General features: G+C 48.0%; 55 protein-coding genes (2 of these 55 cut by a window edge). 23 read left to right on the forward strand and 32 right to left on the reverse strand.

Annotated features, from left to right (window positions below; genetic code table 11):
* From RIG61_13330 to RIG61_13390, 13 genes are all read right to left on the reverse strand, one after another.
* Window positions 1–230, reverse strand: partial view of a DUF503 domain-containing protein gene (locus tag RIG61_13330; protein MEQ9620137.1) — the 5' portion only. 61 nt of this gene lie to the left of the window's left edge; only the first 230 of its 291 coding nucleotides appear in the window; the start codon lies at window positions 228–230; its stop codon lies off the left edge, out of view.
* Between the two features lie 11 nt (window positions 231–241).
* Window positions 242–2,899, reverse strand: coding sequence for a translation initiation factor IF-2 (gene infB / locus RIG61_13335; GenBank protein ID MEQ9620138.1), 2,658 nt, complete (start codon window positions 2,897–2,899; stop codon window positions 242–244).
* Between the two features lie 179 nt (window positions 2,900–3,078).
* Window positions 3,079–4,446, reverse strand: a complete 1,368-nt coding sequence (nusA, locus tag RIG61_13340; GenBank protein MEQ9620139.1) for a transcription termination factor NusA — start codon at window positions 4,444–4,446, stop codon at window positions 3,079–3,081.
* Window positions 4,447–4,456: 10 nt separating this feature from the next.
* A complete protein-coding gene (gene rimP, locus RIG61_13345) occupies window positions 4,457–4,879 on the reverse strand; it encodes a ribosome maturation factor RimP (protein MEQ9620140.1) in 423 nt (140 codons plus the stop codon).
* 177 nt (window positions 4,880–5,056) lie between these two features.
* The gene (locus tag RIG61_13350; protein ID MEQ9620141.1) at window positions 5,057–7,114 is read right to left on the reverse strand and encodes a DUF3488 and transglutaminase-like domain-containing protein; all 2,058 of its coding nucleotides are present in this window, start codon (window positions 7,112–7,114) and stop codon (window positions 5,057–5,059) included.
* Window positions 7,115–7,381: 267 nt separating this feature from the next.
* Window positions 7,382–7,798 carry a hypothetical protein gene (locus RIG61_13355; GenBank protein MEQ9620142.1) on the reverse strand — a complete coding sequence of 139 codons (417 nt, stop codon included), beginning with the start codon at window positions 7,796–7,798 and terminating at the stop codon, window positions 7,382–7,384.
* Window positions 7,795–8,301, reverse strand: coding sequence for a zf-HC2 domain-containing protein (locus RIG61_13360; GenBank protein ID MEQ9620143.1), 507 nt, complete (start codon window positions 8,299–8,301; stop codon window positions 7,795–7,797). The genes RIG61_13355 and RIG61_13360 overlap by 4 nt, the downstream gene beginning before the upstream one ends.
* A complete protein-coding gene (locus tag RIG61_13365; protein ID MEQ9620144.1) occupies window positions 8,291–8,863 on the reverse strand; it encodes a sigma-70 family RNA polymerase sigma factor in 573 nt (190 codons plus the stop codon). Before RIG61_13365 ends, RIG61_13360 begins: the two co-directional genes overlap by 11 nt.
* A gap of 196 nt (window positions 8,864–9,059) precedes the next feature.
* On the reverse strand, window positions 9,060–9,632 hold the full coding sequence (gene efp / locus RIG61_13370) for an elongation factor P (GenBank protein MEQ9620145.1): 573 nt from the start codon (window positions 9,630–9,632) through the stop codon (window positions 9,060–9,062).
* A gap of 42 nt (window positions 9,633–9,674) precedes the next feature.
* Complete coding sequence (locus tag RIG61_13375) at window positions 9,675–9,878, reverse strand: DNA gyrase inhibitor YacG (GenBank protein ID MEQ9620146.1); 204 nt, start codon at window positions 9,876–9,878, stop codon at window positions 9,675–9,677.
* A 69-nt stretch (window positions 9,879–9,947) separates the two neighbouring features.
* Window positions 9,948–10,553 (reverse strand): SIS domain-containing protein, encoded by a 606-nt coding sequence (locus RIG61_13380; protein MEQ9620147.1) that lies wholly within the window; start codon window positions 10,551–10,553, stop codon window positions 9,948–9,950.
* 4 nt (window positions 10,554–10,557) lie between these two features.
* Window positions 10,558–12,372 (reverse strand): DNA mismatch repair endonuclease MutL, encoded by a 1,815-nt coding sequence (gene mutL, locus RIG61_13385; protein ID MEQ9620148.1) that lies wholly within the window; start codon window positions 12,370–12,372, stop codon window positions 10,558–10,560.
* A 104-nt stretch (window positions 12,373–12,476) separates the two neighbouring features.
* Entirely contained in the window at window positions 12,477–12,635 is a 159-nt protein-coding gene (locus RIG61_13390; protein ID MEQ9620149.1) for a hypothetical protein, read from the reverse strand.
* Between the two features lie 243 nt (window positions 12,636–12,878).
* Here RIG61_13390 and RIG61_13395 point away from each other — a divergent pair, with 243 nt between their 5' ends.
* The gene (locus RIG61_13395) at window positions 12,879–14,315 is read left to right on the forward strand and encodes a hypothetical protein (GenBank protein MEQ9620150.1); all 1,437 of its coding nucleotides are present in this window, start codon (window positions 12,879–12,881) and stop codon (window positions 14,313–14,315) included.
* A gap of 76 nt (window positions 14,316–14,391) precedes the next feature.
* Here RIG61_13395 and RIG61_13400 read toward each other — a convergent pair whose 3' ends face one another.
* From RIG61_13400 to topA, 3 genes are all read right to left on the reverse strand, one after another.
* Window positions 14,392–15,447, reverse strand: coding sequence for a PA0069 family radical SAM protein (locus tag RIG61_13400; GenBank protein MEQ9620151.1), 1,056 nt, complete (start codon window positions 15,445–15,447; stop codon window positions 14,392–14,394).
* Window positions 15,448–15,608: 161 nt separating this feature from the next.
* Window positions 15,609–16,670, reverse strand: a complete 1,062-nt coding sequence (gene ispG, locus RIG61_13405) for a flavodoxin-dependent (E)-4-hydroxy-3-methylbut-2-enyl-diphosphate synthase (GenBank protein ID MEQ9620152.1) — start codon at window positions 16,668–16,670, stop codon at window positions 15,609–15,611.
* An 88-nt stretch (window positions 16,671–16,758) separates the two neighbouring features.
* Complete coding sequence (gene topA / locus RIG61_13410) at window positions 16,759–19,038, reverse strand: type I DNA topoisomerase (GenBank protein ID MEQ9620153.1); 2,280 nt, start codon at window positions 19,036–19,038, stop codon at window positions 16,759–16,761.
* A 435-nt stretch (window positions 19,039–19,473) separates the two neighbouring features.
* Here topA and RIG61_13415 point away from each other — a divergent pair, with 435 nt between their 5' ends.
* Window positions 19,474–20,088, forward strand: a complete 615-nt coding sequence (locus tag RIG61_13415) for a response regulator transcription factor (protein ID MEQ9620154.1) — start codon at window positions 19,474–19,476, stop codon at window positions 20,086–20,088.
* Here RIG61_13415 and RIG61_13420 read toward each other — a convergent pair.
* The 4 genes from RIG61_13420 to RIG61_13435 all read right to left on the reverse strand — a co-directional run bounded on the left by RIG61_13420 (window position 20,079) and on the right by RIG61_13435 (window position 23,871).
* Entirely contained in the window at window positions 20,079–21,383 is a 1,305-nt protein-coding gene (locus RIG61_13420; GenBank protein ID MEQ9620155.1) for a UDP-glucose/GDP-mannose dehydrogenase family protein, read from the reverse strand. The genes RIG61_13415 and RIG61_13420 overlap by 10 nt on opposite strands.
* 165 nt (window positions 21,384–21,548) lie before the next feature.
* Window positions 21,549–22,232: a response regulator transcription factor gene (locus RIG61_13425; GenBank protein MEQ9620156.1), complete on the reverse strand. Its 684-nt coding sequence runs from the start codon at window positions 22,230–22,232 to the stop codon at window positions 21,549–21,551.
* A gap of 173 nt (window positions 22,233–22,405) precedes the next feature.
* Window positions 22,406–23,497 (reverse strand): DNA-processing protein DprA, encoded by a 1,092-nt coding sequence (gene dprA, locus RIG61_13430; GenBank protein MEQ9620157.1) that lies wholly within the window; start codon window positions 23,495–23,497, stop codon window positions 22,406–22,408.
* A gap of 74 nt (window positions 23,498–23,571) precedes the next feature.
* Entirely contained in the window at window positions 23,572–23,871 is a 300-nt protein-coding gene (locus RIG61_13435; GenBank protein MEQ9620158.1) for an MTH1187 family thiamine-binding protein, read from the reverse strand.
* Between the two features lie 133 nt (window positions 23,872–24,004).
* On the opposite strand from RIG61_13435, the gene RIG61_13440 reads away from it, so the two are divergent.
* A complete protein-coding gene (locus RIG61_13440) occupies window positions 24,005–24,418 on the forward strand; it encodes a secondary thiamine-phosphate synthase enzyme YjbQ (GenBank protein MEQ9620159.1) in 414 nt (137 codons plus the stop codon).
* A 52-nt stretch (window positions 24,419–24,470) separates the two neighbouring features.
* On the forward strand, window positions 24,471–24,920 hold the full coding sequence (locus tag RIG61_13445) for a DUF1285 domain-containing protein (GenBank protein MEQ9620160.1): 450 nt from the start codon (window positions 24,471–24,473) through the stop codon (window positions 24,918–24,920).
* Window positions 24,921–24,926: 6 nt separating this feature from the next.
* Here the strand turns inward: RIG61_13445 and hemW are convergent, their stop codons facing one another.
* On the reverse strand, window positions 24,927–26,084 hold the full coding sequence (hemW, locus tag RIG61_13450) for a radical SAM family heme chaperone HemW (GenBank protein ID MEQ9620161.1): 1,158 nt from the start codon (window positions 26,082–26,084) through the stop codon (window positions 24,927–24,929).
* An 84-nt stretch (window positions 26,085–26,168) separates the two neighbouring features.
* Between hemW and RIG61_13455 the strand changes: the two genes are divergently transcribed.
* The 4 genes from RIG61_13455 to RIG61_13470 are packed head-to-tail and all read left to right on the forward strand — an operon-like array spanning window position 26,169 to window position 30,483.
* Window positions 26,169–27,407: a TolC family protein gene (locus RIG61_13455; GenBank protein ID MEQ9620162.1), complete on the forward strand. Its 1,239-nt coding sequence runs from the start codon at window positions 26,169–26,171 to the stop codon at window positions 27,405–27,407.
* The gene (locus RIG61_13460; GenBank protein MEQ9620163.1) at window positions 27,391–28,539 is read left to right on the forward strand and encodes an efflux RND transporter periplasmic adaptor subunit; all 1,149 of its coding nucleotides are present in this window, start codon (window positions 27,391–27,393) and stop codon (window positions 28,537–28,539) included. The genes RIG61_13455 and RIG61_13460 overlap by 17 nt, the downstream gene beginning before the upstream one ends.
* 3 nt (window positions 28,540–28,542) lie before the next feature.
* Complete coding sequence (locus RIG61_13465; protein MEQ9620164.1) at window positions 28,543–29,247, forward strand: ABC transporter ATP-binding protein; 705 nt, start codon at window positions 28,543–28,545, stop codon at window positions 29,245–29,247.
* A 33-nt stretch (window positions 29,248–29,280) separates the two neighbouring features.
* Window positions 29,281–30,483: an ABC transporter permease gene (locus RIG61_13470; protein ID MEQ9620165.1), complete on the forward strand. Its 1,203-nt coding sequence runs from the start codon at window positions 29,281–29,283 to the stop codon at window positions 30,481–30,483.
* 28 nt (window positions 30,484–30,511) lie between these two features.
* On the opposite strand, the gene RIG61_13475 is transcribed toward RIG61_13470, so the two are convergent.
* A complete protein-coding gene (locus RIG61_13475) occupies window positions 30,512–32,311 on the reverse strand; it encodes a hypothetical protein (protein ID MEQ9620166.1) in 1,800 nt (599 codons plus the stop codon).
* A 257-nt stretch (window positions 32,312–32,568) separates the two neighbouring features.
* Between RIG61_13475 and eno the strand changes: the two genes are divergently transcribed.
* From eno to leuD, 3 genes are all read left to right on the forward strand, one after another.
* On the forward strand, window positions 32,569–33,840 hold the full coding sequence (gene eno / locus RIG61_13480; GenBank protein ID MEQ9620167.1) for a phosphopyruvate hydratase: 1,272 nt from the start codon (window positions 32,569–32,571) through the stop codon (window positions 33,838–33,840).
* A gap of 149 nt (window positions 33,841–33,989) precedes the next feature.
* Window positions 33,990–35,414, forward strand: coding sequence for a 3-isopropylmalate dehydratase large subunit (gene leuC / locus RIG61_13485; protein MEQ9620168.1), 1,425 nt, complete (start codon window positions 33,990–33,992; stop codon window positions 35,412–35,414).
* Between the two features lie 13 nt (window positions 35,415–35,427).
* The gene (leuD, locus tag RIG61_13490; protein MEQ9620169.1) at window positions 35,428–36,051 is read left to right on the forward strand and encodes a 3-isopropylmalate dehydratase small subunit; all 624 of its coding nucleotides are present in this window, start codon (window positions 35,428–35,430) and stop codon (window positions 36,049–36,051) included.
* A 12-nt stretch (window positions 36,052–36,063) separates the two neighbouring features.
* Here leuD and RIG61_13495 read toward each other — a convergent pair whose 3' ends face one another.
* Entirely contained in the window at window positions 36,064–36,288 is a 225-nt protein-coding gene (locus tag RIG61_13495; protein ID MEQ9620170.1) for a DUF2905 domain-containing protein, read from the reverse strand.
* 207 nt (window positions 36,289–36,495) lie between these two features.
* Here RIG61_13495 and rpoN point away from each other — a divergent pair, with 207 nt between their 5' ends.
* From rpoN to RIG61_13545, 10 genes are all read left to right on the forward strand, one after another.
* Window positions 36,496–38,028, forward strand: a complete 1,533-nt coding sequence (rpoN, locus tag RIG61_13500) for an RNA polymerase factor sigma-54 (GenBank protein MEQ9620171.1) — start codon at window positions 36,496–36,498, stop codon at window positions 38,026–38,028.
* The gene (gene raiA, locus RIG61_13505; protein ID MEQ9620172.1) at window positions 38,025–38,576 is read left to right on the forward strand and encodes a ribosome-associated translation inhibitor RaiA; all 552 of its coding nucleotides are present in this window, start codon (window positions 38,025–38,027) and stop codon (window positions 38,574–38,576) included. Before rpoN ends, raiA begins: the two co-directional genes overlap by 4 nt.
* Before the next feature lie 9 nt (window positions 38,577–38,585).
* Window positions 38,586–39,047, forward strand: coding sequence for a PTS sugar transporter subunit IIA (locus tag RIG61_13510; GenBank protein ID MEQ9620173.1), 462 nt, complete (start codon window positions 38,586–38,588; stop codon window positions 39,045–39,047).
* On the forward strand, window positions 39,034–39,957 hold the full coding sequence (hprK, locus tag RIG61_13515; protein MEQ9620174.1) for an HPr(Ser) kinase/phosphatase: 924 nt from the start codon (window positions 39,034–39,036) through the stop codon (window positions 39,955–39,957). Before RIG61_13510 ends, hprK begins: the two co-directional genes overlap by 14 nt.
* 35 nt (window positions 39,958–39,992) lie before the next feature.
* A complete protein-coding gene (rapZ, locus tag RIG61_13520; protein MEQ9620175.1) occupies window positions 39,993–40,844 on the forward strand; it encodes an RNase adapter RapZ in 852 nt (283 codons plus the stop codon).
* Between the two features lie 13 nt (window positions 40,845–40,857).
* A complete protein-coding gene (locus tag RIG61_13525) occupies window positions 40,858–41,271 on the forward strand; it encodes a PTS sugar transporter subunit IIA (protein ID MEQ9620176.1) in 414 nt (137 codons plus the stop codon).
* 104 nt (window positions 41,272–41,375) lie between these two features.
* Window positions 41,376–41,699 carry a hypothetical protein gene (locus RIG61_13530; GenBank protein MEQ9620177.1) on the forward strand — a complete coding sequence of 108 codons (324 nt, stop codon included), beginning with the start codon at window positions 41,376–41,378 and terminating at the stop codon, window positions 41,697–41,699.
* Window positions 41,700–41,770: 71 nt separating this feature from the next.
* Window positions 41,771–42,598 carry an HAD-IIA family hydrolase gene (locus RIG61_13535; GenBank protein MEQ9620178.1) on the forward strand — a complete coding sequence of 276 codons (828 nt, stop codon included), beginning with the start codon at window positions 41,771–41,773 and terminating at the stop codon, window positions 42,596–42,598.
* The gene (locus tag RIG61_13540) at window positions 42,591–43,391 is read left to right on the forward strand and encodes an alpha/beta fold hydrolase (GenBank protein ID MEQ9620179.1); all 801 of its coding nucleotides are present in this window, start codon (window positions 42,591–42,593) and stop codon (window positions 43,389–43,391) included. Before RIG61_13535 ends, RIG61_13540 begins: the two co-directional genes overlap by 8 nt.
* Window positions 43,392–43,601: 210 nt before the next feature.
* A complete protein-coding gene (locus tag RIG61_13545; GenBank protein ID MEQ9620180.1) occupies window positions 43,602–44,552 on the forward strand; it encodes a DMT family transporter in 951 nt (316 codons plus the stop codon).
* 14 nt (window positions 44,553–44,566) lie between these two features.
* On the opposite strand, the gene RIG61_13550 is transcribed toward RIG61_13545, so the two are convergent.
* Both RIG61_13550 and RIG61_13555 read right to left on the reverse strand, forming a co-directional pair.
* Window positions 44,567–45,565, reverse strand: a complete 999-nt coding sequence (locus RIG61_13550) for a WG repeat-containing protein (protein MEQ9620181.1) — start codon at window positions 45,563–45,565, stop codon at window positions 44,567–44,569.
* Window positions 45,566–45,851: 286 nt separating this feature from the next.
* Window positions 45,852–46,907, reverse strand: coding sequence for an alcohol dehydrogenase (locus tag RIG61_13555; GenBank protein ID MEQ9620182.1), 1,056 nt, complete (start codon window positions 46,905–46,907; stop codon window positions 45,852–45,854).
* A 253-nt stretch (window positions 46,908–47,160) separates the two neighbouring features.
* Here RIG61_13555 and RIG61_13560 point away from each other — a divergent pair, with 253 nt between their 5' ends.
* The gene (locus tag RIG61_13560) at window positions 47,161–49,599 is read left to right on the forward strand and encodes an ATP-binding protein (GenBank protein ID MEQ9620183.1); all 2,439 of its coding nucleotides are present in this window, start codon (window positions 47,161–47,163) and stop codon (window positions 49,597–49,599) included.
* A gap of 9 nt (window positions 49,600–49,608) precedes the next feature.
* Here RIG61_13560 and RIG61_13565 read toward each other — a convergent pair whose 3' ends face one another.
* The 5 genes from RIG61_13565 to RIG61_13585 all read right to left on the reverse strand — a co-directional run bounded on the left by RIG61_13565 (window position 49,609) and on the right by RIG61_13585 (window position 52,975).
* Entirely contained in the window at window positions 49,609–50,355 is a 747-nt protein-coding gene (locus RIG61_13565; GenBank protein MEQ9620184.1) for a gamma-glutamyl-gamma-aminobutyrate hydrolase family protein, read from the reverse strand.
* 254 nt (window positions 50,356–50,609) lie between these two features.
* Window positions 50,610–51,068: a hypothetical protein gene (locus tag RIG61_13570; GenBank protein MEQ9620185.1), complete on the reverse strand. Its 459-nt coding sequence runs from the start codon at window positions 51,066–51,068 to the stop codon at window positions 50,610–50,612.
* Between the two features lie 135 nt (window positions 51,069–51,203).
* Complete coding sequence (locus tag RIG61_13575; GenBank protein MEQ9620186.1) at window positions 51,204–51,842, reverse strand: SGNH/GDSL hydrolase family protein; 639 nt, start codon at window positions 51,840–51,842, stop codon at window positions 51,204–51,206.
* A gap of 65 nt (window positions 51,843–51,907) precedes the next feature.
* A complete protein-coding gene (gene aat, locus RIG61_13580; protein MEQ9620187.1) occupies window positions 51,908–52,615 on the reverse strand; it encodes a leucyl/phenylalanyl-tRNA--protein transferase in 708 nt (235 codons plus the stop codon).
* Window positions 52,616–52,696: 81 nt separating this feature from the next.
* Window positions 52,697–52,975 carry a SelT/SelW/SelH family protein gene (locus RIG61_13585; GenBank protein MEQ9620188.1) on the reverse strand — a complete coding sequence of 93 codons (279 nt, stop codon included), beginning with the start codon at window positions 52,973–52,975 and terminating at the stop codon, window positions 52,697–52,699.
* A gap of 144 nt (window positions 52,976–53,119) precedes the next feature.
* On the opposite strand from RIG61_13585, the gene mscL reads away from it, so the two are divergent.
* Complete coding sequence (gene mscL / locus RIG61_13590) at window positions 53,120–53,548, forward strand: large-conductance mechanosensitive channel protein MscL (GenBank protein MEQ9620189.1); 429 nt, start codon at window positions 53,120–53,122, stop codon at window positions 53,546–53,548.
* A 112-nt stretch (window positions 53,549–53,660) separates the two neighbouring features.
* Here mscL and RIG61_13595 read toward each other — a convergent pair whose 3' ends face one another.
* Together RIG61_13595 and RIG61_13600 are read right to left on the reverse strand one after the other, a co-directional pair.
* Window positions 53,661–56,918, reverse strand: a complete 3,258-nt coding sequence (locus RIG61_13595; GenBank protein ID MEQ9620190.1) for an AsmA-like C-terminal domain-containing protein — start codon at window positions 56,916–56,918, stop codon at window positions 53,661–53,663.
* 200 nt (window positions 56,919–57,118) lie between these two features.
* Window positions 57,119–57,671, reverse strand: the end of a protein-coding gene (locus tag RIG61_13600; protein ID MEQ9620191.1) for an MFS transporter. Its footprint extends 968 nt past the window's final position; the window shows 553 of its 1,521 coding nt (coding positions 969–1,521); its start codon lies off the right edge, out of view; it ends in the stop codon at window positions 57,119–57,121.

Raw genomic sequence — 57,671 nt, forward strand, 5'->3', positions numbered from 1 at the left:
AAACCCGTAACCTGATCCATAACCGAATTTACAAATCGCGCGTCATTGCCGACGAAAGATATACCGATAGTCGCCTTTTGCCAAAGATCATTTGATCCCACCTCCGATATAGAAATGTTGCTGTATCTGGATTTTACTCTTTGGATAAGACCTTTCAGAGTTTGTCTCTTGTCTTTAAGGGACCTGTTGCCGTCCATATAAAGATCAATGCGAAGTATGCCTATAACCATCTACCGACAATTTAGAGTCGCTGCTTAATTTCTTCATGGGTATAGAATTCAAGGATATCTCCGACCTTCACGTCGTTAAACCTCTCTATTCCTATTCCGCATTCGTAACCCGTGTTCACCTCTTTGACATCATCTTTAAATCGTTTAAGTGAAGCCAGCTTGCCTTCGAACACCACTACCCCGTCCCTGACGACTCTCACATTATTATCCCTCGATACCGTGCCGTCACTGACAAGACATCCTGCGATCGTTCCGATACGGGATATGGTAAAAGTATCTTTCACTTCCGCATGTCCGGTTATCTTTTCCTTGATTATCGGTTCGAGAAGCCCTTCCATTGCGTTTCTAACTCTGTCGATCAGATTATAGATTATGGTATGCAGCTCCAGTGAAACGCCTTCTCTCTCGGAGATTTCCAGCGCTTTGGAGTCGGGCCTGACATTAAAACCGAGAATGATCGCATCGGACGCACTTGCAAGTGCGACATCCGTTTCAGTTATACCTCCAACCCCGGTGTGAACGATTTTCACCTGACATTTTTCCGTGCTCAATTTGCTAATCGACTCACTAACAGCCTCAACCGAGCCCTGAGTGTCAGCCTTGATTATGAGCGCCAGCTCCTTGGCTTCTTCCTCTTCCAGAGACTCGAATAAATTTTCAAGCGACGGCTTTCTTTCTTTAGCAGCAGCTGTTTCTCTTTGCTTCGTCTCTCTATGAGAAATAACTTCCTTAGCAGCCCTTTCGTCTTTTACAATATAAAAACGGTCTCCCGCTTCCGGAACACCCGAGAGACCCATTATCTCAACAGGCATGGCCGGACCCGCGCTATCCACTCTCTTGCCCCTGTCATCTATAAGCGCTCTCACCTTCCCCGATATAGTCCCTGACACAATATAATCCCCTATTTTGAGCGTCCCCTCATTAATTATTACCGTCGCGACAGGACCGCGTCCTTTATCCAGAACCGCTTCAATTACAAAACCGTTCGCCCTTTTGGTCGCGTCGGCTTTCAGTTCCAGCAGGTCCGCCTGCAGTAATACCAGTTCCAGGAGCTCCTTAATACCTTCCTTTTGTTTCGCAGAAACCTCGGCGAACAGAGTATCTCCCCCCCATTCTTCGGACACGAGGCTTATCTCTGAAAGCTGCCGTTTAATTTTCTCGGTATCCGCCTCCGGTTTGTCGACCTTGTTTATTGCGACTATTATCGGCACTTCAGCGGCCTTCGCATGATTCACGGCCTCGACGGTCTGAGGCATTACGCCGTCGTCCGCGGCGACCACCAGAATCACCACATCGGTGACTTTAGCCCCCCGAGCCCTCATCGCGGTGAAGGCTTCGTGTCCGGGGGTATCCACGAAGGATACCTTCCTGCCGTCGACATCGACAGAATAAGCACCTATGTGCTGAGTTATTCCCCCCGCTTCACCCTCTACGACATTCGTTTTCCTGATCGCGTCCAGCAAAGTAGTCTTACCGTGATCGACATGGCCCATAACGGTTACAACAGGAGGGCGGGGAGTTAGCTCCTTATCCTCCTCTTCCTGTATTTCCTCGAGTAAAATGTCCTTTTCTTCAAATATATCCACCGTAACCTCATATCCGAACTCCTCGGCCACGAGGGTGGCCGTTTCGTGGTCGAGCGCCTGATTGACAGTGGCTTTAACACCCATCGAAATCAGTTTCTTAATCAATTCGCCGGCTTTCACGCCCATCATTTTCGCTAGCTCACCTAAATTAACGGCCTCGCCCATTTTAACAGTGCGTTTAGCGGGCTTGCCGGGAAACGGTACAACCTGAGAGGTGTCCTCACCGGGCGATGTCTGTTCTCTGGACCTGAAATTATCTCTGCCGCCCCGGTTAAAGGCCCTTTCCCTTTGGGTTCCGCCCGCCGAGGGCCTTGTTCTGGCACGTCTGTCCTCAACCAGATACTCTCTCTTTCTGCCCGGAAGCTTGGCTCTGAATGCTTTCCTCAGTTCTTCAAGAGTGTCTTCGTCTATTATTTCCTCACGTTTGGGTTTTACCTTTTTGCTTTTCTTCTTAGCTTTCTTGGCGGTTTCAGGCTCTTCCTTCTCAACCTTTGCACCGAGCTTTTCCTCAACAAGCGATTCGTCAGGTTCCTCAATCTCAGGCTCCTCATCGGGGGAGACCTGAATCTCGTCCGCTGCTTCCGGGGACTCATCAACCGCTTGAGCCTCCTGAGCTTCTTCCGATATAGCGGCCTCTTCCAAAGGTTCTTCCTTTTCCGCTATTACTTCGGTATCGGCGGGTTCGGCTTTTTTAGCCTCTATCTTCTCATCTTCAATATCCGGGGCGGTTTTATCTTCATCGGCGGGGGCCTCTAATTCTTGAAGCTCTTCCTCTTTTGGCTCCTCGGCCTTCTTCTTTCTGCGAAGGACCACTCTCGCGCCTTTGCGTCTTTCCACCACTTCCTCGCCACTCTCTCTGCGCAGCACCCTGACCTTTTCCTTCTCCTCGGCCGCAGGCTTTTCAGCCGCCGATTCTCCGTTGCCGGATGAAGATATCTTCTCTCTTATCTTCTGAGCTTCCTCTTCAGAAATAGAACTTGCATGACTTTTCACCGATATTCCGAGCCCCTTGGCAATATTTAAAATCTCTTTATTTGATTTATTTAGATCTTTCGAGAGTTCGTAAACTCTTACATTAGACATATTGAATACACCCGGTTTAAAACAAAATTATTTCCGTTCAACTAAATTTTATTAGTTATCCGGATTAGAGTACCAAAGTTTAATTAACTATGCAAAAGGATGAACGCGGAAATTAAGATTGATGCTGCTTTAATTTGGCGAGCTTCCTATTGACAGGCATTCACTTACCTCAAGGGCATTTAAGATGTTTCGTTATTCTGCTCCGTTGCCGCTTCACTTGGCTCCGTAAGCGTCTCTTCCACGGGCTCGGCCTCAGGAATTACCTCTTCTTCGTCGGTGAACGACATTTGCTCCAGCTTATCTTTAAGGGCTATACGAGCGGCGGTTTGAAGCTTAGCCGCTTCCTCTTCATTTTTGAATCCTGCAGCCCTGACCAGATTTTCGGGGCTTGAGAACGCGATATCTTCCAGTTTATGAAAACCCTCGCCGTATAGGAGATTTGCTGTCACCTCCTTAACATTGGGGAGGGACATAAGCAGATTGACCACTTCCTGCTGTTCTTTTTTGACCTGAGTTTCGGTTTTTATATCGATTCTCCATTCGGTCAATTGAGAAGCAAGCCTTACATTCTGCCCGCGTCTTCCTATCGCGAGCGAAAGCTGGTCGTCATCGACTATAATCTCCATGGACTTATTATCATCATCAATTATCACTTTGCTTACCCTGGCGGGGGACAGGGCGTTACACGCGAATCTTGCGGAGTCCGGGGACCACGGAACAATATCAATTTTTTCACCCTTCAATTCCTGAATTACATTCTGCACCCTGGCCCCGCGCATACCTACACACGCGCCCACGGGATCCACATCGGGATCATTTGACACTACCGCTATTTTCGTGCGCGCCCCCGGGTCCCTGGAGATTGCCTTGATCTCGACAATCTGATCCCCTATCTCCGGGACTTCCGATTCGAAAAGCTTCCTTACGAAATCACGGTGCGCTCTGGACAGAATTAACTGGGGGCCCCGCTTGGTTTCCTTAATTTCGTACAATATCGCTCTCAGACGTTCCTTGGGTTTATAGTACTCCCTGGGTACCTGCTGCTCCGGGGGCAGGAAGGCCTCCGTTCTTCCCAGATCCACTATAATGTTTCTTCTTTCGACCCTTCTTACAATGCCGCTAATCAGCTCACCTTTTCTGTTTTTGAACTCCTCGTATATTACCTTTCCTTCCGCTTCCTTTATGCTCTGAAGGATCTTCTGTTTCGCGTTCTGTATGGCGATTCTGGTAAATGCGGGATTAATCTTAACCCCTATCTGGTCTCCCAGTTCGGCCTCGGGGTCAAGTTTGTTTGCTTCCTGAACCTCTATTTCCATATCCGGATCGACCACCTCTTCAACTACCGTTTTAAACTCAAACAGCTCAACATCTCCGTCATCATCGTTAAAATGAACTTCAAGCTCCTTATCCTTATCCTGCATCCGGAATAGTTTCTGCGCGGCGGAAAGCACCGCTTCCTCAACAGCGCTAACGATTTCGTCTTTTTCTATACCTTTGTCCTTGCATACAGAATCCATAACACGGGTTAATTCAGTCATATTTGCCATATATGCCCCCTTAAAAATCCAATTCCAAATTCGCTTTTTCTATCTCGCCGTAAGGTATAAGGTATTGAGCGCCGTCCGTTTCAATAGTCACCAGATCGTCCTTGAAATCGATTATGTTTCCTACAAATATTTTTTTCTTTTCGATATTATTTACGGTTTTTATCTTAGCTTTTCTTCCCCTGAATCGTAGAAAATCAGCGGGATTCCTGAGCGGCCTTGTAAGCCCCGGCGAAGACACCTCGAGCGTATATGAATCGGGGATTATGTCGTGAATGTCGAGCAGGGTGCCTAGCTCCCTGCTTATATCGGCGCAATCATCTATCGTAACCCCTTCGTGCTTGTCTATGTACACCCTCAAGATACCTTTTTTGCCCTGTCCCCTGAACTCTATGTCGAAAAGCTCCATATCCCTTTCCGCAAGCAGAGGATTCAACAACTCCTTCACATTAAAAATTAAATCATTTTCCCGAGTACTCATTCCAGCCCTTTGCTCTACAACTAAAAAAAGCGGGTCAGACCCGCTTTTAGTCATTAAGATTCTACCTTAATAGACCCGATAGGGCAAGCAAGCGCGTACGGTCTGAAGGCGGGAAGGAAGAGGCGTATCCGGTCATTTTTTTATTGTCTTCAGCTTTACCAGCAGGTCTTTTAATTCGGCAATATCACGCTCATTTCCCGATTTGCCGAATCTCAGGCCAAGATATTTATCCGTGAGAATGTTCATTACAGGGGCACCGGGCCATGCCCGGGCGCTCAGAAACTCCGCAAATTCCCTTGGGGTCATATATTCAGGTTTTCTATGGCCCCTTCCGGACATAAGTTTTAAAGCATCCCTGTAAACCCTGGATGCTTTGTTTTCGAGCCTGTTATCCCTCTTCAGGAATAAGGGTTTTAGCTGAGGTCTCGTTACAATAATCCAGGCGAAGAATACAATTACGGCGGCAACCGCTATATATCTTTTGTCAAATCCGATTTTGAACTTCAGCGCGCTTGAGATCTTCCTGTTCTGCCACCTCCACTTATCTCGCACTCCGCTCAAGAGGCGGACTTGATCCCTCTGGCTAAAATCAATAACGTATCTGCTCCATCTGAATCTGAGATAGTCCATATAGGAAGAGACGGCTGAAAGCAATAAGTGCGTCCCCGCTTCACCCCCCTCGGGAGTCGGATCGAACGTAACCCACCCGTACTCTGGGAACAGCACCTCTACCCATGAGTGCGCATCGCTCTCCCGTACCAGGAAAAATTCTCCGTGCTCGTTCCACTTGCCCCCGATAAAGCCGTTTACTATCCTTGCGGGAACTCCGGCTTCTCTTAAAAGAATCACCATAGCGGTTGCGAAGTACTCGCAGTGTCCTTCCTTTATCCCAAACAGAAAATCCTCGAGGGGAAAATCATCTGTTCCCTCCTCAAGCGTCCTCGTGTAATTATAATTCGTGACAAGATAACGCCTGACCGAGACCGCCCGGTCGTAATTGTTGCCGTCATTGGATGTAATCTCCATAGCCAGCTCCTTTACCCTTTCGCCAAGCTCCGGAAGCTGGAGATACTTCTTCAGCGCATCATCCGGGTAGCCGGAATTATCATTCCGCAACTCTTCAGAGGATGGCACGCTCATTTCAGAAGACGCGAAATATTTTATTCTGTTCGTCATCCTGTCGGGCAGAATGTAGGAGTCGTTTATAGACGCTACCCTTCCCCCGGGGACTGCCCTGTAGCCCGCGGGCATGTTCGCCGCGAACAGGACATCGGTATCTATAGGCTCGGTAATGATCTCCTGAAGCAGCTCATCTCTAATTTCATCCTTTATCACTACCCCGCCTCGGGGGGCAGCCCTGTATACCATGTAGCCCTGCTCCCCTGCCCTCCAGACGGCACCGTCGAACTCGTCGAGCGCTATCCCCCTCCAGTAAATGGGGTTCGGCACATCTTCTATACCGCGGCCGAGAATACTGACCATCATTACCGGGGAGCTGTCCAGCTTGATTTCCCCCACCCTTCCAAGTCTCACCTCGTCTGAAAAGCCGGTTCTGAGATCCGCCGCTTTCATGAAGTCCGCTTTTAAATAACTGCCCCCCAGCCTGGGTACGGAAACAAAGATCAGCGCGGCAATGAGAAAAATACAGAAGCCGACCACAAACGTCGTGCTTAGGAAAAGCGGTGTGATCAACTCCGGATCATCGCCCGGCAAGTTCTCGGCCTCGAGCGACTCCTTTCGCATCTGAAAAACCATAATCGCCCATATGGCAACCGCAATATATATGACGAAGGCAAAGGCATAGTAAAAGTTGACGGTGATTATTGTTCCCGCGAGAAACTGAAAAAAGCTCAGCACATATATCTGAACCACGTCTCTCATACTTTTTTTACTTAGAAGCTTTATGATCTGGATGAAGATGAGAAAATCCAGTATCCCCTTAAACAGCTCTACTCCGAGAAGCAGCACGTTTATGGCGACGTAAATGACAAGGAAAATAGCAAGGATGGTCGACAAGCCGCTTCCGAGGTAATAGTTCCTGTCGTATCTCTCGTTTATAAAACTGAGAATTATAGAGACGGAAAAGAGCAGTATTACCGGAAGGCCTACCTGAGCGGTTAATGAAATAGCCAGAAAACCGGTAAGAGCAATCAGATGGGTGAATACGGCAAGCGCATTTGATATTCTCATATGTCATCCAGGGACATATACTCTCGTTCCGATTAGATTTATCTATTTACCGATGGAATCAAATAAATTCCGACCGAGTTTGCAAAAATAATATTTAATAGCGGTTTAATCGACCGGCATCACTCAGTCCGATTCTCATTTTTAATTTTATAGCCGGTTACCGATCCGGTAAACGACTCTGTATTTAAAGGGTGAAAATCTTTCCGAGTAATATATTTAAATGGGACGGTCATGAAAACCGAATAAATAAACTATTACTGGTGGGGGTTAGCGGCTTCTGCCCTTATACCTCGCCTTGATATTATGCAATATGGCTTCCTGCTCCGGCGTAAGAACATTCTTTACCTTAAGATACATTTCGACTTTAATTCTTGTGAGCGAGGCCCTTATATCTTCAATATCATCTGTAATTTTCAAAACTTCTTCTCTCGTGCACTCAGGGTTTCTGAGCTTTTTAGAAAGCTCGGATTCCTTTCTCTTCAGGTCTTTTTGATATACGATAATATTCTTTTTATATGAGTTAAAGATCCTTTCTATCTGCTGGACCTGCTGATCACTGAGAGCCATTTCATTTATAATTCTGGGATTTTTCCACCATTTGTAATGGACCTCCCCGCTGAAAAAACCAAAAGCGTTTAAACTAAAAAGATATGTGAAAATAACAACTGCTAAAGATACTCTCAATTCATACCTCCATTACCGTTAATATTCACAGTATCTATGCCAGCGTCCCAGGGACCGTATATAGCCAGCACCTCGGCTGTTTCACTTGATGTAGCTCTGTCCAGTTCGAGTAGAATCAGCTCGTCGCGCTCATCCGACGCAGTAAAAAGCCTGTTGCCGGAATCCAGGGAGAATATCGCAAACGTAAAGATGCCCACTATCAAAATCGAAGCAAAGGCGCCCGCTATGGCCCAATTAAACCTGAATTTTTTGAAAATACCTAAAAATCCTCCACGGCCGGCTTCTTCCCTTGAGACACGCTGCCAGAAATCGGCAACATACTCACTCCCGGGCTCTATTTCCTTCCACTCGTCCAGGAGATTCCACACCTCAGCGGACTGGGAGAGATAAAGACTGCATTCCCCGCACTCCTTCAGATGAGTTTCGACGAGGACTTTATCATCCCCGGATAGATCACCCGAATGATAGCCCACGATCAGCTGCTTGAAATCGCTACAATCCATAATCTCCTCCGTCTGTCAAAAAAGGTTTCAGCCTGTCTATCAATTTCATCCTGCCCCTGTGCACGTAGGCCTTGACAGCCCCTACGCTACATTCGAGCACCTGTGAGACCTCTTCATAGGATAAACCTTCGTATTTACAAAGCATAATAGCAATTTTTTCCCTTTCAGGCAAAGACTCCATAGCCTGAAATATAACGTCCTTAATTTCCTTTCTATATATTATATCGTCGGGAATCTCCAGTTCGGCGTCTCCGACTTCCCCGCTCTTCTCACTTATCTCATCGAGGCTCAGATTATTATTTTTCCTCTTTACATGAGTCAGGCTAACGTTCGTAGCGATTTTATAGAGCCATGTGGAAAATTTTGCCTCGGGCCTGTACTGTTTGGCCGACCGGTACATCCTTAAAAATACCTCCTGCGCAAGGTCTTCCGAGTTGTCCTTCGTGTTAGTAAATCTATATATATAATTCACTACCCCTTTGTAATGCCTCCTCATGAGTTCGCTGAATGCACTGTCGTCCCCAGACTTTGTCCTCAACATAAGCTCTATGTCACTATCCATATGAATGCCATGACAGCTTTATAAATTATTAACTCGCAAAATTGAAAAAAGTTACATGCAAGCTGCGGTTTTCTTTAAATATTCGGAGAATTCCTATGATTTGGATAACGGCCCGTGGATCCGGCTCCGAAATCTCTTTCTCAGGATCAAATCCCGGGACCAAGGACGGCTGAGGAGGATTGAACATTCCATAAAATTATTTCTTTTTGATCCTCTCGAGATACTCTCCCGTTCTTGTATCCACTTTTATAATATCGCCGATATCTATGAACAGGGGGACCTGAATTGAGGCGCCCGTTTCCAGTATTGCGGGTTTTGTCGAACCCGATACGGTATCCCCCTTCACGCCGGGCTCCGTCTCATTGACCTCAAGCTCAACGGCCGTAGGGAGCTCTACACCCGAAGGCTCGGCGTTGAAATAAAGTATGTTTACTTCCTGCTGCTCTTTTAAGAAGTCAGCGGCCTCGCCCACCTGCTCGGAAGTCAGGCTGTGCTGCTCAAAGGTTTCCATGTCCATAAAGTGAGATCCTATATCATCTCGATAGAGGAACTGCATGGTTTTTCTCTCCATATCGGGCACTCTGAATGTATCCCCGGACCTGAAGTTTTTCTCCTGAACGGCTCCTGTGGCCATATTTCTCAACTTGGTCTTCATTACAGCGCTCCTCTGAGCGACCTTCGAATGCCTGTATTCGATGATTTCCCAGATTTCACCCTCAAATTCGATTTTAAGCCCTTTGTGAAATTGATTTGTTTCAACTACTCCCATGTATAAAAAACCTCCTGATTGACTCTGAACCGTAACAGCGCCTCACTTCAGCAAATCGTCTTCATCGGGCAGTGAGCCGGGCTCCCGAGCTTCTTCCTCGCTTGACTCGCCGGAAATTTTATAACCCTCGGAAATCCAGGCGCCGAGATCCACCATCCTGCACCGCTCCGAGCAAAACGGCCTCCATTTATTATTCTCCCAGAGAACTTCTTTCCCACATTTGGGGCATTTTATCTTCATGACCATAGAAATTATTTAACAGGAATTCAAGAATTCAAGGAGAGGAGAAAATTTAACGGCTAAAGTTCCGCGCCGCTATTTGTCTTTTGTCTTCTCTTTTTTTGACTTCTTCTTGACCGCAAACGCTTCCTCTATCTGCTCACATATTATATGGGCAAGAGTTATTTGAAGCTCCTGTATTCTCGCGGTGGATTTAGATTGCACGCTGACACAGCAATCTGCCGCTTTTTCAAGCTTGCTCACATCATCGCCTGAAAATGCTATCGTCTTCAGTCCCATCTCTTTTGCAGTCGTTAATGCATTTATTACATTGGCCGATTTTCCGCTTGTCGTAATGCCCCAGGCTATATCCCCTTTTTTCCCGAGAGCCTCTATCTGTCTTGAAAAAATCTCGTCGAAGGAACTGTCGTTTGCGATTGAGGTCAGAAGCGATGAATCCGTCGTAAGCGCCAAAGCCGCAAGTGCCTTTCTCTGCCTTGAGTACCTGTTCACGATTTCAGCCGCTATATGCTGGGCGTCGGCCGCGCTTCCGCCGTTTCCGAAAATCAGCACCTTTCCACCGGCCTTGAGTGCTTTTTGAATCATTGAGACCGCTTCCTCGATTTCCGAAATGGATTCCTTCGCGAAACGGAGCTTCAAATCCGCGCTCTCTCTTAATATCGATATGATTTGTTCTTTCATAATATCAAGTCCTCTTGAACATCCTCTCTATCTCCCCGTATGTAAGCTCGCGTGCGACAGGTCTTCCGTGCGGGCAGGAATGGGGGAACTCGGTCCTGTCGAGTTCAACCAGGAGAGCTTTCATTTTATCCGTATTCAGCTCGTTGCTGGCTCTCACCGAGGAATGACAGGCCATTGTAGAAATTACCCTATCTATTCTTTCACTCAAGCTCTCCTGCCTTCCCGACTCCGCTATCTCGTTCACTACGTCCTTTATTAGTCCCGGAAAATTCGAGTTTTTCAGTATCGCGGGGACCGATCTCAGAATGAAGGCGTTATCACCGAATTCCTCTATCCTTATTCCGAGTATGCGCAAATCTTCCTTATTTCCTCTGAGTAAATCCGTCTCAAACGGCGAGAGCTCGAGCACTTCGGGCACCAGCAGCTCCTGAGTATCGAGGCCCCCGTTTCCCGTATAGGCCTTTTTCAGCCTCTCGTAGTTGATTCTCTCATGCGCCGCGTGCTGATCGACAAGTATAATCCCGTGCCTGGAAGCGCATACGATATAAAGCTCGCCGAGCTGGCCCAGTATCCGGAGGCTCGAATACGTCCCCTGTTCTTCAAACAGGCCCGAGGCAGGAATATCTTCCGTCCCTACCCGAGAGCCCGGAGCCTGAATTTCTCCTGTCGTCCCTGATGTATGCATATCAGCGTGCGGCATCCCGGGCCTTACGCCGCTTCCGGCTTCCGCGATCTCAGAATGATCAAAATTATAACCGCCGTACCGAGATTTACTTTCACCTGCACTCCGGAAGCCGCTTGCCGGCTCTTCGGCGCTATCCCGGTAGCTCCTGAGCCAGGGCGCCCCTTCGAGCATTCCAGTCACGGACTCTTTTATGAGATCCCCGATGAGCCTTACATTTTGGAACCTGACTTCGTTTTTAGTGGGGTGTACGTTAACGTCGACACCCCCGGCAGGAAGGTCGAGGAACAGAACACCCTGGGGGAATTTCCCCTTTTCCAGCATCTTTCCGTACGAATCGATAACCATGCGAATAAGGAACCTGTCCCTCACGCTCCTTCCGTTCACATATGTGTAGAGTTTTTGTGTTGTGGATCTCGTATCCAGAGGACTGCCTAGAAAACCCGACACCCTTATTCCCTCCGCCTCGCCCCGGATTTGAAACAGCTCCGCGCGCGGGTAAATCTCCTTTATCCTGTCATAGGCATTTTCCCTCCGCGCCAGGCGAAGCAGCGTCCTTCCGCCGTGCTTTAGCTCAAATCCCACCCCGGGTCTCGGTATAGCCTCCCTCTCTACAATATCGATCACATTTGAAAGCTCGGTCTCCGTCTTTCTCATAAACTTCATTCTGGGAGGCGTATTGTAGAAGAGATCTCTGACCTCCACGATCGTTCCCCGTGGAGCTCCCGTTTCCTCAACATTTTTTACAAATCCGCCCTCCACCCTGATTACGATTCCGATTATATCATCGGGAGTCCTGGTGGTGATTTTAAATCTGGATACGCTCGCGATGCTGGGAATCGCCTCGCCCCTGAAGCCGAGCGAGCTTACCGAGAACAGGTCGTCAATGTCTTTTATCTTGCTAGTGGCATGACGCTCGAGCGAGAGAAGCGACTCATCCCTCGTCATCCCCTCTCCGTCATCGGACACTCTTATGAGTTTCTTTCCGCCCGATTCCAGTTCTATTTCGATGAATGAGCTTCCGGCGTCGATAGAGTTTTCCAACAGCTCCTTTACAACCGAAGCCGGCCTTTCGACAATTTCCCCGGCGGCGATTTTAGAGACAAGATTATCGGACAGTATCCTTATTTTACCCATCTAAAAATGCCAGTTTACATAATAGAAGAATACGAGTCAAAGTGAAGAAGTTTCCGTATATACAATGCTAAAAATAAGGGGAGACCGTATATGAGCGGGCGTCTTCAAAAAAGCTTTAATACAAGCACGATCAGGAAAAAAAGAAGGGGCACCACTATGCAGGCGATCGACAAAACGGTATATAGAGAAAGCGTTGTGCGGGCGCCCACGCCGTAGACGTCGTCCGAATGCTCTTTTAGAATCCTCAGATACTCCTTAAGCATAAGAGCTAAATATAACCAACAGTATGGTCAATAAAAATAGCACAGGCTTGAATTTGCTCAATCTCTAAAAAAATCGGAGCCCACGGGTTTTTGCCGGTCAGTTATATTTATCGACTGATTCGGTATAGACTTCTACCACAAAACCGAAAAATCTATTATATTTAGGATGCTACTATTTGAACTCTAATTATGTATAATCTTATCCTGATCTCACGTCAGAATTAAGGAGACAAGATGCGCCATATGTCCGGAAACAGAGGAATAACTTCATATATCACAAGCACTCCCGCAAAAATAATTCCGCTAATGCTTATTATTTTATTCACCGTGGGTGTCTTACGCGAAGGGGCGAAAGCTCAAGACACAAAACTGGAATCGCCAAAGAGGGTAATAGCCGTAAAGGACTACAAATGGGCCTCTGGGGGTATGGGAAGGCCGGCCATAATGAGGGAAATCACCCTCGAGAACAGGGGCAAATACGATTACGAGAATATAGCGATAGAGGTGGATTTATACACCACGAACGACATTCCTCTGGGATCGCTCAGGGCTTCGATACCTGAAATTCTTCCCGCCGGGAGCGAAAAGACATTCTACAATCTCAAATTCGGAATTATGCACGCCGAGCTCAAGAATACGGTTGCGAGGGTAGTAAATGCGGACCTTATCGAAAAGGGAACCCCGTTTCAGGCCAAGGATCTTATCCAGGTCAAAAACTGGGAATGGAGCGGCGGCCAGTACGGCACCGAGGGTATTTTAAAGGAAATAACCCTCGTTAACAGGAGCCAGGAAAACTGGAAGGATATAAAGGTCCGAGTCGATTTCCTGGGAATACCGGGCGGTAAAGTGGGCATCAGGGGGTTTACCAGCAGAGCGGTAATACACGACATCCTCCCGGCAGGGAGTGAAAAAACATACTACGACATCAACGTTGGATTCAGGCATCCCGATGCCAGGAAAGTCGATATGAGCGTCATGGGCGCAAAGCCCATTTCCGAGAAGGAAGTCAAGATAAAGCAGGCCAAAAAAGAGGGTAAAAAAGCCAGGAAGAAAAAGAAGAAAAGGGCTCCGGGCGATACTTCATCCGGAGTGGATGAGGACGGCATGGTTTTTACCCAAAAGGAAAAGAAGTTGTCCCTTTCTGAAAGATACAAACAGAAGCTCGCCGAAGAGAAGGGCGAGCCCTTTGAAAGCACCGAAAGCGGCGTGGATACTCCTTCAGCGCCCGGCGATGTCGCCATGTCGGAAACAGAACCCGGAGGAGAGGAAAAATCGGCGAAGGGATCCACGGCGGATATAGAAACGGCCCAGGGAGACGAGGTAACAGAAGACTCGGAAGAGGAATACGAATACGAGTATGAGGAGGAAGTCCCCCTGCCCGAGGAAGATATAGTGGTGGAGGATTTTAAATGGGGAGGCGGAGTTACCGGGACCATAGGAAGAATTGATGAAATCACACTCCGGAATTTAAGCGGCATCACATATACCAAAATAGAGCTCAAGATAGAGTTCTACTCGTTTAAAGAAGAGACCCCCATGTTCTCAAACAGGGTCACCATTTTCGATGTGCTGCCCGCCGACAGCAAGAAGACGTTTAAGGACTTGAAGGCGGGCTACTTAAACGCCATTCCCCAGGAAGTGAGGATAGTAGTGCTTACGGCTATTCCGTTTAATCAGTAGCAAATTAGAAAAGGCCGGGACAAAAAGACAGGAAATTCCGTACTCCGGCCTATATATCTTTATAGAGTTTATAGGGTTAGAATAATTCCAGCTGGCTGCCCCCGGGCCTTTTGAAATGCTCGGTCGAGAGTTCGACCTTTTCCCCCGCTATTCCTGCTTTTCTGCAGGCGACCTGAAAGAGGTCCCTTACCTGCTCTGCGTAAATTCCCTTCCCCTTCATCCGGTCATAAAACTCGGCGCTGTTCAGTCTCCCGCCCCTTACGGACTTTATCCTGTTCAGCACTTTGCTTTTCCTGTCGGGGAAATATCTCTCGAGCCAGGCCGTAAAAATCTCCGAGACCCCGTAGGGGAGCCTGAGCATTATAAAACCGGCGCTGACCGCCCCCGCAGAGGCGGCGCTCTTTATAATATTCGGGATCTCATGGTCGGTGAGTCCCGGTATAACGGGCGCTACCATGACTATTACGGGAATACCCTCCCCGGAGAGCTTTTCTATCGCGCGGAGCCTCATTTGAGGAGAGGAGGTCCTGGGCTCCATTTTCCTTCTGAGTCCGGGGTCGAGCGTAGTCACGGATACAGCCACAACTACACCGTTCCACTCGGAGAATTCTTTTAATATGTCTATGTCGCGCGTAACGAGGTAGTTTTTGGTAACGATACCCACGGGGTTCCTAAATTCCGAGAGCACCCCCAGGCACCCGCGTGTGAGACGGAAGTGCCGCTCTGCCGGCTGATAGCAATCCGTATTGCCGCTTATGGCGATTGCCTGAGGGACATACTTCCGGGAAGTAAGCTCCTTTCTCAGGAGGGAAGGCGCGTCTTCCTTGACGAATATCTTTGTCTCGAAATCGAGTCCGAGCGACAGACCGAGAAACTCGTGAGTGGGTCTCGCATAACAGTAGATGCAGCCGTGCTCGCATCCCCTGTAGGGATTGATTCCGGCGTTAAAGCCTACGTCCGGGCTGTCGTTATATGTGATAATCGATTTTGAGGTATCTCTGTAAAAAACCGTCCTGGGTGAGAGCCCTTCTGCAACTTCTTCCTGAGAGGGCTCAAACTCGATTTTCTCGAACCGGTTTGCGGGATTCCGAGCCGCAGCCCTGCCCTTTATACCGTTAATTTTACGATTCATAATTTATTACCCCTTCCGCAACACGAGACTCCTTCCTCACAACTAAATTATAAAATACGGGGGGTGACAATTAAACGAGCTTTTTAGTGTTTTGGAGAGTTTAAATCATCAAAGAAGAGAGCATGACTCAGGATAGAGCAATTTCAGTCGGATAAGAAAGTTTATTGAGGCCCGGCGAAAGTCTCAAGCTCCTTTACGAGCTCGTCCACTATTTTCGCTTCTTTAAAGGAACGGACAAGCTTCCCGTCCTTGTATAGCATGCCCTTACCGCGTCCGCCCGCTATTCCTATGTCGGCCTCCGAGGCCTCTCCCGGACCGTTTACGACGCATCCCAGAATAGCGACTTTGATCGGTCTCGGAAGCTCGATGCCGGATATCCTATCCTCAACGTCTTTGACAAGCTTCATCAGGTCGATCTCGAGTCTCCCGCATCCGGGACAGGAAATGAGCTCTATACCGTTTCTCCTGAGCCCTAGAGACCTCAGAATATTAAGCCCCACTTTAATTTCGTCAACCGGGTCCCCGGTGAGTGAAACCCTTATCGTATCCCCTATCCCGTCCGCAAGCAGTGTGCCTATTCCGATCGAGGATTTTATGGTCCCCATCTCATACGTCCCGGCCTCGGTAACGCCCAGATGGAGAGCGTACTCGGTCTCGGCCAGAATGCGGTATGCCTCTATCATCTTTTTTACGTCGGTCGATTTAACAGAGATCTTTATGTCCCTGAAATCAAGGTCCTCGAGTATGGAAACATGCCTCAATGCGCTTTCCGCAAGCGCCTCGGGCGTGGGAGAGCCGTGTTTTTTCAGAATATCTTTCTCGAGTGAGCCTGAATTAACGCCGATTCTTATAGGAATTCCTCTTTCCCTGACCGCGTCGACAACGGCTTTTATTCTGTACTTGGCCCCTATGTTTCCGGGATTGATCCTCATGCCTTCCACCCCCTGCTTTACCGATTCAAGCGCAAGGCGGTAGTCAAAATGTATATCGGAAACAATCGGGATGTTAGTCTGCTTTATTATTTCGCCGAGAGACTTTGCCGCATCCATATCAGGCACAGCAAGACGCACTATATCGCACCCGGCTTCCTCAAGGCTTCTTATCTGCGCCACTGTGGCGGGTACGTCCCTGGTATCGGTCTTTGTCATGGACTGGACGGTGACGGGCGCTCCCCCGCCCACTTTAACCCCGCCCAAACTTATCTGCCTGGAATGTCTTTCCATATTCGGTCTTCCGCGTAACTAGAGTATTTAATATATCCCTCGTGTCAACATCGGTTTTTCAAGATTAGGGACGTGTGAAGAAACAAAATTATTTAATCGCCGCGGTCTTCTCGTTTTCTTTTTTTCCGCCGCCCGCCTTATCGTTTTCTTTTGATTCGGCCACGTTTCCATTCTCGTCGATACCCTTTATGTTTCTGCACCCGGGATATCCCGTGCAGCCCAGAAACTTCCCGAACCTCCCTTTCCTGACGGCCATGGGTTTACCGCATTTCTCGCATTTTATATCTTCCCTTATTTCGGGCTCGGCCTTCTCTATTATTTTAATATTGCCGTCGGGACCGTATTCGAACGCCTTAGCGTTCTTGCAGTCCGGATAGCGCGTGCACGCTATAAACTCGCCTCTCCTGCTTTTCTTTATAGCCATAGGGGCGCCGCACTTGTCGCATTTTATGTCCTCTCTTACAACAGGCTCAGCCCTCTCAATCACCTTGATATTACCGTCGGGATCGTATTCAAACGCCTTAGCGTTCTTGCAGTCCGGGTACCTGGAGCACGAAAGAAATTCACCGTTCCTGCCCCATTTTATTATCATTTTGGCTCCGCAGTTATCACAGTCTATGTCGGTCGGAAGCCCGTCCCTCTTGAGGCTCTTCATCGTGTCCTGCGCTTTATCGAGGCGAGTGGAAAAATCCTGATAGAAAGCCTTCAGAAGCTCGACCCAGTTGACGTTTCCTTCCTCCACGTTATCCAGCTTCTCCTCCATGTCAGCCGTGAACTGAACGTCCATGATCTCGGGAAAGCCATCGATCAGGAGATCGTTTACCGAGCAGCCGAGCAAGGTGGGCTTCAGTCTGTTCTTCTCCTTGTTGACGTACTGACGATCCTGGATTGTGGAAAGGATAGAGGCATACGTCGACGGCCTTCCCACCCCCTTCTCCTCAAGCTCCTTTACAAGCGAGCTTTCAGTGAATCTGGGCGGGGGCTGGGTAAAATGCTGTTTGCCCTCCAGGTTGATAAGGTCAAGCGCCTCATCCTTTGAGACGTCCGGGAGCTTCCTCATTTCCTCCTTCTCTTTCTGCTCCTCCTCCTCTTCCTTGCCCTCCAGATAGACGGCGGAAAACCCCGGGAATTTTACTATCGATCCGGTGGCGCGAAAAACACCCTTTCCGGCCCTGATTTCAAACGTAGTCTGATCGTAGATAACGGGCTTCATCTGGGAGGCCACAAATCTTTGCCACACCAGTTTGTAAAGCTGGTATTCGTCGCCGGAAAGATACTCCTTAATGGAGTCCGGATGCTTGGCCGCGTATGTGGGCCTTATAGCCTCATGCGCGTCCTGAGCTGATTTCTTTACCTTGAACGTATTCGCTTTTGAGGGCAGATATTCATTTCCGTATGTTTCCTTTATAAGCGCTCTTGCCTCTTTGAGCGCGTTGTCGGAGATCCTTACAGAGTCCGTTCTCATATAGGTAATAAGACCGACGGGTCCTTCCTCTCCCAGGTCTTTACCCTCATAGAGCTTTTGTGCCACTGACATCGTTTTCTTTACGGGAAACCTCAGTTTTCTCGAGGCTTCCTGTTGAAGAGTGCTTGTAATAAACGGGGGGAGAGCGTTCTTTTTCCGCTCCTTTCGTTCTATTGAATCAACTATGAATGCTTCATTTTTCAGCGCTTCGACAATTGAGTTAGCCTCCGACTCACCTGAAATCGAAACCTTTTCCCCGTCGAATCTTGAAAGATTGGCTATAAAAGAAGAATCCGGCTCATCCTGAGAACGTTTTAATTCGGACTCGATTGTCCAGTACTCTTCGGTTTTAAAGGCCTCTATCTTCCGTTCCCTTTCGACTACCACCCTGAGCGCAACACTCTGCACCCGCCCGGCGCTGAGGCCCTTTCTGACCTTTCTCCAGAGAATGGGACTAACCTGATATCCCACAAGGCGGTCGAGTACTCTCCTTGCCTGCTGGGCTTCAAACCTGTCCTGGCTCAGTGTTGTGGGGTTGTTAATAGAATCCTTTACCGCGTTTTCGGTGATTTCATGGATAAGAATTCTGTGGGATTTATCCCTTATTTTGAGTTTATCTGCTATATGCCACGCTATCGCCTCACCCTCACGGTCGGGGTCGGAAGCCAGATACACCTTTTCGGCGTCCTTGGCGGCTTTCTTGAGCTGATTTAGATATTTACTCTTACCCTTTATAACCACGTATTGGGGATTGAAATCGTTTTCTATATCCACACCCAGCTTGCTGCTCGGTAGGTCTATAAGATGTCCCGAAGACGCTTCTACATCAAAGCTCTTTCCCAGAAATTTCTTTATGGTCTTGGCCTTGGCAGGGGATTCCACAATTACAAGAGACTTAGCCATTCAACCTCCTTTTTGTCCCAATCGCTTTATTTTCTAAAAATGTAATCATAATCGGCTCCGTGTCAATCACGATTAACGGTAATTAAGGCATTGTACCTGAATTTATTCTTATGCAAATTCCATCCGCTGCGTAAAAGGGCGCTCCGAGATAGCCGAGCCCCTATTTATAAAAGTTCTACTAAGTATGTCAATTTCATGGCATATCAAATTCATGACATAATTTGTAACATTCTCCCCAGATTTGTCCTACTTTCAGGGTGAATATTCAAAATTTAAATTATTCTTAATTATCCGCTGTCAAGCGCGGCTTCAAACTTTCACGCGTAACTATCTCTCAATCAACGATATTCTCATCGCATTCCATAATCCTCATCTGGTATTTAAAAATGATTCTCCCGGCACAATAATTGCACTTTTGATTTTACAGGAGAAATCATGCCCGAAAATAATATTAAACTTCTAATAGCATCCAACTCCAAGCTTTTTCTGGATGGAATACGGAAGGTCCTGGAGAATGAAGACAATATTGAAATAATAGCGGAAACTTTAAATATAAAAGAATTAAACCGTTTGCTTAAAGATTACAGCCCCGAAGTCGTATTCATAGATAACAGAGAGTTTAAGCTCAACATCGAAAAACTGCTGCGCTCAAGAATTATAAAGAACAACCAAGTCAGGATTATCCTCTTTACACAGGGAAATGCAGAGGGCCAGGATTCACCGAACCTGGTAAACGTAAATCATGAAACGACTACTTCGGAGCTCGTAAGCATAATTAAATGCGGAACCGGAGAGAAAAAAGACTCGGGCGGCGCGGGGCAGGATAAAATTGAATATCAAAATATTACAAAAATGGAACACAGGATTATAAAATTTATTGCCGCGGGCGACAGCAATAAAGAGATAGCCGAGAAGCTCTCGATCAGTGAAAAGACGGTTAAGGCTCACGTATCCAGCATATTTGAAAAACTAAATATTAATAACAGGTATCAGCTTATGGTGTTCGGGAGGAGAAACAAGAAGAATCTGGAAATGTATGTTCAGGTATGAATCCCCACACCGTGATATTTAAAACCCGCTTCTTCGAGCTTTTTCGGATCATAAAGATTTCTGCCGTCAAAGATTACATAATCTTCCATGAGTTCTTTCATTTTGAGAAAGTCCGGCTGTCTGTACTCGCTCCATTCCGTGCTTATCACAAGGGCGTGCGACCCCTGACAGCTATCGTAATTCGATTCAGCGTAACCGACCTTGTCACCGAAATAGCTCCTCGCGTTATCCATTGCCACCGGGTCGTGCACCACTACCTGAGCCCCGTGAGAGATAAGCTTGTCGATAATATATAAAGAAGGCGCTTCCCTTATATCGTCCGTCTGGGGTTTGAAAGACAGTCCCCAGACCCCGACTTTCTTGCCGCCAAGCTCGCCGCCGAAATGATTTTTGATTTTTTCCCAGAATAGCTCTTTCTGTCGAGTGTTCACTTCGTCAGTCGCTTTGCATACCTTCAAATCATATCCGAGGCCCGAGGCTGTGCTGAGCAGCGCCTTTACGTCCTTGGGGAAGCAGGACCCGCCGTAACCTATGCCGGGGAATAGGAAATGACGCCCTATTCTCGAGTCCGAACCTATCGCTACCCTTATCTCCGATATATCAGCTCCTACAAGCTCGCACAGGTTAGCGACGTCGTTCATAAACGAAATCCTGGTTGCCAGCATTGCGTTCGCGGTATATTTCGCCAGCTCGGATGATCTGATAGAAACAACGATCGCCCTGTCGCCCGATCTCATGAAGGCCGAATAAAGCTCCTTCAGTATCCCGCCGACCGCGGGCTTATCGACCCCTATTATCACTCTGTCGGGCTTCATGAAATCCTCGACGGCGGCCCCTTCTTTTAAAAACTCGGGATTTGACGCCACATCGAACTCCGTGTCGGTAGTTTTCCTGATTTCCTCGCGAATCATCTCTGTTGTTCCCACGGGGACGGTACTCTTCGTAACCACAATTTTATAGTCATTAAGGTTTTCTCCGATGGACCGGGCGACACTGACCACCGCGTCCATGTTCGCTGAGCCGTCCTGGTTAGGAGGCGTGCCCACCGCGATGAAAACGATAAAAGAATTTCTTATCGCGGAGCCGATATCGGTCGTAAAATGCAGCCTGGACTCCTTCACGTTCTTCTTTACAATATCCTCGAGCCCGGGCTCATAAAACGGGATGCGGCCGTTTTTCAGGCTTTCTATTTTTTCCTCGTCTATATCCACGCAAATTACATTATTACCGCTTCCAGCCAGGCATGCTCCGGTGACCAGTCCTACGTAGCCTGTTCCGATTACGCTCAGATTCATACTAAACTCTCCTGTTCATATATTTGGAAGAAATATTATAGGTTACCATAAGGGAAATTTTGTGTCCCGAGAAAAAGGTGACTGCTTAATTTAGTCGTTTTTTGATACTTATTCAATAAAGGCCGAGGCGTTTTCCGGAAAACGGGAATTTTTCGGGATTTGTAATTAACTCACCAATCCGTGGCGGAATCCGAACAGGATGAGCTCGGACCTGTTCTTAACCTTGAGCTTTCTGAATACCTTATACAGATGAAACTTGACCGTCTTCTCGCTTATATACAGCTCATTCGCGACGTCTTTATTCGTGTAGCCGTTAAGAACCAGTTTTACAATCTTTATTTCGGTTTCGGTGAGATCGTATATCTCCCCTTTGCCTTTAATCCCCTTTGTCGAATATGTCGTGCCGTCAAGCACCTTGCCCATCAACTTTCTCTCGACCCAAAGCTCTCCGTTATAGACCGAATTTACGGCTTTTATCAGATGATTCGAATCGGTGTCTTTGACAAGGTAGCCCCTGACGCCGGATCTAATGGCGTTTATGAGCAGGTTTTCGTTGTAGTCACTATCTATTATTAATATAACCTTCGCTTCCCTGTTCTTTTTCATCAAGCCCAGTATCCTGTTCAGGTTCAGGCCCTTGATTTCCACATCGAGAAGCAGGATATCGAAGACCGATTCCTCGCAGGACTGAATCAGGTCAATCAGGTTGGAAACCCTGGAAACGACGTCTATGCTCTGATTCTCTTCCAGTATCTTTGAAATTCCCTCCCTCAACAACGGGAAATTACACGCCACCGCCGTCTTTATGGATTCGGCATTATTGTTCGAAGCTGCTTTCTGCTGTGACATTCCCGTTTGCCCCCCGCCGCATGTAATATGAACAAGGTCGAAAAATCAAATATTCATAGGATGCTGCGAGTCATATTTCATGAGGTTTTAAATATATTACAATACCAAAGTTTTAAAATGTCAACATACTTTGGTTAGAAAGCCTGTATCGCGGCGTTCCGAATTGTGAAAAATCATATCTTTCGGCAAAAATTCTTCCCGGGGCATTGGGTTACAAAACCGTTAAGCTCAAGGGACAACAGAAGAGAGAGAACATTGGATGACTCAAGACCCGTAAGTTTTATAATATTGTCAACATGTATCGCTTCTGCGCCCAGAACCGAATACACGGCCTTTTCCTTATCGGAAAGTAAAGGCAGAACCGCCTCCGGGCGCTCGCCGGATTCCCCGCTTTTGAGATTTTTCAATATCTCGATCTCGCCGAGGACATCATCCACCGTTTCCACAAGCTTGGCGCCTTTCTTAAGAAGCCAGTTAGTACCGCGGCTAAGCTTCCTGTCTATGTTGCCCGGAACGGCGAATACTTCCTTGTTCTGATCAATCGCGAATGAAGCGCTTATAAGGGAGCCGCTCTTCTCAGATGCCTGAACCACCAGCACGCCGAGCGAGATACCGCTTATAATTCTGTTTCTCCGCGGGAAATTCTGGGCAATGGGCGGTGTGCCTATAAGAAATTCCGACAGCAGCGCGCCCTTCTCGGATATATCCTTGTAAAGCTTTTTGTTCTCAGGCGGATACACTACGTCCAGACCGGAGCCCAGAACCGCGATTGTGCGCCCGCCCCTCTTTAGGGCTTCTTCCTGAGCAATCGAATCTATTCCCCGGGCCATTCCGCTCACCACGGTGACTCCGAGCGACGCGAGCTCGCCCGCGATTGATTCCGTAACCATCCTTCCGTATCTGTCGGGGAGTCGCGAACCCACAATCGCGATTGAGACTTGATCCTCGGGAATCATTTCCCCCTTCATGTAGAGAAAAGGCGGCGGGTTATATGTTTGAATGAGAGGCTTGGGGTAACGGGGATCATTCAGCGGAAGAAACGAAAATCCCGATTTCTTATATTTTTCTAACTCGCTTTCTACCCTATCCCAGTCACTGAATCCATAAATAGCGTCTACAATCTTTTCTCCTATACCCTCGATGCCTGTCAGCTCTTTCTTTGAGGCCTTAAATACGGATTCGGCGCTATCGAATCTGGTGAACAGGCTCTTAGTAAGGACGTCGCCCAATCCGTTAACCAAGTTGAGAGCAAGCCAGTATCTCATGTCTCTTTGCATTGAGAAAGAAGTATTAACACCATTTACCGAGTTCAGTCAAGAAAGAGGCGCGTCAGCTTACCTCAGCCCTCACCGAGCTTCTCATCAAGGCTCTTCATCTTTCCTTCCATCGTGTAGGGCTTGTCGGTCCTCTCGCTCAGCCTGAGCGAGGTGCTTATTCTCTCTACTCCCTTTCCCTTGAGAGCGTCATGACATTTCTTAACGAGCGGAATAATATCCTCCCACCCGCACTCGATATTAGTGCCCATGGAGTGGGATTCATACCTGAGGCCGCTCTCTTTAATAACCCTCATGACTTCCGCCACGTAATCCGAGAGCGAGGTCCCGACCCCTATCGGTATTATGCTCAGCTCTATAATCATCGGTTTCTCCCCTTTGCCTGCCTGGTTTTAAGAAAATGATACTCCGTAAAGTCCCTTTTTGCATAAACCTATACATTCGCTAATCTTTTTAAGAGGGTATGTACAGCCAAAAACCGGATAAAGGGGGTCGAACATGAAAAGTTTTACCGAGTATCTGTGGTTCAACACAAAAAAGAGAAGGGAAATTGTTCATATTACGGATACGGTGAGGGAGATCGTCCGCAAAAGCGGGGTAGAAGAGGGTTTTGTGCTCGTATCCGCAATGCATATTACAGCCGCCGTTTATGTAAACGACCTCGAGGACGGGCTCATTGAGGATATTTGGGAATGGCTCGAGCAGCTCGCGCCCTACCGCACTGACTACAGACACCACAAAACCGGGGAAGACAACGGAGACGCCCATCTTAAAAACCTCATAATGCACCATCAGGTAATGGTGCCTATCACTGAGGGAGACCTTGACCTCGGTCCCTGGCAGAGGGTGTTCTACGCGGAATTCGACGGGCAGCGGAAGAAAAGACTCGTGGTTAAGGTGCTGGGTGAATAATTAAAAAACAGAGGGATATCCGCGCTGAATCCTATATACTGAGAATATGGGCATGGACAAAGATAAAGAAAAAATTAAATACAGATTCTTCATAGACAAAAGGGGTAACTGGTTTCAGGACGGAATAAAGATTCAGCACAGACTGACCTACCTTTACAATAACAGGCTTCTCGACCGGGACGGGCAAGGGAGGTATTACGTCGATGAAGGAAGCGGCAAGCTGTACGTAGAGGTCGAGGATACGCCTTATGTAGTGAAAATGGTCAATAAACGGGGAGAGGACATCTATTTAATCTTAAACGACGAAACGGAAGAAAGACTCGATTTCGGAAATTTGTATATCAACGGTGAAAACATACCCTACACGAAAGTCAAAAACGGGAGATTCGAGGCCAGGTTCCTGAGGCCCGCTTACTACGAGCTTATGAAATACGCAAAAAAGGATGGCGGCGAATACTTTATCGAGCTCGGCGACTCGAAAAACTATTTAAAAAGAGAATAAAAGTCGCTACTCAAGGGAGCTTATCAATCTCACTATTATCTCATCGGATAAAAGCGCCCCTTTTTTGGTCAGGCGTATCGTTTCATCAGTAAATTCGACGAAACCGTCCTCACAGAGGGATTTCATCCGTTCCCTGCCGGGCGCAACTCCGTACTTCCCGCTCAGAGAAGGGATATCAATACCCTCATTCAGTCTGAACCCCATTATGATCTCATCTTGAAGAGCCTCCTCCCGGCTAAGCTCCTCGGTGAAATCAAGCGGCATTTTACCCTCTCCGACTGCCTTCATATAAAGGGCCGGACTTCTCAGATTCGCCCATCTCCTCCCCCACAGGGAAGGTCCTGAACTCTTCATGTGAGAATGGGCGCCAGCCCCGATACCCAGATAATCCTCTCCCTTCCAGTAGAGCAAATTGTGCCTGCACTCGTATCCGGCTCTGGCGTAGTTCGATATTTCGTACTGTCCGTAGCCCGAATCCTCGAGAAAATCGGTCGTGTAGCTTATGAATCGGGAAAGGGCTCCCTCCGCGGGCAATCTCAATTTCCCGGCTCTGAACTGTCTGCCGAACTCGGTGCCGTTCTCAATGGTCAGGCAATAAGCCGAAATATGAGTCGACCCGAAACGTACCGCCTCCCTCAGGTCCTCATCCCATTCAGCTAAGGTCTCGCCTCTCGTGCCGTACATGAGGTCCAGGTTATAATTCCCGAAACCCGCCCGAACGACGTCCTCGAGAATTCTCCTCGAATCCCGGGGGGAGTTTATTCTGCCCAGAAATTCCAGCTTCCTTTCGGAAAACGACTGTACACCGACGCTTATCCTGTTTACGCCCGCTCGACGAAGATTCCTTAGCTTCTCCCCGTCGGCGGTCTTGGGATTAACCTCGAGGGAAATCTCAATATCCCCGGAGGGTGAAGCCGTTTCAAGGATTTTCAATATAATTTTTTCTATATTGCGCGGATCGAACAGAGACGGAGTGCCGCCCCCGAAAAAGATCGAAGTCAATCTTGTGCCCCGAAGCTCCTTCTCGTACAATTCAATCTCGCGAAGAAGGGTTTCGGTGTATTCTTTCTCCGGGAAGCGGTCCCCTACTCCGTATGAATTAAAATCGCAGTAAGGGCACTTTTTCACGCAGTAGGGAATGTGAATATACAAGCCTAAAGCCATTTTGGTATTTTACGGGAGTGGATTAAATGTTGCAACGAATATATTTTAGAGTCATATTATTGCTTTAGATTGAAGGATCCGAGAATGAAAAAGGGCTTTGTTATGTTATTTGCAATCTTAAGCCTCCTGGCGGGCTCAATCTCAGACGCTCAGGAGAAAAAGTTACTGAGCCTGGAAGAAGCCATAAACACCGCGCTTGAAAATAACCCCGGAATAACCGTCTCTAACGCCGATATAGAAATATCCAGGGCGCTGGTCAGAAACTCGAAGGCGCCATATTACCCCGAGATAAAATCCAGAATTGTAGTCCCGTTTATCGGAAGGGAATCCGGATTTTTCCTCGATCAGATGATCTGGGATTTCGGTCGGACCTCGAACAGGGTCAAATCGAGCAAGGCTCAATTGAAATCATCCAGATACAACAAGGAAACCACAAAGGACAATATAATTCTCAATACCATAACGAGCTACTACACTGTGCTCTCACAAAAACACTTGAAGGAAGCTTATGAAAAGAAGGTAACGGAGTTTGAAAAACGACTCGACCGCGCAGAAGGATTTTTAAAGGCCGGCAGGGCCTCCCAAATAGAGGTTACAAAGGCGGAGGTCAGCCTCGGGAATGCCCGGCTTGAGTTGCTGGCGGCGGAAAACGACCTTGAAACGGCCAAACTCAACCTGATGGCCGCTATGGGAATAGAAGGAGACTTCGACTTTGAGCTTGCCGATTCTGTAAAATACGGAACGGAGGAATTTAACTTGCGGGACTCGATCGATAAAGCGCTTGAATCAAGATCCGAATTAAAAAGCCTGGAGGCCCGGGAAGCGGCAATGAGGGCGAATCTGGACGCCGCCAAAAAGGAATTTTATCCCCTCATATTCGGGAGGACAGCATACAGGTTTGAGGGAGAAGGCGCGGAAACACCCGGTTTTATAGCCGGTATCGGCCTTCAATTCCCCATATTCGAGGGCTTTTCGAGGTTCGCGGACGTGCAGGACGCGAGGGCTAATTTAACACGCGTGAGCGCGGAGATTGAGAAAGCCAGGACTGATATTCTGTCCGAGGTTAAACAGTTGCACCTTGAACTGAATCTGGCCGAAGAAAATATTGAGGTAACGGAGAGAACCAGAAACTCCACTCAGGAGAGCCTTATGCTGGCGAGGGAAAGATACAGGCTCGACAGGGCTTCCGAGGTAGAGCTTGCCGAAGCGGAATCCCTCTACGCGTCAACCAACGCGACGTACATGCAGGCCCTGTACAATTTTAATATTACCGCTGCCAGGCTTGAGCGGGCCATAGGTGATTTCGATGAGTATGATAAATAAAAAGACAGTTGCGGCGATAGTGATAATCGCGTTATTGGGAATATTTCTTGTCCCACGCTTATTCAGGAGCAATAACACCGGCATAACTTACAGAACGGCCGAAGTCGACAGAGACGACGTTATTTCCCTCATCACGGCCTCGGGTACGATTAACCCCCTTACCACAATTGAGGTCGGAACGCATACCCCGGGGACGATAAAAAATATTTACGTAGATTTCAATTCGGAGGTAAGCGCGGGAGAGCCGCTTGCGGAAATAGACCCCGCTGCGCTCAAGACGGAGCTTAAGAGGGCGGAGGCCAGCAATAAAAAGGCTCAGGCGGATTTCAACATTGCCGACTCGCTCTACAGGACTAACAAGGAGCTCTACGAAAAAAGGCTGATTCCAAAAGAGGAGTTTGATGCGTCCCGGGCGGGCTATTCATCCGCTCTTGCCGCTTACGAGCAGACGAAGGTCGCTCAGGAGATTGCGCAATCGAATCTGGACAACACGACAATCAGGTCCCCCATAGACGGCATAATCCTGTCGAAAAACGTAAATCCGGGAGAGGCTGTCACTCCAGGCGGTAAGCCCCTTTTCGTCGTCGCGGAAAGACTGGACGACATGAAAATAGACACCAGGGTGAGCGAGGCGGATATAGGAATAGTGAGCAGCGGCCAAAGGGCGTTTTTCAAGGTTGACGCGTACCCCAACGAAACCTTCGAGGGAGAGGTCAGTCAGGTTAGAAACGACCCCGTAATCAACAATAACGTGGTGACCTACAACGTGGTCGTGCTCACCGAGAATAAAGGACTCAAGTTAAAACCGGGCATGACGGCTGATGTAAGGATAGTGGTAGCGGACAAAAAAGACGTCCTCAGGGTTCCCACTTCCGCGCTCAGATTCATCCCGCCCTCCTCCGCGAATATAAAGGAAAGGCCCGACGAGCTGACCGAATCTTCTTTTGTCTGGATCCCTCTCGGCGAGGGACAGATAGGAGCGGTACAGGTCACGCCCGGCGTGAGCGACGATACCTACACGGAGATCGTAGGGGGCGATTTAAAAGAGGGCCAGAATGTAATCATCGAAGCCGGGTCCGGCGCAAAATCGGGGAGCAACTCATCCCTTCTTCCGCAGCCCAGGAGATTCTGAAGGATGGGTGAAAACGGCAAAGTCATCGTAACGAAAGACATCCACAAGATATATAACCTCGGGGACGTGCAGGTCCACGCACTTAGAGGCGTTTCGATCGACATCGATGAAGGGGAATTCGTATCGATTATGGGAGCCTCGGGCTCAGGCAAGAGCACATTTATGAACATAATCGGCTGCCTGGATAAGCCGACCGAGGGGAATTATTATCTGGATGACAATAAAGTTTCGGAACTCGATAGTGACGAACTGGCCGATATAAGGAACAGGAAAATCGGATTCGTCTTCCAGAGCTTTAACCTCCTGGCCAGAACCTCAGCTTTTGAGAACGTAGAGCTTCCAATGATCTACAACAATACGCCGACAAAAAAGAGGGCGGCGCTTGCCTGCGAGGCGTTATCACGGGTCGGTCTCGACGGGAGGGAGAGCCATCTCCCGTCGCAGCTTTCGGGCGGGCAGCAGCAGCGGGTCGCAATAGCCCGGGCAATAGTCAATGAACCGAGCATAATTCTCGCGGACGAGCCTACCGGTAATCTCGATTCCCAAACGAGCGCGGAGATAATGGATATATTCCAGGCGCTGAACGAACAGGGAAAAACGATAATCATAATCACACACGAACACGATATCGCGGAGTACGCGGAGAGAATCGTAGTTTTCAGGGACGGATGCGTGTTCGAAGAAAAAAGAAAAGGGAGCCGGAATTAAAATAGTCAGGATTTACTCTCGACCGTAAAACAAATGAATTTCCTAGCAGCCCTTAAGGTTTCGTACAGAGCCATAAAAACCAATAAAATCAGGTCGATGCTTACGACTCTGGGAATAATAATAGGAGTCGCCGCAGTCATATCCTTAGTAGCTCTCACGCAGGGCGCAAACAGGATGATAGAAGAGCAGCTTACCAGCCTCGGGGGCAAATCGCTTTTTATCAACCCGGGGAAAAGGGGCGTCGGGGTGCAGGAAAGCGCGATCACGCTTACGGCCGATGACGCCAGGGCCATAGAAGAATTGAGCACGGTGAAATACGTCTCCCCCATGCTAGATGCGCCGGAGCAAATTGTATGGGGCAACAGGGACTGGTTTACGGTCGTCGTCGGAACATCCCCGGACTTCGTATTTATAAACGACTGGTACACGGAATCGGGCGTTTTCTTCAACCATGAAGACGTAGAAAGGGTAGAAAACGTTTGCGTACTCGGAAAAACCGTAGTCAATAACCTGTTCGGATACAGAGACCCTGTCGGAAAGACGGTGAGAATAGGTAAAAACTCCTTCAGGGTAATAGGGGTTATGAGCTCCCTCGGACAGACGACAGGGGGAAGGGATCAGGATGACATAGTTCTCGTTCCCTACACGACGTTTCAAAAAAGAGTCCTGGGTACAGACAGCCTGGAAACGATATCCGTGTCGGTGCAGAAGCCCGCAGACATTCCGGTCGCCGAGTCCCAGATCAAGGTTCTTCTCAGGCAGAGGCATAAAATCGGCCCCGAGGAAGAAGATAATTTCTATATAAAATCCCAATTCAGCGTAATTCAGAGAATTTTCACGATTTCAAACATAATGACGGTTCTTCTCGGAAGCATAGCTTCGATTTCCCTCATAGTGGGCGGGATAGGGATCATGAATATTATGCTCGTCTCGGTAGGCGAAAGAACAAGGGAAATCGGTATCAGGATGGCGGTAGGAGCTAAACAGAGAGATATACTGGCTCAGTTTCTAATCGAGGCGATAATGTTATCGCTTGTGGGGGGACTGATAGGTATTTCAGTCGGGGTAGTAGGTTCTAAAATCGCTTCTTCGTTTACGGGATGGCAGAGCGTGATATCGATTGAGTCCGTATTACTATCCTTCGGATTCGCCGCGCTGATCGGGATTTTCTTCGGCATATACCCCGCGCGCAAGGCCTCGAAGCTCGATCCGATAGAGGCTCTGAGGTATGAGTAGAAGACATTCTTCCGCTATTTCGCAATCCTCAGTAGTCGATCTGCATAAATCCTTCACCGCCGACGCCGAAGTCATCCAGCTGGTCTCCGTTGACATCCCTTAGACCCTCGAACACAATGCCGAAATCGGAATCGCCTTCACCGCCTGTAAGAACAATATCGGCTTCCCCCGCGGATACAACCGCGGGAAAATCATCGCGTCCGAAGAATACAAAAGCTGCTCCCGGCGGGCTGCCCGGCGCGCCGACTCCAAAATCCGCATTGCTTATCTCGAACTCAAGAACGATCGCCGTATCTCTCTGTTTTTCCACAATCTCAGGGGTAAGAGTGGGAATTACGCTTACCGAAAATCCGAACATGTCGCCCGGGCCGCTTCCGGTAAATTCGGTTTCGACTGTCGGTTCCGTACCGTTTTCAAAAGACTCTCTCAATACCTCTCCGGAGTACAGGAACACGGAACCACTACCCATATCGGTTGAAGGTGCTCCCACTATAACATCCGGTATTCCCTCGCCGTCCTCATCGATATCGCCGTTGCCGGAAATGCTGAACCCGAATTCATCCCCGGCGCTTCCTTCGAGTATCAACACATCTGTCGTATCCGTGGCAAGGTCTCTGCTTTGAAGATCATTTCTTCCCTTTATCACGTAAGCTCTTCCGAGACCCGGAGCCCCTATGCCGAATTCGTTTCTACTGTTGGTGTCGATTCTTCCCAGAAGGGCCAGAGAAAAACCGAATAGTCCGCCCGCGGACTGTCCCGTGAACGTAGCCGTTGCCGTCGAGGCGGGATTCTCGATATTCTGTTGCAAATCAGGCCCTTTGAAGACGTATGCTTTTCCGGTAGAGGCATTGAAAAAAGGCGCGCCCACTATGATGACCCCCGATCCGTTTAGAATTCCTGCCCCGCTCTGTACCGAAAATCCGAAGTTATCCCCGGGATTTTCTCCGACTACCTCAAGATGGTCCACGTCGCCGCCTACAAGATCTATAACGCTCGGAAGATCTCTGCTTCCGAAGACATAATAAACCTTGCCCCTTCCGCCGTCGAACTCGGGGGCGCCTACAACAAGCTCATCCGCCCTCGGGTCCCCTTCGAAATCGGGTGTGCTTGCGAGCGACGCGCCGAACCCGTCAGCGGGATTGCCTATGACGGTAACGTCCGCGTTCGAAACGTCGATCACGGTGCTTCCATCCTCCGTTAAGTCGTTCTGACCGAAGAATATATACACCCTTCCCGCGCAGGGGTCGCCTACGGCTATATCGTTTATTTCTAAATTCTGGTCGTCCAGGTCTCCGTTAAAGTTAGCGCCGGTTACGGATGCTCCGAGGCAGCTTCCCGGTTCCTGGTTTACATACGTAATGTCCTGAAGAGGAGTTGTGAGTTCTGCGACATTCGAAGGTTTCGATGAATTACCAACCTCGTCATTCGTTCGTATTGAATAGAAATATGAGGTCTCACCGCTTATATCCAGCCTGGGCGTCAGAAAGGTTTCCGGGCTTCCTGCGGGCTCGGGTTGCTCAAAATCGGGCACCTGAGTTGCATCATCGAAATTTTCTATTACCGCGGCTTCGATCTCTACGAACGGAACGCCGTCCAGGTTAGGCACGCCCAGTATTTCGGCCACCTGCTCGTCATCCAAAAATCTCGGGAAGTAGATTGTGGCCCTTCCGCTGTTTCCGTTATCGCCGGGCGCAGTCCAGCTGAGAACTCTGGTAACAACATCGGAGGTAAGGTCGGTTATCCTGGCGGGCGGGGTATCGTCGCCTATGGCGCATGAAGTTATAAGTAAAATTAAAGTCAACAGGGTAACACGGTATCTGGATTTCAAATTCCGAATAATTCTCATATAATTTTCCCTTGTGAATTTTATTTGAAATAGAAGATTTTACCGAACTAATGCCATATTTCCAACTGGGATAAAAAGGGATTCAAAAATAACCGGACCCGGATAATCCGGCGAGAAAAATAAACAGTGTTTACCCGTCCTGTGAACTTAGATTGACACGAAAGAACTATTTATTTGATAGGTCCCGACTCCTATGGTAATTTCCCCTAGTTAAAATCTCAATCCCGGAGGGCAGTAATGTGGCAGAAATAGCTTCAGTCCATGCAAGAGAAATTCTCGACTCAAGGGGCAACCCCACTGTTGAAGTGGATATATCATGTGCGGACGGCTCATTCGGAAGGGCCGCTGTCCCCTCGGGAGCATCTACCGGAGAGCACGAAGCTATCGAGCTGAGGGATAACGTAAAAAAGAGGTACCTGGGAAAGGGGGTCGAAAAAGCACTCAGAAACGTAAATAAAATCATCTCCCCAAAAATAATCGGCGCCGAAGTCACAAACCAGAAAATCATAGACCAAATAATGATCGATCTCGACGGCACTGAGAACAAATCGAAGCTCGGGGCAAACGCGATTCTCGGGGTTTCCCTGGCAGCGGCCAAAGCCGCATCAAACTCCCTCGGAATGCCTCTTTACAGGTACCTGGGCGGTGTTGACGCCAATACCCTCCCTGTACCGCTTATGAACATAGTAAACGGAGGAGCGCACGCGGATAACAACCTCGATTTTCAGGAATTCATGATTGTTCCCCTCGGATTTAATTCCTTTTCCGAGGCGATCAGAGCCGGGGTGGAGGTATTTCACAACCTGAAGGCTATATTGCGTAAAAAGGGTTATTCGACCTCAGTCGGAGACGAGGGGGGATTCGCCCCCAATCTGAAATCAAACGAGGAAGCCATAGAATGCATATCAGAGGCCATAGTGAAAGCGGGCTACAAGTTTGGAGACGGCGTCTCTCTTGCGCTCGATGTCGCGTCGAGCGAGTTCTTTAAAAACGGGAAATATACCGTAGAAGGCAAGAAGATAGGGAGGGACGAGCTGATTAAACTTTACGGCGCCTGGGTAGACAGATATCCGATTATCTCCATAGAGGACCCTCTCGGCGAGGACGACTGGAAAGGATGGAAAACATTGACAAAGGAGCTCGGAGACAGGGTACAGCTGGTGGGGGACGACCTTTTTGTCACGAATACAAAGAGACTCAGGAGGGGTATAAAGGAAAAAGTCGCGAATTCCATTCTCGTAAAAGTCAATCAGATAGGGTCGCTCACGGAGACTCTCGAAGCCATAAGGATGGCACAGGACGCGGGATATACATATATCATATCCCACCGCTCCGGAGAGACCGAGGATTCCACGATCGCGGACATAGCTGTAGCCACCAATTCGGGACAAATCAAGACCGGCTCTGCTTCCAGAAGCGACCGTATCGCAAAGTACAATCAGCTCTTAAGGATTGAGGAGGAACTTGGAGAAGGGGCGAATTACCCGGGAAAGTCGGCTTTCAAAACCTAGGTTCGTCCCGGTCGCCGAGCACGCCCGACTTGAAAATCCGATGTCGGTACTTATTTTAGATTCAAGCAGAACTTACGAGTGCCGGTCTAACAGTCACTCTTTATCATGTATAATTTTAAAATCAGGATAAAATAAAAAAGGTAACAAAAATGGCATCCAGAACACTATTTGACAAGATTTGGCAATCCCATGTGGTCTTTGAGGAAGAGGGTCAGCCCACTCTCCTCTACATCGATCTGCACCTCGTTCACGAGGTTACTTCCCCGCAGGCTTTCGAAGGCCTCAGGCTATCCGATCGTATAGTAAGAAGACCGGATTTGACCTTCGCGACAAAAGACCATAACGTCCCTACGACAGACAGGTCCCTTCCTGTAGAGGACCCTGTTTCGGCCCAGCAGATGGAGGTGCTCAGGAAAAACTGCGAGGAATTCGGCATAACCCTCTTCGGGCTTACAGTGAACAGAGAGATGCAGGGTATAGTCCATGTAATAGGCCCTGAGCTCGGCCTTACAAAACCCGGAATGACAATTGTCTGCGGTGACAGCCATACCTCAACGCACGGGGCGTTCGGCTCTCTTGCTTTCGGGATCGGAACAAGCGAGGTCGAGCACGTACTGGCGACCCAGTGCCTGAGACAAACCCGTCCGAAGGAATTTGAGGTGCGCGTGGAGGGAGAGAGAGGATACGGCGTTACAGCCAAGGATATCATTTTAAGCATAATAGGCCGCATCGGCACCGCAGGCGCAACGGGCACGGTGGTTGAATACCGCGGCTCAGCCATAGAAGACCTGAGCATGGAAGAAAGAATGACCATATGCAATATGTCAATAGAGGCCGGCGCCAGGGCGGGTATGATCTCTCCGGACGAAAAAACCTTCGAATACGTAAAGGGACGCAGGTACGCCCCCGAAGGAGAGGAATTCGACGAAGCAGTAAAGGCCTGGAGAGAGCTCAGTACCGATGAGGGCGCCGTATTCGACAAATCCATAACTCTCGACGCCTCGAAAATGGCCCCCCAGGTGAGCTGGGGAACGAATCCGGGGATGGTAACAGACGTCACGGGGGCTGTGCCTGACCCGGCTAGAATGGATGACGAAAACACAAGGAAGGCCACCGTGAGCGCGCTTGAATACATGGGGCTTCGTCCCGGAACGCCGATTCAGGATATCAAAATTGACAGGGTGTTTATAGGATCGTGCACCAATGCCCGTATTCAGGACCTAACGGCGTCGGCAAGAATCGTCAAGGGAAAAAGGGTTGCGCCAGGCGTAAGCGCCATGGTCGTCCCGGGCTCTCAGCTCGTAAAGAGGGAAGCCGAAAAACTGGGTATAGACAAGATTTTCAAGGATGCCGGATTTGAGTGGAGAGAAGCCGGTTGCAGCATGTGCCTCGGCATGAACCCGGATATCCTTCAGCCGGGAGAAAGATGCGCCAGCACTTCCAACAGAAACTTCGAAGGCAGACAGGGAAAAGGCGGAAGGACGCATCTGGTGAGCCCGGTCATGGCGGCGGCGGCGGCAATCGAAGGCCATTTCGTTGATATAAGGGAATGGGAGCTGGAAAAGGAAATTTAAAGAGGTGATATGAATGGAACCGCTTGAAAGAGTTACCGGAGTCGTAGCCCCGCTTGACAGGATGAATGTAGATACTGACCAGATAATACCGAAGCAGTTCTTAAAGAGGATCGAGCGGACGGGATTCGGGGAGTTTTTATTCTTCGACTGGCGCTACAAAGAAGACGGCACGCCGAACCCCGACTTCGAATTAAATAAAGAACATTATCAAGGAGCTAAAATACTTTTGGCCGGTCATAATTTCGGAAGCGGGAGCTCCCGTGAGCATGCCCCCTGGGCGCTCAGGGAATATGGCTTTCAGGTGATAATAGCACCTTCTTTCGCAGATATCTTCTACAACAACTGTTTTAAGAACGCCATACTTCCGATCGTTCTTCCGGAGGATCTTGTGAAAGAGCTCTTTTCAAAAGTTAATTCTAAAAAAGGGTACACACTCACAGTAGACCTGGATTCTCAGAGTATTACAGATGAAGAAGGATGGTCCGCCCATTTTGATATAGACCCCTTCAAGAAGAAGAGCCTTCTGGAGGGGCTCGACGATATTGCTCACTCTCTTCAGCATGAGGACAAAATTACCCGCTACGAGAGTCTGATGTCCAGGCAAAGAAGCTGGGCTGCGCCTTCCCGGGAGCACTAAGAGGTATAACCCTTATTTTCCCCTCCATATAAAACTCAGGACTAATGTGAGAATTACGCTTAGGATTATGGATGTGGCGAGCGGAAAATAGAATGAAAAATTACCGCGCTTGAAATAAAAGTCCCCCGGCAATCTGCCGATAAACGGTATTTTCGGCGCGAAAAGGATTAAAGCCCCGATGATAGTGATAAATAATCCGACTATTATAATTATTTTTCCAGGGTTATGAAAATCCATTTTAATTATCCGACTCAGTCAAAAAAAAATAAGTATATACGGACGAAATTTCATAACAAATTTGTATAGGATTATCCTTTTATAATGTACAATTAAACCGGGCTCGTGAATCTGCGGGGTTTAGACAAACAGATATTATGATTGTAGAATATTCATGAATGGCACGAATTTTGATGGGTTTTTAAAATTAAATAAAAAGAGCTTATTATGAGTACGAATTTAAGCCAGACTACTTCACAAAGGCAGGTACTTCAGCAGCGGCTCATCCTGACGCAGGAGCTTCAGCTTTTCCTCAAGCTCATTCAGATGAATACACTTGAGCTTAAGGATTACCTGGAGGAACAGCTAATCGAAAATCCCACCCTAGAGGAAACGCAGGAAACCGAAGACAATAAGGAAAACGGCTCAGCAGACGATGAAATCGACCTCGGGAAATTAGCCGAGGACCGCCTGTTCAAGGATCAAAGCAGCGACGTACCCCACTACGCCTCGAAAGAATTCGCAGACGACAGCGATGATTCTGCCACCTGGGAGAACAGAGTAAGCTCGACGGATTCGCTGACCGACCACCTGAGGTGGCAGCTGGAGGTTTCGGATTTTACCCATGAAGAAAAAAAGATAGCATCGATAATTATAGGCAATACGAATGAAGACGGATATCTTGAGCTGGATATCGACGGCATTGCGGATATCTATCTGGAAGAGACGAAAAACCAGGATAGCGAATCCGAGCATAAACCCCAGGAAGATGAAAACGGGAAGAGCCGGGATACCGAAACAATTACTGACAGGCAGATGCTGGAGGAAAAAATCAAAGAGGTCCTGTACACTATTCAATCCACATTTGATCCCACCGGAACGTGCTCAAGAAGCCTCGGGGAGTGCCTGAGGATGCAGGCGCTGGATTTGGGATATAAAGAGGACAGCGTCGAGCTAAATCTGATTGATAACTGTTTAGAGGATATGGATAAAAATGGCTTGCCCGAAATGGCGGAAAGGCTCGGACTGCCCGTAGAAAAAGTTAAAGACGCGTTTTCAGTCATCTCCTCTCTAGAGCCCCGACCCGGCAGGCCGTTTTTTAAAAGAGACGCGGAGAAATATATTGTCGCCGACTTCTATGTGTACAAAATGGGCAACGAGCTTCAGGTGCAGCTCAACCGCGACTTCCCGAAGGTCAGGATCAGCAACTACTACAGAAATCTACTGAAAAAGGAAAAGACCCTGCCCCCGGACGCCAAACAGTTCATAAGGGAGAAGATCGAAGCCGCGCAGAGGATAATGAAGTGTCTTGACGAAAGGGAAGCCGCCGTAAAGAAAATCATCACAAAAATTGTCGACGTCCAGAAAGATTTTTTTGAACATGGGAAGGAGCATATAAAACCCCTTATCCTCAAAGACGTAGCTCAGGCTGTGGGCGTTCACGAGTCAACTGTCAGTCGTATTACAAGCAGAAGGTATATACAGACACCGCAGGGCACAATCGAGCTTAAGTCGCTCTTCTCAAGAAAGATAGAGACATCGCACGGCAAGGAAGTATCGTTCGAAAAAGTAAAAGCGGTGATAAAGGAAATCATTGCCGGTGAAATGCCCGAAAGCCCCTATTCGGATGAAGATATATCAAAAATCCTTGAGAGAAGAAATATTAAAGTCGCCAGAAGGACTGTTGCAAAATACAGAAAAACACTTAAAATACCTTCTTCCTCGGTCAGAGCAAACCAGAAAAGGAAAAAAAACAGATGAAAGTGACTGTGACCACTAGACACATCGGCAATAACCAGGACCCGGAAAAACTCAAAGATTACGCGATAAAAAAATCCAAAAGAATTGAAAGATATCTGAAGTCCGACAAGAATAGCTGCGAGGTTAAGTTTGTACTGTGGTCGGAGAAATTCAGAGACACGGCAGAGATATCGATTAACAGCAAAAGCCTGAAAACCACCAGTTCTTTTGAAACAACCGAAATGTACACCGCTATAGACAGCGCTATAGATATAATAATAAAGCAGCTTAAAAAGGAAACGGACAAAAAGATAACTTCCAAGCGGAGAACCGGCGCCAAAACCAAAGAAGAGGCTACACAGGCGAAAATCGAGCTCGACCCGGGTACGGGCTCGCTGACTAATATCAGAATTCAAAAACTGCCTAAAAAACCTATGGCCGTCGAAGAGGCCTCCCTGCAGCTTAAAGTGTCGGATGCAAATTTCGTTGCCTTTAGAAATAGCGCGAATGACACGATGAACATTGTTTATATCGACAGAAGAGGGCAAATCACCCTGATCGAACCCTAAATTTACAAAATGAAAATTTCCGATGTGCTGGAACGCAACGCAGTAATCCCGAACCTCAATGCTCAAACTAAACCCGGCGTAATAAAAGAACTCGCGGAAAAGATTACGACCGTTTATCCGAATATAAACGCTGACAGACTGGTAGAGGTTCTTATGGAGCGAGAGAAGCTCTGCAGCACCGCTGTCGACTCGGGTGTAGCCATTCCACACGCGAAGCTGAGCGGCATTTCTGAAATCATATCATGTTTCGGAAGAAGCATAGCGGGAATTGATTTCGATTCTCTTGATTTAAAGAAGACACATCTGTTTGTAGTCCTTATCGCTCCCGAAAATTCCGTAGGCTCTCATATTCAGCTTCTGGCGAGAATTTCGAAAGTCTTTAGAAATCCCGAGATGCGAGCAGATTTAATGAGCGCCGTATCCGTGGATGAGATATACGAATCAATAATCTTGGAAGATGCGAAATTTTAAGATGGTAAACGAGCTCCGGGTCGGGGAGCTATTCAAGACCTGGGAACAGGAACTCCAGCTAAAGATAATTGCGGGCCGGAAAGGCCTTAGCCGTGAAATTAAGTCCGACAGAATACAAAAACCCGGCCTCAGATTGCTGGATCCGGACTTAAAGCTGGATAACGGGACCATACAAATACTGGGCAAGACCGAAATATCTTACTTCGTGAAACTTAAGGATGAGGAAAAAATAAAGGTTACAACGAGCCTTTCGACTCAGGATGTACCCTGTTTCATCGTATCTAAGGAGCTAAATCCGGACGATAAATTCATCGCCTCCTGCAATAAAAGAAAAATGCCCCTTTTTACCACAGAACTCTACACGGGAAAACTTATCTCACTGCTGCAGGAAATTCTCGAAGAAAGACTGGCCCCGTTCGCTACAGCCCACGGAGCGTTGATGGACATACACCGTCTCGGCGTTCTGATACTCGGGAAGAGCGGCATAGGCAAAAGCGAATGCGCCCTTGACTTAATTAACAGAGGTTCTAAACTCATCTCAGATGACATTGTGGAAATAAGGAAAGTTGGATCATCAAATCTGGTAGGAAGCGGGCCTGAACGAACTAAACACCTGATGGAAATAAGGGGTGTGGGTATAATTAATATAAAAGATTTATTCGGTACAACCTCTGTAATGGATAAGAGAGAAATCGACATGGTGATCGAACTCGTTCATTGGGACCCTGAGGCCGAATATGACAGGCTGGGTCTTGACGACAGCAATTACAAGGTCCTTGGAGTCGAGCTTCCCTATTTAGTAATTCCCGTAAGTCCGGGCAGGAACACAGCCACTATAATAGAAGTTGCGGCCAGAAATCAACTATTGAAGCTGAGCGGCGTTCATTCGGCCCGAAAATTTCAAATTTGATCTCTGAAATCAACTCCGACCTGACAGGGAATTATATGACAAATCTGGTTATTATAAGCGGCGTTTCGGGCTCGGGAAAGAGTACTGCTATGAATGTTCTGGAAGACCTGGGTTATTATTGCATCGACAATCTACCGCTTACCCTCCTGCCTAAATTCATAGAACTGTGCGAGGATTCACAAAAAGACATAAATAAAGTCGCGCTCGCGATTGATATTCGTGAGGGAATATTTTTCGACAGGGCGCCTGAAGAAATCAAAAAACTCAAAGAAAAAGGTTACCCTATTGACTTGATATTCCTCGATTCATCCGACAGCACCCTTGTAAAGAGATACAAGGAAACGCGCAGAAAACATCCGCTTTCGGAAGACGGCAACATTCTTGAGGGGATATCCAGGGAAAGAGAAATGCTAAAGGAATTAAAGGACCTCGCGACTTATAATATAGACACTTCAGACTTCAACGTACACGAGTTAAAAGAGCTGATCAAAAATAAATTCGACAAATCAACTTCCCGGAATCTAATGGTCAATATTCTCTCCTTCGGATACAAACATGGATTTCCCTACGATGCAGACATGATATTCGACGTCAGATTTTTACCGAACCCGTATTTCATCGAAGAACTCAAAGACCTGACTGGGCATGATAAGCGAATAGAGGAATTCATTATCGATAAAGAAGATACCCGAGAATTTATCGAAAAACTTACGGAATTCCTTGCGTTTCTCATACCGAAATATGAGAAGGAAGGCAAGGCTTATCTGACGATAGCGATCGGATGCACGGGCGGAAAACACAGATCGGTTGTCATAGCAAACAAGATATCGGAGTACTTTCAGCACCTTTCACCGAATATAAGACACAGGGATATATCAAAGAGTTGAGGAGAATTGAGGAATGGTAGGTATTGTGGTGGTAACACATGGAGAGTTGGCAAAAGAGCTCATCGCGGCTGTAAACTTCGTACTTTCATCCAGCCCATCGGTAAAAATGGAAGGGGTTTGCCTTGACCCGAGCAGGGAATTCGAAACCTTTAAGCAAGAAATCAAAAATGCGATAAAGAAAGTAAAGGGAAAAGACGGCATACTTCTCGTAACGGATATGTTCGGCGGCACGCCTTCCAATATAAGCCTTACATTCCTGGATAACAATAATATAGAGGTAGTCTCAGGGGTAAACCTGCCGATGCTGCTCAAGCTCGCAACACTTTCAGACAAGATAACCCTGAGCGAAGCCGTTAAAATAGCCGAATCCGCCGGAAGGGATAATATCATCGTCGCCAGTAAACTCCTTCAAGACAGAAACAGCTGAACAATATTCTGCCCGGGACTACACGACGACAGTCCCTACCTTGATTTGAAAACCCGCTTATCTCGTACTTGATGAACACCGGTATAAACGGTTACAATATAAAGATGGATAAAGAAGATATAGAAAAAATAATCGAGGCGTGGAAAAATCACCTGCTTGTAGGCCCGCTCGAAGGATATGAGCTTGAAATCGATGATAAGATTCCCCGTTCATTCGCCGCAATAGCACTTTATCTGGACTCCAGAACGGTTAAAGCAGCGGGAGAGATTGAAGAATTCTACGAAGGTTACAGGCAGGCAGCTGTGGATGTTTTAAACCTGATCGGCGTTGAGATTTCGCAGGACGATCAGATGAAGGTAATATCGCTTTATAAAAAAGAAAGCGACGACTCAAAACAAGAGGAACTGAAAAAACATATCTGGGGTTAATAATTACTCTTTTAAGCCCGCCCAAATATACGATATTCAACAGAGCTTTTTTCCGGCGCATATAAAACCAAATGAAACTGGCTGACTTATTCGACTGTTTTCTTATAGATCTGGACGGGGTGGTCTATGTAGGGGAAAAGCCCACCGGGGGCTCGGCTGAAACTATCAATACGCTAAAAAAAATGGGAAAACTGGTTATCTTCATAACCAACGACCCCCGAAGAACGGCGTCCGAATACTCGAAGAAACTGAGAGATATGGGAATCCTTACAAAACCCGGAGATTTAGTAACCTCGGGCATGGCGATCGCCTATCATATCAAGTCGGAATACGATGATCTGGGAAATAAGAAAGCGTACGTTATAGGAAGCCGGGCCCTTAAAGACGAGATCGAGCTTACGGGACTTAAACTCGCTCGTGGTGAGGAGGCGAAGAAGGCGGATTTTGTCATAATGGGCGGACACCCCGAGTTCCATTACGAAGAAATCAAGCTGGCCACGCTCGCCATAGGAAACGGAGCGCTTTTTTTCGCCACTAACCGTGACCCGGCTTATCCGACCGAGGAAGGACTCGTTCCGGCGACAGGAGCGATGCTGGCGTGTATTGAGACCGCATCAGGCAAGAAGGCCGTTGTAGCGGGCAAGCCGGAAATTATAATGTTCGAGGTGGCGCTCGCGGAGAATCTCCACAGAGACAAGCACAGATTAGCGATCATCGGCGACCGCCTCGACACCGACATCGAGGGCGGAAAGAATGCGGGCATTTCCACGATACTGGCCCTTTCCGGATCGACAGACGAGAAAGAGGCATCGGAGTCCGAAATTAAACCCGACTATATAATTAAAGACCTGAGAGACCTTCTGAAGGAAGTTGCCGGGGCTCAAAAATTCAATGCCTAGAGTCAAAATAAACTCCGTTAGTCTCAACTATGAGCTAACCGGCAGGGGACCTATCGTGGTATTTATTAACGGCCTGACTATGGATTTAAACGGCTGGCTGCTTCAGGTAGACCCGTTCGGCGGAAAATACTCCGTTCTGAGATACGACTGCAGGGGCCAGGGCCTCTCCGATAAGCCCGACAGTCCTTATTCCCAGGAAATGCACGCGGAGGACCTGCGAAATCTTCTTCAAAAGCTGGACATTCCAAAGGCCCACATCATCGGCTTATCGAACGGCGGCATGATCGCGCAGCACTTCGCCCTTCTTTGTCCTGAAAAAATAGGCGCGCTTGTGCTCGTGGACACATGCAGTTACGTGGGCAAGCTCCTTGAGCTTACTATAGAGTCGTGGATTAGAGCCGCGGAGGAGGGAGGCGGCAGCCTCAGATACGACGCGGCCCTCCCCTATCTCTTTTCGGAGGCATTTACGAAAAAAAATATCGATAAAATCCTCGTCATGAAAGAAGTGAGTATACAAAACAATCCTGTAAAAACGTTTATCAATCTCGCAAAGGCGAGCATGAGGCACGACCTGAGTGAACGGATTTCAGATATCAGCTGCCCCACACTTATAATAGCGGGAGAGGAGGACATCCTCATCCCACCGAGGTATTCAAGAATATTGACGCAGAGTATAAAGAACTCGAAGCTTGTCATTCTTAAGAACTGCGGCCATGTCCCGCCTATAGAAATACCCGAGCAATTTAACAAAACGGTAATGAATTTTCTCGCAGAGCATGACGGACTCATCTGAATCGATGTCCCGTATAATAATCCGCACGCTCTTTTATCCTCGATCCGTCGGATTCAGGCTGTCTTGCGCATAAATAGCAAATATAACGCCCCCGACGTTGTTCAGGTAAAATATTAATAATATTCCGGTAATCACTTTATATATTCCTCTTTCAGACACTAAAAATAAAATTAACCGCTGGAAGAAGCAAGGGTTGGTACTGGAAACTCTATGAAGAACGAATTGTCCGCGAACAAGACAGGCTTTCTCGGCAGATCGAATAACAAGGGAATCCTGTGGATGGTATTGGGCGGCTTCGCTTTCTCCACAATGGCGGCGCTGGCCCACGAGCTGGGGCAACAATGTGATTGGCTTATTATCGTCTTTGTACGGATGTTCATATCATTCGTAATCGCGTTCGGACTTGCGCTCAGGGCGGGATTAAACCCGTTTCTTCTAAACAGACCGCTGCTCTGGGTAAGAAGCCTCGTCGGAAGCTCGGCAATGCTGGCGACCTTTTACGCGATAACCATGTTACCCATCTCGGACGTTGCGGTAATCACGGAAACGCGACCCATATGGGTCGCGATACTGGCGGGCTATCTAATAGGGGAATTCACCGGCAAAAGGATATGGCTTTCGATTATCTTCGGTATGGCTGGGGTTATATTGGTTGAGCACCCGCACATAGCCGAACATAATTTTGCGGGACTGGTCGCTCTATACGCCGCGTTTGCAGGCTCTATCGTTATGATCTGCCTTCGCAAACTGCGGGATATCGATCTGAGGGTGATAGTAACCCATTTTTCAGGCACGGCCACGATCGTGAGCTTAATATCAATTTTTATGCTGCGGGAAAGCGTCGACGTGACTCTCCTCAACAATACCACCGTAATTGCTATGCTGCTGGGTGTCGGCATATTCGGAACAATAGGGCAGCTGGCAATGACGAAGGCTTTTTCCATAGGGGAGGCGCCCAGCGTAGCATCGGCAGGATACATCAAGGTAGGTTTCGCCTCGGGATACGATCTGATAATCTGGAATCACGTGTTCGAGTTGCCCACGCTTTTGGGCATGGCGCTCATTTTCTTGTCTACCGGATGGCTTTTGAAGCTCAACGGAAATAAACGGGAAGAGACATTAAGCGAAAAGCCGCAAAGACTCGCGTCTGAAGAGGAATAGAGCGTCAATAAAAATCAATCGAAGGATTTCCAGACAAAGTCCCCATTCCTGTCTATATAAGCCCACTTTCCGCCCCCAAGCTCCACTATTGAGAGTCCGTTGGAAAAGCTCACTGCAGTCCGGAACCGGGGCTCGATCACAATCTCGCCTCTCTTGTTGACGAACCCCCATTTATCCCCCGTCCTCACGCTTGCGAGACCCTCGGAGAAATCCCCAGTCTCATCAAATTCAGGCTGCACTATAATCACCCCCTCTTTATTAATGAAACCGTATTTGCCGTTCTTCATAATTGCGGCGGCGCCCTCTTTAAAATGCCTCGCCCCTTCAAAGTCCGTCTCGAGCCTGACCTCTCCGAACCTGTCCAGATAAACGTATTTCCCGTCGGAAAATACACACGCCAGCCCCTCTGAGAATCCCTCGGCCCAATCGTACCCCGGTTCGATGAAGACATTCCCGTTCTTTTTTATATAACCGCCCTTGCCTTCGACGACCACAAGCGCCAGCCCGTCCGAGAACCCGAACGCCCTGTCATACCCGGGATCGATCACCATTTTGCCCTCTTTGTTTATGTAACCCCATCTGCCGTTCACTTTCACACTGGCGAGTCCCTCGGAAAACGGCTCCGCTTTTTCAAACAGGGGATCAGCGACAACCTTACCAACCCTGTCTATGTATCCGTACCGTCCGTCCACCTTCACGTGGGCGAGCCCTTCCGAGAAAGTATGGGCCTCCTTATACTCGGGCGTTATCACCATGACATCGAATTCATTTATGTAACCCCATTTCCCGTCCTTTTTGACAAGCGCCCTGTCTTCCGAAAAATCGACGGCCCCTTCGTATTTCAGCGGAATTACGATGTCGCCCTTTTTATCTATAAATCCCCACTTGTTCTCTCTCTCGACAGGAAAAAGAGCGACGCCCCCCGAATCACCCCCGTACCGGGAGCCGGAAGTAGCGCATGATATGACTGCAAGCAGAAAAAATATCAAAGCAAATACATAATGACGTTTCAAACGAATCACCCTTTTTTATTTCATATGAACGATTTATACCGACTAAAATAAATTTCCCGGGGAATAATCTTAAACAATAATCGAGTTTTTTTAAAGAAAAGCCGGATATATAATATACCGGTAGCCAGTATATCCTTTGGGGCCTGATGCAAAGCTAGACATGGGTTCTGCAAATTGCCCCGCAGAACAAGAGTAACAATATTACTACGCCGCGAATTTTATATAATAAACATAGAATAAAAATAGACGGGACCGGGTTTGATTCCGGCCCCTTGAGATTTCAGGTTCAGGTTTCGATAACAACCTTGATGGCGTTATCTATCCTCTGGTCCATCATTTCATAACCCCTGGCGCATTCCTCAAGCGGGAGCCTGTGAGAGATAACGTGTGTCGGGTCCAGCTTCCCCTCCTCGACCAGCTTCATCAGCCGGGGTATGTACGCCCTTGAAGGCGCCACTCCGCCGCTCAGATGCAGGTTCCTCAGGAAAAAATCGGTCATGTTCATCGGATACGGCTCCCAGAACAGTCCGGTTATGGAAACAGTGCCCCCGGGCCTGACGATTTCAAAGCAGGATTGCAGGGAATCCGTATTACCTACACATTCAATAACAACATTAGCGCCGAGACCGTTCGTAATTTCTCTTATCATCTCCCCGGGGTCCTCATTCTTCGAGTTTATAACGGTCGTCGCGCCGTATTTTTTCGCTATATCGAGCCTGTAGTCATGATGTCCTACGGTGATGACGTTTGAGGGATCAAAAAGAGTGGCGCCATAGGTGGCAAACAGTCCGACAGCGCCGTCCCCGAGGACGACCACCGTATCCCCCGGCTGTATGTTGCCGGAATTGGCACCGTGGTATCCCGTGGAGACGTTATCGCCGAGGAAAAGCGTTCTTTCGTCCTCGCTGTCGTCGGATAAACTCTCGGGTGTCTTTACCAGGGTACCCTCGGCATGGGGGACCTTTATATAGTCTGCCTGACAGCCGCCGTGCCCGCCGAGTATATCCCCGAAGCCGAAACATCCCCCCTTCACGCAGGATGTATGAAGACCCTTTTCACAGTAATGACAGTCGCCGCAGCTTATCCAGAACGGTCCTATCACCTTGTCCCCTTTTTTTAGAGACTTGACGCCGCTTCCCACCTCCTCGACGCGGCCCACAAACTCGTGTCCCAGCGTATCGCCTTCATTGAGCTCGAAATGCCCCCTGTAAATATGAAGATCAGAACCGCATATGCCCCCTTTTGTTATTTTCACTATAACGTCTGACGGCTCCTTTATTACCGGGTCGGGGACATCTTCCACCCTTACGTCCTTAAGTCCATGGTAAACAGCTGCTTTCATATTGCCTCCATTTAGTTGATTACGTATGCCGAAATTAATCTTATCTCGTTTTTTATTGCAACACGCAGCGTAGTAAAAGTCAAATTCAATAGAACTTGCACTCTTTCCCTGAATATACAATAATCTCAATATCGGTTTCACCGATGTGGAATTCAATTCGTTTTGATAGGTATTTACATAATGGTAGTATTTTAAGCTGAACTGAATTATCAATTGAAATTATTGGTTTATATGCCCAGGGAGAGGACTACTAATGAGAAAGGTACAGAAATTAAAAGCGTCGCAGGTTTACCGTGAATGCGATTTAAGCCCACTAAATTTCAACACCACAGAGGACCTTGAGCCGTGTACGGAATTTATCGGACAAAAAAGAGCGGTAGATGCAATTAATTTCGGACTCGGCATGGAGTTCGGCGAATACAATATATTCCTTGTCGGCCCCACAGGCGTAGGGAAGACCACGACCATAGAAAATATATTGTCTAAAGTTGCCGGGGAAGAGCCCACACCGAACGACTGGTGCTATGTGTACAATTTCCAGGATTCTAATGAGTCGAAGGCAATCGAACTGCCCACCGGCAAGGGAAAGCTCTTCAAAAAGGATATGGATGATTTTCTGCAAGTGCTCAAGACAGATATTCCCCGCGCGTTTGAAAGCAAGGACTTTGAAGATGAGAAACAAAATATAATGAATGAGTTTCAGAAGAGAAAAAACGAGCTTTTCGAGCAGCTTCAGAAGAAGGCCGCCGGGGAAAATATCCAGGTTCAGTTCTCTCCGACGGGGATTATCACGATTCCTCTTATCGAGGGCAAGCCGGTCACTCAGGAGAACTATAATGCGCTTGACGATAAAACAAAAGAGGAAATCAAGGCCAGGAAAGAGAAGATTGACAACGAGGTAGCGGATGCCTTAAAAGCCAGCAGAAAGCTCGAAAGTGAAGCCGGTGAAAAATTGAAGGAACTCGAAAAGAGGGTGGCGCTTTTCTCGGTTCGGGACCTCATAGAAAATCTCCGTGAGAAATACAAAATATATCCCGAGATAATAGACCACCTCGATCAGCTGCAAAAGCATATACTAGAGAACATCGATCACTTCCTACCTGATAAGGGAATGCAGGCGGGCGGCGGTGTTATGCCGTTCAGAATGCCGCAGCAGCAGCCGGAATTCACTGAGTACAAGGTGAACGTTTTCATAGACAATTCGAAGACCCAAGGCGCGCCTGTTATATTTGAAACCCACCCCACATATACGAACCTGTTCGGATCAATTGAAAAGGAGGTCAGATTCGGCGCCCTTATTACCGATTTCACGATGATCAGAGCAGGGTCGATTGCAAAGGCCAACGGGGGTTATGTGGTTCTTGAAATCCTGGATTTGTTCAAATACCCCTTTGTTTGGGACGCTCTCAAAAAAGCGCTCGAAAACGAGGAATTACGAATAGAAGACGTGTATCAGCAGTACGGGTTCTCAAGCACCGTAGGGATAAGACCCGAGCCCATCAAGCTCGATGTAAAAGTCATTCTGGCGGGAAATTCCTATATCTATCATATGCTGTATGCATATGATGAGGACTTCAGGAAACTGTTCAAAGTAAAAGCCGATTTCGACTCGGTAGTGGACAGAAACGACGTCACGTTATCGCAGTATTCGTGCTTTATAAAATCCATCAGCGACAGAGACGGACTCGCGCCGTTTGACAGAAGCGGCGTGGAGGCCCTGATCGAGTACTCGTCGCGACTGGCGGGAGACCAGAATAAACTATCCGTTCAACTCGGCTCAATTACGAAAATCCTGAAGGAGGCCGATTACTGGGCGAAGGCGGAAGGAGATAACGGGCTGACTGAAAGAAAGCACGTCGAGAAGGCGATAGAGGAAAAGATATACAGATCAAACATGATCGAAGAGAAGATCCGCGAGCTTATAACGAAGGGGATTATTCTGGTTGACACCGAGGGCATGGTAACGGGGCAGATAAACGGCCTTGCCGTCTACAATATGGGAGATTATGCGTTCGGAAAACCGTCCCGTATTACATGCGAGACCTATATGGGAACTGAAGGGGTTGTCAATATCGAGAGGAAATCCAGACTGAGCGGAAATATACACGACAAAGGCGTGCTCATTCTGAACGGCTACATAGGGAATAACCACGCGCAGGAAAAACCCCTCAGCCTTTCCGCCAGTATAGGGTTCGAGCAGAGCTACGAGATGATAGACGGCGACAGCGCCTCCGCCGCGGAACTGGTGGCCCTTCTATCTAGCCTGTCTGAAGTGCCGATAAAACAGAGTTTCGCGATTACAGGCTCGGTCAATCAAAAAGGCCAAATACAGCCGATCGGGGGCGTGAATGAAAAAGTGGAAGGATTTTACGCCGTATGCAAGGCAAAGGGCCTGACAGGCGAGCAGGGAGCAGTTATCCCCTATCAGAACGTAAAGAACCTGATGCTGAAGAAGGAAATTGTCGACGCTGTAAAAAAGGGGACATTTAACATATATCCGGTTGAAACAATTGACCAGGCAGTCGAGGTACTTACCGGCAGGGAAGCGGGCAAAAGGGGCGCGAGCGGAAAGTACAAGCGCGGCACCGTTAATTACCTCGTAGACAAGAAGCTCAGAGAATTCGCGGAAAATTACAGAAAGTTCGGAAGACAGCAGGGCTCGAAAAAGACAAACGATACTAACGGAAAATGAGCATTCGGCCTACCTCGAAGGAAGGGTTTTTCGTTTCTTTCTGAAACCGAATAAATTTATGAAGCCCCCGAATGTCCTGTCGCTTAAATCTTTGAGACGGTCGATATATTCCGGTGTTTCCAATCTGATTTTTTCGGGGTCTATTTTTCCGTTTGTCCGTTCTATCTCATCCCGGTTCTGGGGAATACCGAGCCAGCGCTCCACCATCGGCTCATCGACCTCCAGGTGGAACTGAAAACCGTAAACATTGTCCCGGTAGCGAAAGGCCTGGTTCCCGCACAATTCGGAGGAGGCAAGAAGCTCCGCGCCTTCGGGTAAATCAAACGTATCCCCGTGCCAGTGGAAAATCTTTTCCACCTCGGAGAAATTGGAAACGAGCGGGTCGGCTTTTCCCCGAGCGGTAGGACGAACATCGTACCATCCTATCTCCTTTTCGCTGTTTCTATTTACCTTGGCATCCAGAGCCTTGGCGATTAGCTGGGAGCCGAGACATATACCGAGTATGGGCATCCCTTCCCCTATGGCCTCTCTTATCACTTCAACTTCCGTATTCAGATGAGGATACTCGCCTGTTTCATCGACATTCATAGGACCGCCCAGGACTATCAGTCCGTCGTATCCCCCCAGACTTGGCACGAAGCCCGGATGCCTTTCGAAATTAACGTATTTGATTCTGAACCCGGAGCCTCTGAGCAATGGGTCAAGGGTTCCGAGAATCTCATATGCTACATGTTGAAATACCAAAAGTCTCGGCATGAGTTACAGGCCTTTAATATTTCGGGGAGTTTTAAATCGATACACTGTAATTTACCCATTTAATCCGGATTTTGGTACTGTAAACGGATAAAAACCACTACTTAAAACTATACAACAATCCTCTTCAAGGGATTTAAGAATCCGTGAGAATATACTGGAGGCGTATGTCAAGAACTTACCTTGAGATCGGAAAGGAGCGAGAGACGGCCTCACGGCCGTCTCAATCCTGTTGTACCGGGAATGTACGCGGGGTATCATTCTCCCTTGAGGTAACTCACAACATCTTCCTGTATTGATTCGTCAACCAGCTCTCTCCAGTCGTCATTTCCGTCGGCCACGGCACTTCTAATCTTGGTAGCCGAAATCCAGCCTATATCCTCGGGCGGGAAATACTCATTCATCTCGTACCCGACTCCCCTGCCCCAGTTAACCGACTCGATATCGGGGATTATCATCACTACCACGTCATCCCCCTTGCTCTCGTGATACTTTTTAATCATGCTGACCGTCTGCTCGGTCGTGAACGGGTTCTTGGGGTCGGGCGGAATATCCCTTACCATAATCAGACACGGAACCCCTTTATCCAGTTTCTGCCTCACCAGACTCACATGCCCCATATGATAGGGCTGGTACCTACCTATGAATATGGCCCTTTTGCTGGCAGAGGGTTCGATATCGGGATGTCCGTGGTTTGTAACCTTCCATTCGCTCATTATAAGCCTCCTTGTATTCAGTAAAATTGATCGTCGTCTAATGGAATTTTATCTAATCGGTCAGCTATATTTCTTGTGAACCGAGTTCATTATACATGCAGCAGGGCAATTTTCAATTATTGCGCGCCGGCGGGGTTATATATTAAAACCAGGCATATCTTTTACTAATTCTTTTATACCTATCGCGAGGTTTCCGTGCTCTTGCTCATCCAGATGAACACCGTCAATTTTGCTCGCTTTTACGTATTTTGATGAATCGAGGAACCTGCTTCCCGCAGCTTCAGACGCTTTCCTGCACTCCTTTCCAAGCTGTCTGGATACGGTTCCCCTCCCCTCGAAATAAAATTTCATGAACTGAGACAGCCTGCCGAGCGGGTAAGGCGCGATAAATATAATTTCAGGCACGCCCAATCCGGGCCCCGCCATGCTTTTCTGTACTGTCCAGACGAGGGACATGCAGGAGGCTGCAATATCTGAAGCGCTTAACTCAAATCCCTTCCATAGGTCATTGGTGCCGAGCATGAATATAAAAATATCTACAGGAGCGTGAGTCTCGAGTACCATGGGGAGCGACTTGCGCCCGTTCCGGTCCGGCAGAAAGGGACTGTCCCAGTTAGTTGTGCGTCCGGGAAGGGCTTCTTCCATCACTCTCACGGAATCGCCGAGTTCCATCTGTAAAACTCCGGGCCAGCGTTTCTCAAAAGGGAATCTGGTCCCGTCGGCGGGATTATAACCCCAGGTAATAGAATCGCCGTAACATAAAATCGATTTCATCTTTCCATCTCCCTGTAAAGTCAATCTGCTTGTAATATACGCAATTCGTGGCCGGGAAAGGAATTTCAGAGACGATCTTTCCTTAAAGCAGGCGCATCATCCCAGCTCCCCTTTATCGTTTTCTTATCAAGGGCATCCCCCAGTTTTAAGAGAAAGGTCTCCCTGGATATTTCCCTGCCTCCCATACGCTTCATATGATCGTTCGACACCTGTGAGTCGATAAAATCGAAGTCCCATTTTCTGAGCTTCCGAACGAGATAATACAAAGCGACTTTGGAAGAATCACTCATCAGGTGAAACATCGATTCCCCGAAAAAAGCCCCTCCCAGGGATAGACCGTATAAACCGCCGACGAGCCTGCCCTCATAATATGTCTCGACAGAGTGGGCGTATCCTTCCTGATGAAGCTCGATATAGGCATCGATCATATCATCGGTTATCCATGTGCCGTCCTGCCCCTTCCGGCTCGCATTCGCGCACAGCGTAATCACTTCCTCAAATGAATTATCGTATCTTACGTCAAAGGTGTTTGCCCTGATGAGTTTCCTCAGCTTCGTTGATACATAAAGATCGGACAGAGCCAGCACAAGCCGCGGGTCGGGGGAAAACCACATAATAGGGTCGCCTTCTGAATACCACGGGAAAATTCCGTTTCGATATGCGAGGAGGAGCCTCTCGACGCTAAGGTCGCCTCCCACCGCGAGAAGCCCGCCGGGCTCGGCGTTCATCGGGTGAGGAAAAATCAGCGACTCGTTCAGTAGATATACTGGCATAGGGAAATATTATACATTTATCACAGTTTCTAAAGCTTATTCAGGTGATTAATATAACCGAACACACTATTACCCCTCGTTTTATTTATCCGAATGTCCGAGCGTTTTTTCAGGCGCGATACGGTCCCTCACACACTGTTTTAACTCCCTGATATCGGGAAAGCGGCCTTTCTCTTCTCTGGACCACACGAGTGCGCCGTTAACACTGACCTCGAAAATGCCCCCCGTCCCCGGAACGAGAGCTACTTCGCCGATTTCCTCGTCGAAAGTCGTGAGCAGCTCCTGCGCCATCCAGGTTGCCCTGAGTAACCACCGGCATTGTCTGCAATATGTAATCTCAACACGGTTTTGACTTTTCATCGGAACAATTGAGCTGAATTCAGGAATATTTTATCAGTCCTTTTTTCGTGAGTCCAACCGTTAACAATATCTACGAAATCCGGCATTGATATTTCAAACCGATGTGTGATAATAGAAACCAATAGATTCCTGTGGAGATGAACAATGCTTAAAGAATTCAAAGAATTTGCCATGCGCGGGAATGTGGTCGATATGGCTGTCGGTATCATAATCGGAGCAGCCTTCGGGACAATCGTTCAATCCCTTGTGAATGACGTTGTCATGCCGCCCATAGGTCTTATTCTTGGAAACGTGGATTTTTCCAACCTGTTTCTAGTACTCAAGGAAGGGACGCCGCCGGGTCCTTACGCCGCCCTGATAGACGCCAAAGACGCCGGTGCCGTCACGATAAACTACGGGGCATTCATAAATACTGTCATCAGCTTTCTAATTGTCGCGCTCGCGGTATTTGTACTCGTGCGCGCTATCAATCAGATGAAGAGAAAAGAAGAGGCTAAGCCCGAGGCGCCGCCCGAACCGTCGAACGAAGAAAAGCTGCTAGCCGAAATACGGGATATTCTGAAAAAAAAATAGCTCTGATTCTTATGATAAACAAATAGACGGGTTACTCTTTTTGGAGTAAGCGCGGAGATTTTTTCAATGAAAAGTGAGACCGGGACCCGAAAGTAAATACGGCAAAATACCGTTACTCCTTTTCATTCTCATTCGTATCCCCTTTTGATTTATCTTTGTTCTTAAGCGGTTTTATCAATGTTACAGGAATATTCAGGGTCTGCTTTATAATACCCAGGAGTCCGAATCTAAGCGCCGAAGGGGATAGCTCCTCGATCTTGGGGTCGGATATATCCCCCGTGACCTTAACCGGGATGGAAACATACTTGTCGCCAAGGACGTAACCGACGAGGGGTATCTTATCAATCACGGAATCTACCGCCATTACAGGTATTACGAGAACCTGGAGATCGAGCTTTTTGAGCACCAGGTCTATGTAACCCTCACAGACGATCTTGAGGGACGGGCCGTCCATAGCGGCCTCGGTAATCTTAACCCTGCCGTCTTTAATATCGGCCTTCGCTACCAGGTTGTCATATCGAAACCCTTCCTTGTCGAAATCCGGCGAGTCTCCTCGAAACAGCTCTCCGAAGTTAAGATATGAGAAAAATTTCGCAACCCCGCCGTACTTTTTCACCCGACCGTTACTGGACGTGAGCTCCACACCGCCTTCGAGCGAGTTGGTCACCTCGCCGAATTCGCTTTGGGAAGAAACTTTACCGTTAAAATCGAAATCCCCTGAGATTATCCCGGCTTTGTCTAAAAGACATTCGAGCACGTTTGCCAAACTATCGTTTCGGGTGAAGGGCCGGAATTCAAAGCTGAGACTCGGAGGAGAGATATTGAGCAAGCCGGGTGTTGAGATACCGCACAGGTTTGCCTCATTTATGTCGATATCGATGCTATTATCAAGAAAAGAAATCATCGCGTCGAGGGAGTCCCAGTTTAAACCCTTGAATTTGAAGCTTTCGGACTTCACGCTGACCCTGCCGCCAAGAGGTGAATTCCATCCGTTCCGCCTTTCAGTCTTAATTTCTTTCTCAATGGAATCCACCTTCTCGGAATCCTTCCATTCGAGAGCGTCCGCCCGGATGTTTACGTTCAAATCTATCTCATCCGCGGGGCGGTGATTTTGCGCGGCAGGCTCATTTACCGCCGGTTCGGCTCCGCCATTGCCGTTTTTCTTAAAAACCAGACTGGAGTCGGAAATCGATATCGGACCCGGAAATACGAGTTCCTCGGGGAGTTTCACGTGCTTTGACAGAAAATCCATGGCCGCGGGACCCAGAGTGCCCTCAAAATCCATGTTCAGCTCAAAGAAGTTCGTAAAATAGTTGTTAAGAACCATTTCAACATTAACGGAACTGTCCTTTGAGGCGATAGCCGCTTTTGATACCGACAGTTCACCGCTGGTCGATTTAATTTCTGCAGTCGGGATGCTGATCGGGTGATCCAACCCGTCAATATTTATATCCACTCCGCTCACATTGCCCTCAGCATTAATCTGCCAACCGGCAGGATCGGACAACGGACCTGTAAACGAGACGGAGGAAAAATATGCCGATCCCCCGGCGGATTCGATAATTGTGAGATGAGGCCTGAGTGACTCGATTGAAGAAAGCCAGAGGAATAATTCGCTCAAATCCGCTTTTGTATCTTTTGAGACCGCGTGAAGGGACTTTTCATTTTTCCATTTAAAAGAACCCGAAAACCCAGGGGACGATAACTTGCCCGTTGTAACCTTTAGACCCTCTACATCGATTTTCTGGTCGGCATAATCAAATTTCCCGCCCTCTACGCTGAGCGGCTGAGGGAACCGGTCATAGTCGGCGGTAATATCGAATCCGGAAACATAGACCTCGGGGTCGGGGGATTCTTTCCGGTCCCCCAGAACAAATTTCCCCTTTGCCTTTCCGTTGACGTTTTTAATGCGGCGCATTTCATTTAAAAATATTTCATCATGCACGAACTGTTCGAGTATTGGAGGAACCTCGGCCGCATCCGCGTCAATCATAATCTCAAGGTTTAAGGGCCCCTCGGATCCGTCCGTGCCTATTAACAACGCGCCGTCGTAACCCAGGGAATTACCGAGTTTTCCGCTCAGATTGGTGCCTTTTAAAGTCCCGTCGCTAATAACGGCGTCACCTTCCGCCCCTACTATATCGAATTCGGCTACGGGAATATATATATTCCCGTTGACCATGTTTCCCTCTATAACGAAGTTCCCCTGCCTCCAGAGGTCCCTGAAAGTACTCCCCGACGCCTCGAGAGTGATTTCAGGCACCGTACCTCCCCTGACAACCTCAAAAATTATATCCACAATATCGTTCTCCCCTGCGACAAACAGGGCGCTTTCCCTCACCGACTCTGCATTTACATTGAGGCCCCTGAGAGACAATTTTTCGACTTCCGCCTTTTTATCAATTTCGTATCTACCGGATAGATTCAGCTCCGGATAAGTCAGATCGGCGTTATTTAGTTCCAATTCGATTCTATTTTCATCAACATGCAATTCGGCACTGATATTTTCTCCACCAACTTTCAAATTCTCACTATGTTGAACCAGAGTGAGTCTCGGAACGGAGGCATCCAAGATAACGTCGAGAGTCCGGAGCCCCTCCGTTCTGTATCTCGTACGCAAATTAATAATGGAATCGGAAACAAGCTCTTTACCGGGAATCGAGAACTCCACTATTTTGTGGGGCTCCAATCCGTTCACAACCAATTCACCCTTTCCACTATAATCCTTGACGTTGATGCTGCCGTTCAGGGTAAGTTTCTTCCAGAAGCTCGAGTTGCTTGACATTTTAACGATTAGTTCATCGTCTGGAAGTAACACTGAAGCATTTAAGCCGCTGAGCGAAAGGACGTCGGTTCCGTCCTTCTTGAGCACGACCACGCCGTTTTTGATCTCGGCATTGAGCCCCCGGTCGTCTGCCTCCAGATAACCAAGGGACCGCACAATATGTTGTTTTAAATCCTCAAACGAAAGGGCATACCCTTCGGTGCTTTCTCCCTCCTCGGGCTCATCTTTTATGTAAAGCTCTATTTTGGGCTTGTTAACCCGGAGTGTGGAGATTTCAACTTTCCCCTCCAGGAGCGGCAGAAGCTTGGGATAAACCACGAGGGTCTCAAAGCTCCCCTCGAGCTTATCGGGAACCGAAATTTTTCCGTTTTTTATATAGACGTGGGGCCAGTGAAAAAAACGAATATCAACGTTCTCAAATTCGACATCGCCGTCGATTCTATCCGAGAGGAAAGCCAGTATTTCCTCCTTCATATGCTCACGGTTAACGAACTTTTTGGCGAGAAGAAAGGAAACTGCAGCCAGAATCACAATTATCCCTATCCCCGAACCCAGCCAGTATGAAACCCTTTTTACGTTCTTCACTCACACATTCCGACAGCTAGTATAGTATGAATATTTAGCACCAATATTTACAGAGTTAAGAGTAACTAACGAAGTATCATTCCACAATCAATTTTTTAGTGATTATAATGGGATTAATGAAAAACCTGAGATAATACTTTCACGCGCGCCAGACCCGTATCGAGCCGTGCTAATTTGAGGCTAAAAGATCATGCTCCGACTCAGCCGGACGGTTTTCTTTTATCCGATATGGCAAAAAAGCACAGTACGGCTCCGGTAGCAACCAAAAAAGCGGCGAAACCCAGCCCTGTTTCAATTCCTGTAACGAAAGCGTGATGGATATGGGTCAATACCTGCTGAAATTCTTCGGCCCCCAGTCCGTCAAGCAAAGCCTTCTTGCTCTCGCTTCCCAGAATAAAGCCTGTCACATCGGCTTGTTGAGAATCCGACAGGCTAACTCCCGCTCCCTTAATTCGGTTCAAAAGATCATTTTTCGCGAAGTCCGTAAAAATCGTAGTTATAACGGCGAGTCCCAAAGCCCCCCCAACGAGCTGAAACATATAAACTATTCCCCCCGCCAGGCTCGCCCTCGATTCCCGCACCGAACTCACCGCCGCAGTGGTAATCGAAGGCACCGCAAAACCGAGGCCGATTCCTGAAACGACCAAACCGGGCAAAAAACCGTAATAGCTGTTCCCAAAGGCCAAAAAAATGATGCCCAGTGTACCTGTAAACGTAAGTATCATACCTGCGAAAATCGAAAGCCTTGCCCCG

It is taken from the genome of Deltaproteobacteria bacterium (genome assembly GCA_040223695.1).
Classification (GTDB): domain Bacteria; phylum Desulfobacterota_D; class UBA1144; order Nemesobacterales; family UBA2774; genus JAVKFU01.

What these genes read in the sequence shown, in the direction of transcription:
- infB (MEQ9620138.1), bottom strand. Translation starts at nt 2,899, where the DNA reads ATGTCTAATGTAAGAGTTTACGAACTCTCGAAAGATCTAAATAAATCA.
- nusA (MEQ9620139.1), bottom strand. Translation starts at nt 4,446, where the DNA reads ATGGCAAATATGACTGAATTAACCCGTGTTATGGATTCTGTATGCAAG.
- RIG61_13350 (MEQ9620141.1), bottom strand. Translation starts at nt 7,114, where the DNA reads ATGAGAATATCAAATGCGCTTGCCGTATTCACCCATCTGATTGCTCTT.
- RIG61_13360 (MEQ9620143.1), bottom strand. Translation starts at nt 8,301, where the DNA reads ATGGATTGTAGCGATTTCAAGCAGCTGATCGTGGGCTATCATTCGGGT.
- RIG61_13365 (MEQ9620144.1), bottom strand. Translation starts at nt 8,863, where the DNA reads ATGGATAGTGACATAGAGCTTATGTTGAGGACAAAGTCTGGGGACGAC.
- efp (MEQ9620145.1), bottom strand. Translation starts at nt 9,632, where the DNA reads ATGGGAGTAGTTGAAACAAATCAATTTCACAAAGGGCTTAAAATCGAA.
- RIG61_13375 (MEQ9620146.1), bottom strand. Translation starts at nt 9,878, where the DNA reads ATGGTCATGAAGATAAAATGCCCCAAATGTGGGAAAGAAGTTCTCTGG.
- RIG61_13380 (MEQ9620147.1), bottom strand. Translation starts at nt 10,553, where the DNA reads ATGAAAGAACAAATCATATCGATATTAAGAGAGAGCGCGGATTTGAAG.
- mutL (MEQ9620148.1), bottom strand. Translation starts at nt 12,372, where the DNA reads ATGGGTAAAATAAGGATACTGTCCGATAATCTTGTCTCTAAAATCGCC.
- RIG61_13390 (MEQ9620149.1), bottom strand. Translation starts at nt 12,635, where the DNA reads ATGCTTAAGGAGTATCTGAGGATTCTAAAAGAGCATTCGGACGACGTC.
- RIG61_13395 (MEQ9620150.1), top strand. Translation starts at nt 12,879, where the DNA reads ATGTCCGGAAACAGAGGAATAACTTCATATATCACAAGCACTCCCGCA.
- RIG61_13400 (MEQ9620151.1), bottom strand. Translation starts at nt 15,447, where the DNA reads ATGAATCGTAAAATTAACGGTATAAAGGGCAGGGCTGCGGCTCGGAAT.
- ispG (MEQ9620152.1), bottom strand. Translation starts at nt 16,670, where the DNA reads ATGGAAAGACATTCCAGGCAGATAAGTTTGGGCGGGGTTAAAGTGGGC.
- topA (MEQ9620153.1), bottom strand. Translation starts at nt 19,038, where the DNA reads ATGGCTAAGTCTCTTGTAATTGTGGAATCCCCTGCCAAGGCCAAGACC.
- RIG61_13415 (MEQ9620154.1), top strand. Translation starts at nt 19,474, where the DNA reads ATGCCCGAAAATAATATTAAACTTCTAATAGCATCCAACTCCAAGCTT.
- RIG61_13420 (MEQ9620155.1), bottom strand. Translation starts at nt 21,383, where the DNA reads ATGAATCTGAGCGTAATCGGAACAGGCTACGTAGGACTGGTCACCGGA.
- RIG61_13425 (MEQ9620156.1), bottom strand. Translation starts at nt 22,232, where the DNA reads ATGTCACAGCAGAAAGCAGCTTCGAACAATAATGCCGAATCCATAAAG.
- dprA (MEQ9620157.1), bottom strand. Translation starts at nt 23,497, where the DNA reads ATGAGATACTGGCTTGCTCTCAACTTGGTTAACGGATTGGGCGACGTC.
- RIG61_13435 (MEQ9620158.1), bottom strand. Translation starts at nt 23,871, where the DNA reads ATGATTATAGAGCTGAGCATAATACCGATAGGGGTCGGGACCTCGCTC.
- RIG61_13440 (MEQ9620159.1), top strand. Translation starts at nt 24,005, where the DNA reads ATGAAAAGTTTTACCGAGTATCTGTGGTTCAACACAAAAAAGAGAAGG.
- RIG61_13445 (MEQ9620160.1), top strand. Translation starts at nt 24,471, where the DNA reads ATGGACAAAGATAAAGAAAAAATTAAATACAGATTCTTCATAGACAAA.
- hemW (MEQ9620161.1), bottom strand. Translation starts at nt 26,084, where the DNA reads ATGGCTTTAGGCTTGTATATTCACATTCCCTACTGCGTGAAAAAGTGC.
- RIG61_13455 (MEQ9620162.1), top strand. Translation starts at nt 26,169, where the DNA reads ATGAAAAAGGGCTTTGTTATGTTATTTGCAATCTTAAGCCTCCTGGCG.
- RIG61_13460 (MEQ9620163.1), top strand. Translation starts at nt 27,391, where the DNA reads ATGAGTATGATAAATAAAAAGACAGTTGCGGCGATAGTGATAATCGCG.
- RIG61_13465 (MEQ9620164.1), top strand. Translation starts at nt 28,543, where the DNA reads ATGGGTGAAAACGGCAAAGTCATCGTAACGAAAGACATCCACAAGATA.
- RIG61_13470 (MEQ9620165.1), top strand. Translation starts at nt 29,281, where the DNA reads ATGAATTTCCTAGCAGCCCTTAAGGTTTCGTACAGAGCCATAAAAACC.
- leuC (MEQ9620168.1), top strand. Translation starts at nt 33,990, where the DNA reads ATGGCATCCAGAACACTATTTGACAAGATTTGGCAATCCCATGTGGTC.
- leuD (MEQ9620169.1), top strand. Translation starts at nt 35,428, where the DNA reads ATGGAACCGCTTGAAAGAGTTACCGGAGTCGTAGCCCCGCTTGACAGG.
- RIG61_13495 (MEQ9620170.1), bottom strand. Translation starts at nt 36,288, where the DNA reads ATGGATTTTCATAACCCTGGAAAAATAATTATAATAGTCGGATTATTT.
- rpoN (MEQ9620171.1), top strand. Translation starts at nt 36,496, where the DNA reads ATGAGTACGAATTTAAGCCAGACTACTTCACAAAGGCAGGTACTTCAG.
- raiA (MEQ9620172.1), top strand. Translation starts at nt 38,025, where the DNA reads ATGAAAGTGACTGTGACCACTAGACACATCGGCAATAACCAGGACCCG.
- RIG61_13510 (MEQ9620173.1), top strand. Translation starts at nt 38,586, where the DNA reads ATGAAAATTTCCGATGTGCTGGAACGCAACGCAGTAATCCCGAACCTC.
- hprK (MEQ9620174.1), top strand. Translation starts at nt 39,034, where the DNA reads ATGCGAAATTTTAAGATGGTAAACGAGCTCCGGGTCGGGGAGCTATTC.
- rapZ (MEQ9620175.1), top strand. Translation starts at nt 39,993, where the DNA reads ATGACAAATCTGGTTATTATAAGCGGCGTTTCGGGCTCGGGAAAGAGT.
- RIG61_13525 (MEQ9620176.1), top strand. Translation starts at nt 40,858, where the DNA reads ATGGTAGGTATTGTGGTGGTAACACATGGAGAGTTGGCAAAAGAGCTC.
- RIG61_13530 (MEQ9620177.1), top strand. Translation starts at nt 41,376, where the DNA reads ATGGATAAAGAAGATATAGAAAAAATAATCGAGGCGTGGAAAAATCAC.
- RIG61_13535 (MEQ9620178.1), top strand. Translation starts at nt 41,771, where the DNA reads ATGAAACTGGCTGACTTATTCGACTGTTTTCTTATAGATCTGGACGGG.
- RIG61_13540 (MEQ9620179.1), top strand. Translation starts at nt 42,591, where the DNA reads ATGCCTAGAGTCAAAATAAACTCCGTTAGTCTCAACTATGAGCTAACC.
- RIG61_13545 (MEQ9620180.1), top strand. Translation starts at nt 43,602, where the DNA reads ATGAAGAACGAATTGTCCGCGAACAAGACAGGCTTTCTCGGCAGATCG.
- RIG61_13555 (MEQ9620182.1), bottom strand. Translation starts at nt 46,907, where the DNA reads ATGAAAGCAGCTGTTTACCATGGACTTAAGGACGTAAGGGTGGAAGAT.
- RIG61_13560 (MEQ9620183.1), top strand. Translation starts at nt 47,161, where the DNA reads ATGAGAAAGGTACAGAAATTAAAAGCGTCGCAGGTTTACCGTGAATGC.
- RIG61_13565 (MEQ9620184.1), bottom strand. Translation starts at nt 50,355, where the DNA reads ATGCCGAGACTTTTGGTATTTCAACATGTAGCATATGAGATTCTCGGA.
- RIG61_13570 (MEQ9620185.1), bottom strand. Translation starts at nt 51,068, where the DNA reads ATGAGCGAATGGAAGGTTACAAACCACGGACATCCCGATATCGAACCC.
- RIG61_13575 (MEQ9620186.1), bottom strand. Translation starts at nt 51,842, where the DNA reads ATGAAATCGATTTTATGTTACGGCGATTCTATTACCTGGGGTTATAAT.
- aat (MEQ9620187.1), bottom strand. Translation starts at nt 52,615, where the DNA reads ATGCCAGTATATCTACTGAACGAGTCGCTGATTTTTCCTCACCCGATG.
- RIG61_13585 (MEQ9620188.1), bottom strand. Translation starts at nt 52,975, where the DNA reads ATGAAAAGTCAAAACCGTGTTGAGATTACATATTGCAGACAATGCCGG.
- mscL (MEQ9620189.1), top strand. Translation starts at nt 53,120, where the DNA reads ATGCTTAAAGAATTCAAAGAATTTGCCATGCGCGGGAATGTGGTCGAT.